Below are 57671 nucleotides of genomic sequence, written 5' to 3'. Positions count from 1 at the left end.
GTGGTTATCGATTACTTGGTAAGTGAATTCAAAAAAGATCAAGGCTTGGACTTGAGTAAAGATAAAGCAGCAGTACAACGTCTTAAAGATGCAGCTGAAAAAGCGAAAAAAGAATTGTCCGGTGTATTAACAACGACGATTTCTCTTCCGTTTATCACTGTTGTAGATGGCGTACCTCAGCATTTAGAAGTAAACTTAACTCGTGCTAAATTCGAAGAATTGGCTGCTCCATTGGTTGAGCGTACACTTGGACCTACTCGTCAAGCGATCAAAGACTCCGGTCTAAGCGCTAGCGAAATTGACAAAATTGTATTGGTTGGTGGATCTACACGTATTCCAGCAGTACAAGAAGCAATCAAAAAATTAACAGGTAAAGACCCTCATAAAGGTGTTAACCCTGATGAAGTTGTAGCATTGGGTGCTGCTGTACAAGCAGGTGTCTTGACTGGTGATGTTAAAGACGTTGTCTTGCTTGACGTAACTCCATTGTCTCTTGGTATTGAAACAGCAGGTGGCGTATTTACTAAAATGATCGAGCGTAATACAACGATCCCTACAAGTAAATCACAAGTATATTCCACATATGCTGATAACCAAACAAGCGTAGAAATCCATGTACTTCAAGGTGAACGCGAAATGGCAGCAGGTAACAAAACATTAGGTCGTTTCATGTTGGGTGATATTCCTGTTGCTCCTCGTGGCGTACCACAAATCGAAGTTACTTTTGATATCGATGCGAACGGTATTGTTAATGTATCTGCTACAGATAAAGGTACAGGTAAGAGCCAAAAAATCACAATCACATCTTCTAGCGGCTTGAGCGATGATGAAGTTGAACGTATGATGAAAGATGCTGAGCTTCATGCTGACGAAGATCGTCAACGTAAAGAATTGGTTGAAGTTAAAAACAGTGGTGACCAATTGATCTACTCTGTTGAAAAAACAATCAAAGATCTTGGCGAAAAAGCAGATGCAGCTGAAGTAGAAAAAGCAAATGCAGCTAAAGAAACATTGAAAACGGCTTTGGAAGGCGACGATGTAGAAGCAATCAAATCTGCTACAGAAGCGCTAAGTGAAGTGGCTCAAGCTCTTGCTGTTAAATTGTACGAGCAAGCTGCACAAGAAGGTCAAGCAGCAGAAGGTACTGAAGGCACAACAACTCAAAAAGATAACGTTGTTGACGCTGAGTACGAAGTGGTTGACGAAGACGAGAAAAAAGATAAATAATTAGCACCACATAAAATAACATTTATGAAGTGGGAAGGTCAAAGCCGGGGCATCCCGTGCTTTGACTTTCGTTTGTTTATAAGGATACACTTGGATATTGTGTGGCTAATGTGCGACAGATTATCAAGTGTATACAGATTTGGCGAAATAAGATATCTATATTACAAGGAGTCGAGGTGGAACGATGGCAGATAAGCGCGATTATTATGAAGTGCTGGGTGTAGGCAAAAGTGCTTCCGATGATGAAATTAAAAAAGCATATCGTGGACTAGCCCGTAAATATCATCCAGACGTAAACAAAGAAGCAGATGCAGAAACGAAATTTAAAGAAGTAAAAGAAGCATATGACGTATTAAGCGATTCTTCTAAACGTTCTCAATATGATCAATTTGGTCATATCGATCCTAATCAAGGTATGGGCGGAGGCGGATTCTCTTCAGGTGGTGGAGGATTTGGCGATATCTTCGATATGTTCTTTGGTGGTGGAGGCAGACAGCGTGATCCTAATGCTCCACAACGTGGTAATGACCTTCAATATACGATGACGATTGAATTTAAAGAAGCGGTATTCGGTAAAGAAACCGATATTACGATTAACCGTACTGAAAATTGTGATACATGTAACGGAACAGGTGCCAAAAAAGGGACTCAACCTAAAACATGTTCCGTTTGTCATGGTAGCGGTCAAGAAGAAGTAGTACAAAATACACCATTCGGTCGTATGGTTAACCGTCGCAGTTGTTCTAACTGTGGTGGATCAGGTACGATTATTGAAGAAAAATGCGGTACTTGTGGCGGTACAGGTCGTGTACAAAAACAACGCAAAATCAATGTTCGTATTCCAGCCGGTGTAGATGACGGCGCACAAATGCGAGTTAACGGTGAAGGCGAAGGTGGTTCACGTGGAGGTCCTCCAGGTGATCTATATATCGTATTCCGCGTTAAACCGCATGATTTCTTCGAGCGTGAAGATGATGATATCTATTGTGAGATTCCAATCACATTTGCTCAAGCAGCTTTGGGTGATGAAATTGAAGTCCCTACATTGAATGAAAAAGTGAAAATTAAAGTACCTGCTGGTACGCAAACAGGAACGTATTTCCGTCTTAAAGGAAAAGGTGTTCCTCGTCTACGTGGCGTAGGTCAAGGGGATCAACATATCAAAGTGGTTGTTGTAACTCCAAGCAATCTTAGTGATGAGCAAAAAGATTTGCTTCGTCAATTTGGAGCATTAAACGGTGAGCACACTCATGAAAATGAGCAATCTTTTTTTGATCGTGTAAAACGTGCTTTCCGCGGTGATTAAATCATAAAATCTCTGAGTAGAAAGCCCGGTTCTTTATGAGCCGGGCTTTTCATTCGGTTGTTAATGATGGGTGAAAGAGAATTTTGAATTTGGGCGTACAGATGTAGTACAATAAATCGTACGTATGTTTTACTATTAGGGGGAAATTAATAATGTTATGGCATGAGTTAACTATACATACAACAGAGCAAGCGGTAGAAATGATTTCTAACTTTCTGCATGAAGCTGGAGCTGGTGGTGTAGCGATTGAAGAATCAGGTACATTGAACAAGCCACGCGATACTTCATATGGACAATGGTATGAACTTCCGCTTAATGATATTCCTGAAGGATTAGCAGTGGTACAAGGTTATTTTGCAGAAGAAACCGATATGAATATTCTGATGGAAGAAGTGCGCGCACGCATAGCACAACTTCATGAATTCGATATTGAAGTCGGTACAGCAGAGATGTCGTTCAAAACGGTTGACGAAGAAGATTGGGCGAATGCGTGGAAACAATATTTCAAACCGATTCGTGTCTCTGAGCGTCTAACGATCAAGCCGACATGGGAAGATTACACACCTGAAAGCGATATCGAAAAGATTATTGAATTAGATCCGGGAATGGCGTTTGGTACAGGGACGCATCCTACAACATCCCTTTGCTTACGCACACTCGAAACAGTGATCAAAGGCGGAGAAGAAGTCATTGATGTAGGTACAGGATCGGGTATCTTGGCGATTGGAGCGATTAAATTAGGAGCTAAAAGCGTGCTTGCGCTTGACCTTGATCCGGTAGCTGTATCCAGTGCCAAAGAAAACACGCATCTGAACGGATTGGAAAAAGAGATCACTGTCTTTGAAAGTGATTTGTTATCTGTGCTCAAAGCAGATGCAACAACCAAGCTGAATGTAACGTTACCGGTACAAGTGGTAGTTGCTAATATTTTAGCAGAAATTATTTTGTTATTTATTGAAGATGTATATGAAGCACTAACACCGGACGGTGTATATATCGCATCAGGCATTTATAAAAATAAAGAAGATGTTGTTCGTAAAGCTTTAGAAGCTGCCGGATTTATTATCGAAGGCGCACATCGGGATGAAGATTGGATTGCCTTTGTTGCGAGAAAGAGGTAAGTAATGGATTTTTTGAATAACTTATTATTTGTACGACTTGATGTACTGCCTTTTTACGTATTAGCATTAGTAATTGGGTTTACAGTACATGAATTTTCACATGCTTACTTTGCCAATAAGTTTGGCGATCCGACAGCTCGCTTGTTAGGGCGGATTAGCTTGAATCCTGCGGTGCATATTGACCTGTTAGGGATTATTTTGTTATTGATTGCTGGTTTTGGATGGGCGAAGCCTGTACCTGTAACTCGTGAGAATTTCAAAAATCCACGTCTAATGGGGATTATTGTATCGGCGGCAGGGCCGGTTAGTAATTTATTGCTAGCTTTAATTACAGTCATTATTTATTATGGGCTTAATTATTTTGGGATTGTAGGTTCTTTTGCTAATACTCGTATTGATGAAGCAATCTTTATGTTTGTACAGTATATGGCTTTGATGAACTGTTTCTTATTTGTATTTAACTTAATTCCTTTGCCTCCTTTGGATGGTTACCGTATATTAAGTGATTGGTTACCAAGACGTGCTAGTGCTAAGTTACAACGTGTAGAACAATGGGCAATGTTGATCTTTTTACTGGTTGTCTTTTTACCGCCACTACGTGCAGTTACTATTTCACCGCTGTATACATTTGCTCAAGACTTAGCGTCTAGCTTTTATACATTCGCTGGTGTGATTTTCGGAGGATAAATCAAGACATTTACACAAGTACACAGTCGTTAATATAAGGGACAGAAGCAGGTGAACGATACATTACACCTAGCCCTGTCCCTTTAAAAGTTGTATGATATTAACTTGAGTTAGCACGTTATCAAATGCACATAGAAAGTGGATGAAGTATGCAGCGATATTTTGTACCCGCAGACCAGTTTGACGAGCAAGAAGTGCGTATTACTGGTGAAGATGCGCGTCATATTAGTCGAGTGATGCGATCCCGTATAGGCGATCAAGTGATTGCTTGTAACGGTCAATCTCTAGATGTATTGGTTGAAATTACAGAACTTGCCGAAGGCGTAGTGACTGCGTCGATCGTAGAACGATTAGAGCAACATGGAGAACCGGTCGTATTTGTGACAGTTGCTCAAAGTCTGCCCAAAGCTGATAAAATGGAAAGTGTTATTCAGAAATGTACAGAAATCGGTGCATCTTCTTTTCTGCCATTTTTATCTGAGCGTACTGTTGTCCAATATGATGAGCGTAAAGAAGTGAAACGGATTCAACGTTGGAGCAAAATAGCTAAAGAAGCCGCAGAACAAAGTCATCGGAGTCGTGTACCGCAGGTCGATTCACCTGTATCTTGGAAGCAATTATTGAAGCAGTTTGCAGATTATGATTTGATCTGTTTTTGTTATGAAAAAGAAAATGGGCATCAGCTTCGAGATGTTGTTCAACCTTTTGCTGAATCGTTATTGCTGACCAAAGATACGACTGCATCCAAAGCGATACGTGTGATGATTGTCGTAGGGCCTGAAGGTGGATTTAGTGAACAAGAAGTAGAAGCGGCAGAGGCGAGTGGCGCTATCGTTACAGGACTAGGGAGACGCATCTTGCGTACCGAGACAGCGGCGATGACAGCATTGGCATGTATTATGTATGAAACTGGCGAAATGAACGCTAACAAAGGGTAACCATTATAAATGATTAGCAGGAAAACAAAAAAGGAGTGGAACACTATTGGCAAGCGTGATATTGCAGCCCAAACGTAAAAAAAGATTAGAACAAGCTCATCCATGGGTTTTTCAAAATGAGATTGCTTCGGTTGAAGGAGATCCTATTCCCGGGCAATTGGTTAGTGTACTGACGCATCAAAAGCGCTTTTTAGCTACAGGATATTATAATCCTGCTTCGCAGATCATTGTACGGGTTGTATCGTACCAACCTTTAGAAGAAATGGATACTGCTTTTTTTGTAGAGCGATTTACACGCTGTCTTAAACATCGTAATCGTTTTTTGCCTACTGAAAATGCGTATCGTTTGGTCTATGGAGAAGCTGATTTTCTACCGGGATTGATTGTTGATCGGTTTGGCGAAGTATTGGTTGTACAATTATTGACGTTAGGCATGGATGCTTGTCGTCAACATATTATTGATGCATTGGTACAGGTGATGCAGCCGCTTGGTATTTATGAGCGTAGCGATGTGTCTGTACGTAAATTAGAAGGATTAGAAGAAGTAACAGGTGTGTTGTATGGAGAATGCCCTCGTCATGTGACTGTTACCGAAAATGGTCTATTGATCGAAGTCGATATTGTCGAAGGTCAGAAAACAGGATATTTCTTTGATCAGCGTGAAAATCGTGCTTCGATTGCTCCTTTGATGCTTGGCTGGGGTGATCGTAGCGGAATCGAATTGGCTGAAGTAGAAATAGATGGACATGTAACGCATAAGCCTGTGAATCGTAATGGTAAAATTGTAGATTTCCCTTACTGGGATGGAGCAAATGTGCTAGAGTGCTTTTCACATACCGGAAGCTTTACGCTACATGCGTGTCATTATGGAGCTAAAAAAGTAACTTGTCTTGACATTTCTGCACATGCGATCGAAAGTGCAAAAGAAAATGTACGTTTAAATGGATTTGAAGATCGTGTTGAATTTGTAGTGGATGATGCTTTTGATTATTTGCGTCGTAATGCCAAAGGCTTAGATGAGCGCCAATTACGTAGTAGCGCAGAGAGCAAACAAGATACATCCAAACCGATGACTGCTGCGGGTGGACGTTCTTGGGATGTAGTTATTTTAGATCCGCCTGCTTTTGCCAAAACGAAAAGTGCTGTAGCAGGTGCTGTTCGTGGTTATAAGGATATTAATCTGCATGGCATGAAGTTAGTCAATGAAGGTGGATATCTAGTGACAGCTAGTTGTTCTTATCATATGCGTCCTGATCTGTTTTTGGAAACGATCCAAGATGCAGCCAAAGATGCTGGCAAAGTATTGCGTCTGATCGAATGGCGTGCAGCAGGTAAAGACCATCCACAAATTTTGGGCGTGGACGAAGGACATTATTTGAAATTCGCTATCTTTGAAGTACGTAGTAAAACGTTTTAAATCGTAATTTTAATAGAGTGTTTATAAAATTGCTAGATGACTTGAATAATCTATTCGTGATTCTGGAATGTTAAAGCTACCTCTTACATGTTAGCTGTTGATCTAGGGTCTCTGTAGTACAATAAACAGTAGACTGTATATGCTTTGAAATATATAATTAATCATTTATTTTAAGTACAACATCCACATTCACAAAAATCATGTATAAATATAAAATCGATCATGAAAGAGGAATTGCATTGTCAGAGCAAAAAAGTGAAATTGAAGCGGTGATCACGCCACTCGGTTATCTGTATGGACGTGATGCGATCTATGTGGATAAGCTTTACTATGGGCTGGGTCGCAGAAGGGTGACGTTAGCAGGTGAGTTTAATGGTGCGCTAGCAAGTAAAAGCGAGTCAGACGATTTTGTCATGTACACGCTTCGCTTTGAAGGGGTGTTCTACTTTAATATGGTAGAACTCGATTTGTATAGTGATCAGCTACCGCCAGGGCAATCGGACATTAAGTCGAACTGGTTGGAATATCGTCAGTCTCCACTTTTGGAACGAGCGCAGCAGAAGCAAGAGCTAAAGGAACTGCGTCATTTTATACTGTTTACGTATGATGATGTGTTTGAAATTGCCTGTCAGCGTTATGAGTTAGAACTACATCCGAACAAGAGCAACGCCGAATAGTCATTGTCAGATGGCTATTCTTTTTTTATAATAAAATAGAACACATATTCGCTACTTATCGGGTTAGCAGTTTCCAGGTGCGGCGTTCTACAAAAAGGAGTTTTTGCGACGTCAACATCGATTGCACCGCTCTAATAGAACAATTTTTATGCATCGTGAAGACTATACTATAATAAATAAGGGTGAACTCATATGCCATTGCATTTTTTATTAGGTCGCTCTGGAAGTGGCAAAACGACCACCATCACTAAGCGAATCATTGATAATATTACACAACAACCTGATGGATCGCCTATCTTGCTACTGGTTCCTGAACAGGGTTCTTTTCAAGCCCAATATGCACTTGTTCGTTCTCATCAATCCAAAGGAAATGTACGTGTACAAACGTATGGTTTTCGCCGTCTAGCGAATTGGGTGCTACAAGATGTAGGTGGAAGTGCCAAAACACCGATTGGTGAAGAAGGTAAAAAAATGCTTCTTTATCGACTCATTCAGCGACACCAATCGCAATTGCGGATGTTCGGCACATCTAGCGATCAATTTGGTTTTATCGGCAAATTAAGCGAATTATATAATGAATTTAAGCGTCACACAATTACGTTAGAGCAATTAACTGAATATAGTGAACGATTATCAACATCAGCTCGTTCTCCTTTATTAATTGATAAATTGCATGATTTACAACGGATTTATCAAGACTTTGAACAGGATTTGCAAGGATTATATGTCGATGGAGAAAATACACTAACTGATCTTGCTTTAGCGATTCCAGAATCACAGGTACTTCACAACATTGATATTTGGATCGATGGATTTCATAGCTTTACCCCACAAGAATATGGTGTGATTGCAGCATTATTGCAAAAAGCCAATTCAGTGACGATTGCTCTAACATTAGATCGTCCTTATGATGGTGAACCTCCTCATGAATTGGAGCTTTTTCACCAGACAGCTACTACCTATATCAAATTAAAGCAGTATGCTAACGCTATTGATGAGTCTTTTACGATAGATGTTGAGAATCTTTCAGAGAATCCTACGGATATTCCAGTTCGGTTTCAATCTAGTCCGCAGTTAGCTCACTTAGAAAATGCGTATCGTTCTTCTCATCGCTGGCAACAAGCACCTTATATTAAGCAAGCTGGTGAACGTCAGGATATTTATACGTATGCTGCACCTGATCGTCGTTCAGAAGTAGAAAGTGCTATTCGGGAAATGATCCGGCTTGCTCGTGAAGAAGGTGCACGCTGGCAAGAGATGGGTGTATTTGTCCGTCAGTTGTCTGATTACGAACATATTATTGCACCGTTACTGCAAGATTATGAGATTCCTTATTTTCTAGATCAGAAGCGTAGTGTATTGCAACATCCATTAGCAGAGTTTATACGCTCAGCGTTGGATATTGTGCAATATTTCTGGCGATATGAAGATGTGTTCCGTTGTATCAAAACAGGGTTGTTGCTTCCAGATGATGGACGTGTGACAACAGAAGATATAGACCGTCTGGAAAATGTAGTACTGGCTTCTGGGATTCATGGATCACGCTGGACAGATGGACACCCGTGGAAAGGTATCCCTAGTCTTTCACTAGAAGCTGGTGATGATGTCAAAGAGATCAGTGAACGTGAATTAGTAGAAGGACAGCGTATGCAACAAGCCCGTCAGCTTGTAATCGATCCGTTGTACCGTTTTGAGAAAAGAATCAAAAAAGCGAAGCACGCCAAAGAAATGTGTGTCGCTCTTTATCAGTTATTAGAAGATTGCAATATTGCATTGCATTTGGAAAAAATGAGTACACATGCTACGGTACAAGGTAATCCTTTACGTGCTCGTGAACATATTCAGATCTATGGCGAAATTATTGATTTGCTGGATCAAATGGTTGATATTATGGCAGAAGATCAGATCGATCTGGGAACTTTTGCAGGCTTACTGGAAACAGGATTGAGTGGGATTCGATTAGGGATTGTACCACCAGCGATCGATCAGGTGTTAATCGGTTCTATGGATCGTACCCGTCCTATGGATATTAAATATGGATTTGTATTAGGTATGAACGAAGGCATCGTGCCTTCCCTTTTTCCAGACAGTGGTATTCTAAGTGAACCGGAACGAACCAATATGTTAGAAGGCGGATTAGAATTATCTCCGGGTAGTAAACGATTGTTGTTAAATGAGCAATTTTTGATTTATCATGCGCTAACAGTGGCAAGTTCTAAGTTATGGCTTAGTTATGCGTTAACAGATGATGAAGATAAAGGACTTTTGCCTTCTGAAGTGATTACGAATGTGCATAAGTTATTTCCTTTTTTACAACATCAATCGGTGGTCTCTCCATTATCGGCTCAGTCTGACCATATAGCATCTTTGCAATATGTAAGCACTGCTACAACAACGTTACCGCATTTGATAGCCCAGCTACGAGAGTGGAGTCGCGGAACAACGATTGCAAACACATGGTGGCATGTATTGAATTGGTACACTACACATGAAGCATGGAGACCGCAGGTCAGTATGGTAGTACAGTCTTTATTTTATAGAAATACAGGTGATTTGTTAGATAGTGATACCAGTCGACATTTATACGGACAGACGTTACGTACCAGTGTATCTGGAATGGAACAATTTGTATCTTGTCCTTTTGCTCACTTTGCTTCGCGTGGCTTGAGATTGCGAGAGCGTCAAGAATATCGCCTGAAAGCACCGGATATCGGTCAATTATTTCATGCTTCATTAACCGATCTTGCTACGATGCTCAAAGAGCAAGGACGCGCATGGGGGCAATTGACTCGTGAAGAATGTGTAGAGATTGCGTATGAAGCCGTCGATAAGCATATCCCACGTCTGCAAGGGCAGATTCTTTCTAGCTCTAAGCGCTACAATTATATTTCACGTAAATTGCGTGAGATTGTAAGTCGTGCTTCTGTGATGTTAGGAGAGCAAGCACGTCGTGGAGATTTTGAGCCGCTCTATTTAGAACTTGCATTTGGACCTAATGGAGAATGGCCACCACTTCGTTTTACACTAGAAAATGGATGTACGATGGAAATTGTAGGACGAATTGATCGGGTAGATGTAGCGGAAGGTGATAATACTTTATTGCTACGGATTATCGATTACAAGTCTAGCCAGACCGATCTCAAATTGCATGAAGTGTATTACGGACTCGCTTTGCAGATGCTGACGTATCTAGATGTGCTGTTAACGCATGCAGAAGAACAATTAGGTCAATCAGCACAGCCTGCCGGTGCACTGTATTTCCATGTGCATAATCCTATGCTACAAGCAGGTAATGGACTAAGTATGCAACAATCGGAGCAAGAAATGCTGAAGCGTTTCAAAATGAAAGGATTATTGCTAGCTGATCGTGATGTAATTGGCAAAATGGACAATGAACTGGATAAAGGATATTCTGCTATTTTACCTGTAGCGGTCAAAGCAGATGGAGGATTCTATAGCAGTTCTGCGGTTGCAACAGTGGATCAATGGCAAGAATTACTGCGTAATGTACGTCAGACCGCACAGGAAATCGGCACCCAAATCACAGATGGAACTACACAGATTACTCCTTATCGTATAGAACAGGAAAAAGCATGTGATTACTGTGATTACAAATCAGTCTGTCAATTTGATGAATCTTTAAAAGAAAACCAATATAAATTACTGCAAAAACCGGGCAAAAATGAAACATGGGAACTGTTGCAAAACCGCCATGACTACCAGAAAGGAGACTCACCTTCATGATCGACAACGATAATCATAAAGATAACAATCAATATCTAGATGATCTATTGGCAGACAATGATCAAGTATTGTCCGATAGACAGGAGATCCCGAAGCCAGAACATAGTACGTGGACAGATGATCAATGGAAAGCAATCTCTTTAGATGGTGGCAATATGCTGGTAGCAGCAGCGGCAGGTTCTGGTAAAACAGCAGTTCTGGTTGAACGTATTATTCGTCAAGTGACTGATCCTATTCAGCCAATGGATGTAGATCGGATGTTAGTAGCTACATTTACCAAAGCAGCGGCTACCGAGATGAGACAACGGATACGGGCTGCTCTCGATAAAGAAGTATTGCGTCGTCCAGAAGATGATCATTTGCGTCAACAATTAGCTTTGTTAAGCCAAGCATCAATTACGACATTGCATTCTTTTTGTTTAGAAATTATTCAACGTTATTATTCGATGATTCCGCTTGATCCTGGTTTTCGTATTGCTACTGCGAATGAATGTGATATTTTGCGTGAAGAATTGTTGGAAGAATTATTTGAAGAGAAATATACCGAGGAAGAAGAGCGAGATAATAAGCAATTTTATCGCTTAATGAATTGGTTCGGCGGTGAGCGTAGCGATGATGCTGCTTTAGTTTTGGTGGAGCGTCTTTATCATTTTGCGCGTAGTCATCCATGGCCTGAATACTGGTTAGAACGTACAGCAGCAGAATTTAATGTGACAGATGGTTCTTCGTTGCAGAATACGTCATGGGTTCAGAATATTATGACAGATATCGCTTTGACGTTACAGGGCATTGAAGCTGTACTGCATCAGGCGATAGATACAGCATTATTGCCGGGCGGTCCTTTAGCTTATGCAGATAGTTTGCGAGACGATCTAGAAGTGATTCATCATTTGCAGTCTACGATGAGTATTCAGCCATGGGAACAGTTATACACCGTTTTCCAAAGTGCTGCTTTTGGTAAATTAAAAGCGGTACGCAAAGACGGAATCGATCCGCAATTACAAGAAACAGTAAAACAATTGCGCGAAAATGCGAAAAAATCGTTAGCTGAGATCAAAAGTTTATTTTTTGGCAGAACGCCGGATGAATTTGCACAAGAACTACGTGAAACTTTTCCACTAATGAAAGAATTAACAGAACTTGTGATTCGTTTTAGTCAAAAATATCAACAGGAAAAACAGCGTAAAGGCTGGGTCGATTTTGCGGATCTAGAACATTATGCTCTTCATATATTGCGTCATCCCGATTCTACACCTGAACATGTGATTCCTTCGCAAGTGGCTCTGGAATATCGGGAACGATTTGATCAAGTAATGTTAGATGAATATCAAGATACCAACTCTGTACAAGAAGAGTTAGTGCAATTGATTTCACGAGAAACAATCGGTAATCGCTTTATGGTTGGTGATGTGAAGCAAAGTATTTATCGTTTCCGCTTGGCAGAACCAGGTCTATTCTTAGATAAATATGAAAAGTATCAAGATGATTGGCAAGGAGAAGGACGACGGATCGATCTATCTCGTAATTTCCGTAGTCGTCATCAAGTGGTCGATGCTGTTAATATGATTTTTAGACAGATTATGAATAAAACAGTTGCCGAAATTGAATATGATGAACGAGCAGAATTAGTAGCAGGTGCAACTTATCCACCTGGCGATGAATCTGCATATGCACCGGAATGCTGGATTATTGATCGTGCAGGCAGTGGGGCAAGTTCTGATTACAATAATGCAGAGGATAGCAGTGATATCGATGGATATATAAATGAAGCTTCCGAAATGGAATCTGCTCGCTTAGAAGCACAAGCGATTGCTGTAAGAGTACGCGAGATGGTAGAGCCAGACGGCAAGCCATTACTTATTTACGATAAGTCAGTCGATGGATTACGTCCGGCAGAATATCGAGATATGGTGATTTTGCTACGCTCTACAGCAGCATGGGCACCACTGATACTAGAAGAACTACAACGTGAAGGTATACCTGCTTATAGTGAACTGAATCAAGGATTTTTTGAAGCGGTTGAAGTAAAAATTATATTATCATTATTAGCTGTCATTGATAATCCGCAACAAGATATTCCACTGGCTTCTGTTCTACGTTCACCGATTGTTGGTTTAAATGAAGATCAACTGGCAACGATTCGGTTATTTGGCAAAGACACTTCGTATTATCAAGCGATGATGTTAGCAGCTGAACATATGCGAGAACAACCAGAGGAATGGAGTTACAAATTACTTCATTTTCTTCAACAACTTGATCAATGGCGATTAGCAGCACGTGAAGGTGAATTAGGCGATCTAATCTGGCGTATTTACCGTGATACTGGTTATCTAGACTGGTTAGCTGGATTGCCGGGAGGGTTACAACGTCAACATCATTTACGAATCTTATATGATCGTGCTCGTAAATTTGAAGTATCTACTTCTTCGCGAGGATTGTTTCGCTTTATGCGCTTTATTCGTCGTTTGCAAGATACAGATGGTGATCTAGGGGCTACAGCTTCTGTCGATGGACAAGAAAATGCGATTCGGATTATGACGATTCATAAAAGTAAAGGTTTAGAGTTTCCAGTCGTGTTTCTAGCAGGTATGTCCAAAATGTTCAATATGCAAGATTTGAATACTTCTTTTTTGATGCATAAAGAATTAGGATTTGGACCTAAATTTGTCGATGAAGATACACGTGTCAGCTATCCAACATTGCCGAACTTAGCGATTCGTCGTCGTACTGCAACTGAATTGTTAGCAGAGGAAATGCGTGTATTGTATGTTGCTTTGACTCGTCCGCGGGATAAGCTGATTATGATTGGAACGGTCAAAGATATTGACAAAAAAATCTCGGCATGGAGTCAGGTTCAGAACTCCGATTATATGCAATTGCCTGATTATGTACTAGCCAAAAGTCGTACCTATCTTGATTGGGTAGGGCCAGCATTAATGCGTCATCGTGCGGCTTCTATATTCCGTGAGCGCAATGAGATTGCCGCAGGGCCTTACTCTGCCTGCTTAGCAGATGATCCTACTCCATGGAGTATTACGATTCTAGATAGTCGTCAATTACAATCCAAAACAGAAGATACCGAGCAATCTATTACTGCTTTGCGTGAGCATGATCCCAAGTGGATAGCTTTGCAACAAATAGCAGATAGTGAGCAGATACAACCTGTAACAGTTGTTGAAAATGATCAAGCAATTGAAGATAGTCATGCGCAGGGACAAGCTGATGATGTGGAACAAAGACTGAGCTGGCAATATCCTTATGAATTGTCTACTCATATTGCTGCCAAAACAACAATCAGTGAAATCAAGCGACAATTGGTGTCAGAAGAATCTCCATCGGTTGATGGAATACATGAATCTCTGGATCAACGTGTTACTATTGGACGGTATACAGATCAACCACATGATCCATCGTCCATAGAGACAACTGAAACGTCAGGTGCTAATCCATTTTTGATGAGTACTATTTTACAGCGCGCAGGTATTCTTCTGGAAAATCAAGCAGAGTATCAGACACAATCAGCGGAGCAAATATCTCCTGCTGTAGAATCTGATCTTTCTTCTGATTATTCAGCTACCGCATCGACTGATATGAGCGAGTCAGTAGCTGGAAGCACACTTCAATTGCAACGTCCTAAATTTATGGAACAGCGTGGATTGAGCGGAGCAGAGCGAGGAACAGCGTATCATACAGTGATGCAAAGGGTTCCTTTAGATCAAGGGCATATCGATCTTACAATCGTAGAACAGACCAAAGCTGATCTAGTTCAGCGGCAAATTTTGCGTCAGGATCAAGCTGATAGTGTACATGCAGACGAGATTGTTGCTTTTTTTGCTACACCTTTAGGTCAACAAATGTTACAAGCTACCGAGATTAGACGAGAACTGGCATTTAGTTATGGTATTCCAATCAATGATGCAGGTGACAAGATTTTATCGCAAGGGATTGTTGATTGTATTTTCCGTATAAATGATCAATGGATTATTGTTGATTACAAAACCGATCGTATATTGGATAGCCATGGAGGCGTAGAAGCGCTCAAAGAGCGTTATCGTATTCAACTTCAATTGTATGCTCAAGCTATTCAAGATTCATTGAATTGGAAAGTAGATCAATTATGGCTTTATTTCTTTGATCGTAACGAAGCGGTAGAGATTTAAATCATAAGGTGGTTTGTTACCAGAAGGTCTAGTCTTCAATAAAGCTAGCACTTTCTGGTCGCAAACCTCCTTTTATCTGTATTTATTTAAAATAAATGATCACGTAAAAAGGAGAAAGCTATGCGTATTTTACATACAGCAGACTGGCATTTTGGTCGTACGTTAGAAGGCAGAAGTCGCCTTGAAGAACAAATCGCTTTTGTCGATGAATTGGTTCAGATTGCAGATGATCAACAAGCAGATCTGATTCTGATGGCAGGCGACGTATATGATTCTGTTAATCCACCTGCTGCGGCAGAACAATTATTTTATGAAGCTGCTGCAAGATTGACCGCGAACGGTCGTCCGCTTGCAGTGATTGCAGGGAATCATGATCAACCTGATCGAATAGCTTCAGCCACTCCTTTAGTCAAAGGAAGAGGGATTTATTTACTGGGGACGCCCGCTGCAAGTGCTTTAACAATTCCTGTCCCTAGAACATCAGAAACAGCGATTATAGCCGCATTGCCATACCCATCTGAAGCTAGACTGAACGAACTATTAACAGTCGAAAATGATGAAGATCTGATTCGTCGTGCATATAGTGAACGGGTAGGCATGTTGATGAGACAGTTAGCGACTGATTTCCGATCGGACACCGTTAACCTAGCTATGAGTCATATCTATGCACTAGGCGGCGTAGAATCAGATTCAGAGCGCCCTATTCAAGTAGGAGGCGCTTATACAGTAGATCCGTCTGCGCTCTACACAGGCGCTCAATATACAGCATTAGGTCATCTACACCGCGCTCAAGCTGTGAAAGGAGAAGGGATTATCCGCTATAGTGGTTCTCCGCTGGCGTATAGTTTTTCTGAAGCAGGGCAAGCCAAATCTGTCACGATGCTAGATGTAGCACCTGGAGGGGTTCCACAGATCGAAGAAATATTTTTAACTTGTGGTCGTCCTCTGGTGCGCTGGAAAGCCAAAGGCGGTCTGACTGAAGTTCATCAATGGTTAGAAGAAGGTAGAGATCGTAATGCTTTTATCGATTTAGAAATTTCACTATTAGAAGCATTATCAATGTCGGATATTCAATCGATTCGCAAAGCCTACAGTGGGATTGTTAATATTCGACCTGTGTATCCTGAGACAGAAGCACAGCAGTCTTTTGCGGAACGTGCTCAATTGCCTGTGCATGAATTGTTCCGTAAATTTTATGAACGTCAGACAGGTGGAGCAACACCTGAAGATCGATTAGTAGAGTTGTTTTTGGAATTGATCGATGAAGACGAAGTCGGAGAGGAACAGCCATCATGAAGCCAATCACACTCAAATTATCCGGTTTACAAAGTTATCGTGAGCAACAAGAAATCGATTTTGAAGCACTATGTGAAACAGGGTTATTCGGTATTTTTGGACCTACAGGTAGCGGGAAATCGACAGTATTAGATGCGATTACACTTGCGTTATACGGGAAAGTAGAACGAGCTTACAACGGTACGCAGGGCATTATGAATCATTCTGAAGATTCATTATTTGTGTCTTTTTCATTTGAATTACTATCTGCTGAAGGCGCACAGCGATATCGAGTAGAGCGACGATTCAAACGTACAGGAGATCACACTGTTAGTAACGCTATGAGCCGATTTATCGAAATGCGTGAAGATGGTGATGTCGTAGTTGCAGACAAATTAGCAGACGTTACGCGTTGTGTAGAAGATTATATCGGGCTTAAAATGGATGATTTTACACGTGCCGTTGTCCTACCGCAAGGTAAATTTGCTGAATTTTTATCACTCAAAGGCAGTGATCGTAGACAGATGTTACAGCGTCTTTTTCATCTGGAACGGTATGGCGATCGCTTAATGCAAAAGCTTAGTCAACGTGTCAAAGAAACAGACAATGTACTGGGCAAATTGTACGCTGAACAGACAGGGTTAGGCGAAGCATCAGCCGAAGCGCTACAGACAGCGATAGAACGGTTAGAGACGGCTATTCAAGAAGCAGAACAACGTCGTCAAGAACTGGCAGATATGACTGCTCGCACAGAACAATGGGGCAAGATTAGAGAATATCAGCAAGAACAAGCACGATTACAACAACGATTAGATCAATTACAACAACATGAAGCAGATATTGTTAGTAAAGAACAGCAGATTGAACAAGCAATATCTGCCCAGAATTTATTACCGTTATTAGATACATGGCGTACCCATGAGACCAAAGCCATCCAAGAACAACAACGTGTAACTGTTCTGCAACAACAATTAGAGCAAGCCGATCGGGCTGTATCGGTCGCTGCCGAGCATGAACAGCAGGCGAAGCAACAATTAACAGAGCAAGAGCCTTCACTGTTAAAGCGGATAGAGCAACTTCAACAAGCTTTACAATTGCAAACAGAATGTGCTGCTTTAGAACAAGATCAACAGCAAATTCAGAATCAATTGGAAGCTACACAAAAACAACTGGAAGAAGCATCCTATCAAGTACAGCGTGAACAGATGTTGTTAGACAAAGCAAGACAACGTCAAGAAGAATTGAATAAACAGTTAAAAGCTTGTGAAGTGCGCAGTCAGGATCGACGTGAGTTGCAAGAAGCTCAACAACAGTTATCTGCTCTAGATACAGCAAGAACTCGTCTACAAGAACAACAGACAGAATATGATGGATATCATCAGGCTGCCCAACAAGCCAATCAAGCATGGCAACAGATCACCGAGCAAGAAGCACAACGATCGGTGCAGGAACAGCAATTACAGCAACAGATTTTTGCGTTATATCAAGATCATCAGCAATTAGCAAATGATCTACAAATAACAGAGCAATCGGTTGAACAACTGGAAGAACAACATGCACAACAAGCTAGAGAAGCAGAATCGAATCGGCTAGCGATGATGTTAGCGGCAGAACTGCAAGAAGGAGAACCTTGCTCTGTCTGCGGATCTATTCATCATCCACAACCTGCTCATATCAGCAATGATCTTTCTACTTCAGCAGATAAGTCAGTTTCTACCACACAACGATCTGAGAATATCAATCAACAGACTCAGACTTTAAAACAAATAAAGCAACATCTTCAAGTGCAACAGCAACATGTACGTGGTCGTCAAATTGAGTTAGATAGCAATATGCAAGAATGGGATTGGCAGTTAGATAATGAAGAGTCGGTATCTGTTCCAAACGATCAAGCCTCTGCTTTGTCTGAAATAGAGCTACAAGCAAAATTTGCTAATTTGCAAGCTCAAAATCAGCATTTAGAGCAACAAACAAGAGCATTACAACAACAATTACGCCAATGGCGACAAGATGAACGAGAATGGTCAGGCCGTCGATTAACCGCTCAATCTGAGCAACAATCATCTGGACGACTGGTGGAGCAATCCCATACTCGTTTACAAGCCGCTACGCAGTCGTTAGAGCAACTGTTACAACAGTGGCAACAGAAGTTACCGCATTTGACAGAACAATCAGCACGTGAGCGATTTGCCGCTCTAGCGCAGATGGATGAACAAGCTGAGAAGATTCGTGAAGGATTAGAAAAAAGTGTTCCGTATATCGAAGAGCGAGAGCAAGCTATCAAAAATGGTTATGACCATATCAACACACTGGACAAACAGCGTATTCAAGATCAGACTCGTCAAGAAGGGAATCAACAGCTTTTACAAGAAAAGAAAAATCGCCTGACCGAGTGGATAGGAGATCAATCGGCTCAGCAGTTATTAACAGACACGCAACAGCAACACCAACAATTACGCCAGCAAGCAGAGCAGACGACAGACTTGTGGCGCACAGCACTACAACATCAACAGACAGCTACACATCAAGTAGAATTGGCTGTGCAATCGCTACAATCATTACAAGAACAAGTCAATCAACATGCTGAAAAGTGGCAACAAGCATTGCAAGCTTCTCCATTTGATAATGAACAAAGTGTCAGCCAATCGCGAATGACCGAAGAGCAGATTCAAGCGGATCGACAACAGATTCAATCTCATCGGGAACAACAGCACGAACTTTCTGTACATTTGCGCAAAGTACAGCATAAATTAAATGGACAAAGTGTGAGCGAAGAAGAATGGGCACAGATTCAGCAACAATATACAGCAGCTCGGCAAGCCGATGAGTCCGCCTTAGAGCAACGTGCCAAAGCAACTCGTGATCGTGAAGACCTTGAACAACGTCATGTACGCTGGCGTGAGTTAGAAAATCAACGAGTCACCTTAGCGCAAGAAGCCAAGCATTTATCCAAATTACAAGCTAGTATGCGTGGTAATGCGTTTGTCGAATATATTGCAGAAGAACAATTAATGCAGGTCAGTCTAGCCGCTTCAGAGCGATTACGTTTTTTGACCAAGCAACGGTATTCTTTAGAAGTGGATTCTGGTGGAGGATTTGTGATCTGTGATAATGGTAATGGGGGAATTCGTCGCCCGGTGTCTTCATTGTCAGGTGGAGAAACATTTTTAACTTCGTTATCATTAGCATTAGCCTTATCGGCTCAGATTCAATTACGTGGACAGTATCCTCTTCAGTTCTTTTTCTTAGATGAAGGATTTGGTACACTTGATCCCGAACTTTTGGATACAGTAGTGACTTCACTGGAAAAACTTCATAATGATCAACTTTCTGTTGGGATCATCAGCCATGTTCCTGAATTACGAATGAGATTGCCTCGTAAATTAGTCATTGTACCTGCGGAACAAGCAGGTAGCGGTTCTAAAGTGATGTTAGAACGTATGTAGAGTATGTAGATAGTCATACACGTACGTGGAAGCAAGATACACTAAAAAGTTTAGCGAAGGGAGTCTTATTATGATCGTCAAAGAAGATTGTTTATTTTGCAAAATAGTAGCAGGAACGATTCCATCTAAAAAAGTATATGAGGATGAGCAGATATTAGCATTTCACGATATTACACCTGCTGCTCCTGTGCATGTATTGCTTATTCCCAAAAAGCATATCGATTCGATGAATGAAGTGACTCAAGAAGATTTACCGGTCATCGGTCATATCCATGGAGTAGCCATAGAGTTAGCAAAAGAGCTAGGTGTAAATACAAGTGGATATCGTCTAATCAACAACTGCGGCCCGGATAGCGGACAAGCAGTGCAACATCTGCATTATCATTTGTTAGGTGGAGCGAATCTAGGTGCTTTAACAGGCATTTCCAACTCTCACGCATAAGCGAAAATAGCGTGTAAAAGAATAATAAAAAAAGATGTTCCAATACTGTATAAAACGGGTATATAATAGAACATTAAAAAATTGCAGGCAAAACTAGCCAATCATATTGACACTTCATTCAACTTTCACCTATAATGAAAGTTGATAAACCGTGTTATTGTTCTTGGACGGTCTGGTCGGAGGGAGGGAAAACTAGTGTCTGAAACGAAAGTTCGCAAAAACGAAACAATTGATGCAGCACTTCGTCGCTTCAAACGCTCCATCGCTAAAGATGGCGTTCTGGCTGAGGTGAAAAAACGCAAACATTATGAAAAGCCGAGCGTTAAGCGTAAGAAAAAATCTGAGGCTGCTCGTAAAAGAAAGTTTTAGGAGGATTTACCCGTCATGAATCTTAGCGAACGATTAAACGAAGATATGAAGCAAGCAATGAGAGACAAGGCGAAATTCAAATTGTCTACCATACGCATGGTTCGTTCAACGATTAAAAATCTCGAAATAGATTTGAAAAGAGACTTGGACGACAATGAAGTGCTTGATATTCTTAGTCGTGAGATCAAACAGCGCAAAGATGCCCTCCAAGAATTTGAAAAAGCAGGTCGTGATGACCTGACAAGCAACCTTAAAGCGGAGATTGAGATTATTTCCGAGTACCTTCCCACACAGCTGTCTGAAGAAGAAATTAAAGTTCTTGTAAAGCAGACCATCCAGGAAACCGGTGCTTCTTCAAAAGCCGATATGGGAAAACTGATGAGCGCCCTGATGCCTAAAGTAAAAGGTCGCGCAGACGGAAAAGTTGTGAATCAAACGGTTCAACAATTTCTGCAATAAACATATGTGAAAGCACCTCATTTTTTATAAGATGAGGTGCTTTTTTCTATACTTTTTTTCGGAGAAAGGAATATAATTGAAACGTAACCATTATAAATGCGTATTACGTATAGACTACCTTTTACTATGCTTATATGTATATTGTTTAATATTGTGCTGTGATATTAAACAAACACATCTGAACGGAAAGGGGCTAAGATCGTATGAATCAATCGCTTGACCAAATGGTTCGTATCAAGCGTCGATTGACTCTGTTATTGTTAGGCTCACTTATGGCGATGTTGGTTGTAGCAGGAATTTATCCGCAAACTACGCAAGCCGCATCTGCACCAGCCACCAGTAATAATGATGGTTCAGTCTACGTGATTCCAATTGATCGTCAAATTGAAAGCGGATTACAAAAGTTTTTGGCGCGAGGATTTGAAGAAGCGAAGCAAGCGAAAGCATCGTGGATCGTGTTAGAAATGAATACGCGCCGGTGGAGAACTGCAAGCCGCGGGTGATATTGGAGCGATGGTACGTAATAGTGATGTTCCTGTAGCTGTTTTTGTACAAGACAAAGCCGCATCAGCAGGTAGTTATATTGCATTAAATGCAGATAAGATTTTTATGCAACCTGGAAGTACCATTGGTGCAGCCGCTATCGTTGATGGTCAAGGCAACCCGATTGATAATCCCAAGCAGGTCGCTTATTGGAAAAGTGAAATGAGAGCTGCTGCTCAGCTTCATAATCGGAATGCAGATATCGCAGATGGGATGACAGATGTGAATATGGTAGTCCCAATGCCAGAGATTAACAAGACCAAAGAAAAAGGTCAGATTATTTCTCTTTCCAGTAATGAAGCGTTGAAAGTAGGGTTTGCAGACGATATTCTGGCTTCTACCAATGCTGTTGTAGCTGAGTTGGGACATTCACCAGCAGACATCGTCCAAGTACAACCAAGCGCAGGCGAAAATATCGCACGTGTGCTAACTAACCCGATCGTAACAACACTGTTATTGTTTATCGGGATCGCTGGAATCGCAATAGAGATTATTATACCGGGATTCGGTATACCGGGTATTGTTGGAATTGTCGCATTTGCATTGTACTTCTTCGGTAGTTATGCCGCTGGATTTTCAGGTTCAACGACATGGTTACTCTTTTTAGGAGGACTTATTTTACTGGTGCTTGAGTTGTTTATTCCAAGCTTTGGGATATTGGGTATTTTGGGTTCAGCCAGTCTGATAACAGGTGTAGTGAAAGCTGCATATGATACAAGCGATGCTTTATTATCTCTGGGTATCGCATTTGCTTCAGCTGCTGTAGTCGTAACACTGATCGCTATTTTGCTCAAAGAACGAGGCGTTTGGAATCGATTTATTCTCAAAGAACAATTGTCTTCAGAGCAAAGCTTTATGTCTCGCTTAACCAGAGAACAATTTTTGGGTAAAGAAGGAACCAGTGTAACACCTCTTCGTCCATCAGGTACGGTTATGATCGAAGGCGAACGAATTGACGTAGTGACACAGGGGAATTTTATTGCAAATGATCGTCCGATTCGAGTGAAACAAGTCGATGGCAGTCGTATTATTGTGGAAGAAATTGTAGAAGAACCTTCTTCTCTAGATGCTCATCTGATCAAAGAATAATGGATACCGGTAGAATGAATAACGTTGGATAAAGTCAGGTATGGATGACTACCTCTGTAAATTATTCATACCTTGATAACGTACAAATGATATTGCTTCGTCTTCATTATGGATTCATATTCACATATGTAGACAAAAGGGGTCATGTTCGTTTACATATTTAGCAGTACATTTTCAAATGAATCCGATCGAACAGGCAATAAGTAAGCAGGTTGAACTATAAAAATTGGAGTGTGATGTGAATAATGAGTACAAGCGTATTGAGTATACTGTTTATCGTTGTGGTCGCTATTATTATTTTAAGTGTGTTTTTCAGTTTCTTCCCGGTTATGCTCTGGATCTCAGCAGTAGCTTCCGGTGTACGTGTAAGTATTATTACGCTTGTAGCGATGCGTCTACGTCGTGTAACCCCTTCACGTATTGTGAATCCACAGATCAAAGCGCACAAAGCTGGTCTTGGGCTTGATATGAACCAATTGGAAAGCCATTATCTTGCAGGTGGTAATGTAGACCGTGTTGTAAATGCACTGATTGCGGCGCAACGTGCAGAGATTCCGTTGGAATTTGAACGTGCAGCCGCGATTGACCTTGCAGGTCGTGATGTATTACAAGCTGTACAAATGAGTGTTAACCCTAAAGTAATTGAAACGCCTGTCGTTGCTGCTATGGCACGTAACGGTATCGAAGTTAAAGTTAAAGCTCGTGTAACCGTACGTGCGAATATCGACCGCTTGGTCGGTGGTGCAGGTGAAGAAACGATCATTGCTCGTGTAGGTGAAGGTATTGTTACTACCGTAGGTTCTAGTGATTCTCACAAACAAGTACTGGAGAATCCAGATATGATCTCTCGTACGGTATTGCAAAAAGGTCTGGATGCAGGAACCGCTTTTGAAATTCTATCGATCGATATCGCAGATGTCGATGTAGGTAAAAATATCGGTGCTATGCTACAGACAGAACAAGCAGAAGCAGACAAACGTATCGCTCAAGCCAAAGCAGAAGAAAGACGCGCGATGGCTGTCGCTCAAGAACAAGAGATGAAAGCACGCGTTGTTGAGATGAGAGCACGTGTAGTTCAATCCGAATCCGATGTACCACTGGCTATGGCAGAAGCTCTTCGTCAAGGTCAACTTGGAGTTATGGATTATATGAATTTCAAAAATATCGAAGCAGACACTCAAATGAGAGGTTCAATCGGTAAATCAGAAGATTCTGGCAGTAGCCCGGATAATAAGTCAAATAAATAAAGGTGTGCGATAATTGATGTTTGAATTCCTTATGGGTAATTTATATTTTGTCGCCATTATTGCGTTTGCTATCTTTTCTTTTGTCAGAACGCGTTCAGCTAAAAAGAAGTCAGGCGGGCAACCTTCAGGTATGCCAACGTTTGGCGGAAATGGTGATACCAAAAGAAAATGGTTCAATGAACCTGAGCGCACATCAGCTGAACCGGAATCATTAGATGATGTACAGCGTCGATATCATGAAGCAGGGCAACGCTATGATGAGTTAGATACATCGGAGAATGCACCCGGCTATGAAGATTCAGCGAATAAATCAACGTTATCTTCACCAGAGCCTTATATACCGCAAAAAGTCATTTCCAATCAAAGTGAAGTAGAAAAACGTCTTGATGAAATGCACAAAGATATTCAAGCCCGTTCGATGCATTTGAATGCAGGCAGTAGAGTAAGAATCGAAGAATTGGATTCAGAGACTACTTCTAAAAATGCTATCGGCTCTGAGGAGCTTCGTAAAGGCGTGATTTGGGCAGAAATTCTAGGCGAGCCTCGTGCCAAACGTCCTTTTAATCATCGCAAATATGCAGTAGACAAAAAATAGTTAGGTATTAGCCGATCTCTATAGTGGAGATCGGTTTCTTTTTAATCTGTAGTGATTTTGTTTCTATTTTGATTGATGTATGGTAATGATAGATAATGTGCAAAAAATTTTGCATGACAAACCATACAATGGTAAAGTTTAGGGTAAAGAGATTGTACCCAAGTTTTGTAGTATACGTGCACAAAAGCAGTTTTATATTATTTTATAAATGAGGAGATTGAGGCTATTTGTTAGAGCAAACGCAAAGCACCAGAATTCCCCTGCTAAATGCAGAAGAAGGATTGTCCCTGTTCGGACCACAGGACAGCTTCTTAAAATTAATTGAACGCGATACGGAAGCCAAAATTGGTAGCCGTGAAGCAGAGATTTCGATTCATGGTCCTGCACAAGCAGTAGAGCAAATGACTCAGCTTTTTGAAGTATTATTAGAACTGGTTCGTAAAGGATATGTACTTACAGAGCGTGATATTTTGTATGCAATAGAACTTGCCAAAGAGCTCAGAGCAGACCAACTGCTTGACTTATATAAAGGTGAAATTACCCAGACGTATCGTGGTAAACCGATTCGTGTCAAAACGATCGGTCAGAAGCACTATGTATCTACGATCAAAAAATTAGATATTGTTTTTGGGATTGGTCCCGCAGGTACAGGTAAAACGTATTTAGCAGTTGTACTCGCTGTGGCTGCGCTCAAAGAGGGCAAAGTCAAACGAATTATTTTGACTCGACCAGCTGTTGAAGCAGGCGAAAGCTTAGGTTTTTTACCAGGCGATTTGCAGGAGAAAGTCGATCCGTATTTGCGCCCGTTATATGATGCTCTTTACGACGTTATGGGGCCAGAACAGACCGCCAAAGCATTAGAGCGTGGCTTGATTGAAATCGCTCCGCTTGCTTATATGCGTGGACGTACACTGGATGATGCTTTTATTATTCTAGATGAAGCGCAAAACAGTACAGCAGAACAAATGAAAATGTTTTTAACTCGTTTAGGATTTGGTTCCAAAATGGTTATTACAGGCGACGTGACCCAGATCGATTTACCACGTGGTAAAAAGTCAGGGTTGGTAGAAGCTCGAATGATTTTGGATGGAATCAAAGAAATCGGATTTGTGATTTTTCAACAACAAGATGTAGTTCGTCATTCATTAGTACAAAAAATTATTGTCGCTTATGATAAAGCTTCAGAAAATCTGGAGTAGTCGGCGGTCAGCGGAGAAAACAGAAACCGCACATTTTGAATATTCAGAAGTGAGAGGGCTGTATGTATGACTTCCAAAAAACCGTCTACACGTAATTTACTTGATTCTATGATAGCGGGTTGGAAAAATAGCCGGATGACACGTTACGCCATGTTTGTACTGCTATTTGTGGTGCTTTACGTTAGTCTGGCGCCTAACCTGCTTCCACAGCGTTTTGATATTCAGGTCGGTACGGTTAGCGATAGCGATATTATCGCTCCGATGCAGATTCCGAATAACAAATCTACGCTCCAAGCGCAAGAAGCTGCTGCTGAACAAGTAGAATCCGTATACGCGATTGTATCTATGCGTAGAGAAACGGTTATTTCGCAAATGTTAGATCGAATTGAGTCTCTGAATCAAGATGATCAGATTACCAATGCAGATAAAGCACAGATTTATAGCGAAGAAATTCCGCAACGTGCGCAAAACTCTATCGCTAACTTTATTCGCAATAACCGTGAAGCAGGAAAATATTCAGACAAAATGTTAGATGAAATGCAAAAAACGATCGGTGAGCAAACGTACAGTATTCCTGAAGAAACGTTTCTCAAAATTCCGCGTTTATCTACAGATGAAATACAAGATATGCGTCAAGTGGCAACATCGATTATGTCTCGCTTAATGAGCGATCAGATTACAGATGCACAGTCTGCACGTGCCAAAGTAGCTGAATTGGTTAGTACCAGCTCACTGAATAGCCGTACAGCTCGTGAGGTGGTACAGGAGCTTGTTCGAGCTACCTTAACCGCTAATAAGTTCTACGATGAAGAAGCGACCCGAGCGGCGAAAGTAGAAGCTCGTGAGAACACACCAACAGTTTATATTCAGCAAGGTGAAGTACTTGTTCCAAAAGGTGAGAAAATCACGCAGGAAATGTATACCTTATTGGATGAAAATGATCTGCTCAAAAACGATGTAAATTATTGGCCTCAACTGGGATTAGTGCTATTTGCCTTTTTGATCACTTTAGGGCTGTACATGTATCTGCGTCAGTCTATTCATCAAGGTAGAAGTTATAACAATTCGCAATTATTGATGTTGATTGTTATTTTCGTTATCGGTGTGATCTGTCTCCATCTGGTACGTATTTTGCAGATTGGTAATTCACCGTACTTTGGATTCCTTGTACCGGCAGCGATTGTTGTGATGCTGATTACATTGTTGCTTGATATTCAGCTTGCTTATATTTCATCGATTATTATGAGTATTTTGGCAAGTATTATTTTGAATATGAGTCAACATGAATTATTTGATTATCAGTTTGGCTTTTTCACACTGGTTGTTTCGTTTACAGCAATTCAATGTATTCATCGCGCCAGCCAGCGCTCGACTATTCTCAAAGCTGGAATTATGAGTTGCTTTTTTGGGGCGATTGCAGTGTTAACTTTAGTACTGCTCAATGATGGAGAATGGACACGTATGTCGATGATGTACGCTGTTGGTTTTGCTTGTATTGGGGGACTAATTACCACTGTACTGGTACTTGGATTAATGCCATTTTTTGAGACGACATTTGGAATTTTGTCTGCTCTCAAATTGGTAGAATTATCGAACCCTAATCATCCATTATTGCGTAAATTATTAATTGAGACTCCGGGAACTTATCACCATAGCGTAATGGTAGGTAATCTGTCTGAAGCCGCCGCTGAAGCGATTGGCGCAGATGGATTGTTATGTCGGGTAGGTTCGTATTATCATGATATTGGAAAGACCAAGCGTCCTGGTTATTTTATCGAAAATCAGAACAATATTGGCAATCCGCATGATAGTATAGATCCTAAGCTAAGTAAATCGATTATTATTGCACATGCTCGTGATGGCGTAGAAATGCAAAAAGAATATAAATTGCCCAAACCGATTCGTGATATTGCAGAACAGCATCATGGAACAACGTTTTTGCATTACTTTTATCACAAAGCTTTGAAGCTAGCGGAAGAACAAGAGATCGAACCTGATTTCACTGAAAATGATTTCCGTTATCCAGGGCCCAAAGCTCAGACAAAAGAAGCTGCTGTAGTGGGTATTGCAGATAGTGTAGAAGCCGCTGTACGTTCACTTAGCAAACCTACAGTAGAGCAAGTCGAGACGATGATTGAGAAAATTATCAAAGGTCGTGTCGATGATAATCAATTCAACGAATGTGACCTAACGATGAAAGAACTAGATGTGGTTGCCAGAACGCTTAAAGAAGCGGTCATGGGTATATTCCACTCTCGTATTGAATATCCGGAAGACATCAAGAAGCCGGATCAGAAGGAGAATAAAGCATGAGTTTACAGCTTGCATGGGAAAATGAACAAAATAAATATGAGATTACAGATGAGCTAATCACTACACTTGAACTGATTCTGCAAAAAGCAGGAGAACAAGAACAAGTGAATGATGGTGAAGTCGCTCTTACTTTTGTGGATGATGAAGCGATTCATGAGCTGAATAAAGAGTATCGTGGTATCGATCGTCCAACAGATGTGTTATCTTTTGCCATGCATGAATCGCTTGATGATGAATTAGATATTGTCTATGATCCTGCATTGACTGGACAAGACACACCACTTCCAGGCGATATGCTAGGCGATATTATTATTTCAGTTCCACGTGCGATTGCTCAGAGCGAAGATTACGGGCATTCGGTGGAACGAGAACTTGGTTTTTTATTTGTCCATGGATTTCTGCATTTATTAGGATATGATCATCAAGATGATGAAACCGAAGCAGAAATGATGGGTAAACAAGAAGCGGTATTACAACAAGCGGGATTGACACGCTGATGAAAAAAAGAACGTGGAGAGCCGTATTTTTTTCTGCGGCAGAAGGAATTGCAGACACTTTTCGGACAGAACGTAATTTTCGTATTCATGTATTGATTACATGTATTATCATTATCGCCGGAATCATCTGTCATGTATCTGCTGTAGATTGGATGCTGCTAACGCTAGCGATAGGTATGGTGCTCGGAGCGGAATTGATGAATACCGGTGTTGAAGCTGCTGTAGACCTAAGCTCTCCTGATTGGCATCCTTTTGCCAAAAAAGCAAAAGACGCCGCAGCAGGAGCCGTTCTTATTTCATCTATTGTTGCCATTGTTATTGGTATCATCGTGTTTGCAGAACCGATTGTATCGTGGTTTATAAAGTGAACGATTATACAAAGCACTAAAATCCCCTCTAATGACTTGAATGGGAGAGTCAGGAGGGGATTTTATCGTTTTTTACACAAAGAATAATAGAATGCGGTATAGATTAGTGGGCGTAACCGTCTAAATCGTGTAATATATAAGAATAGGCAGTGTATGGAAACGATCAATACGATACATGTTCAGGGGGATTACAATGGAATCGTCACAATTATTACAAGAAGCTATTCTTGCTCGCGCTAAAGCATATGTACCTTACTCTAACTTTGCTGTCGGTGCAGCATTGCTTGATCGTAATGGACAAGTGCATCACGGTTGTAATATTGAAAATGCAGGGTATACTCCTTGTAATTGTGCAGAACGTACAGCAATGTTCAGTGCGATTGCTCAAGGACAACAACCTGGTTCTTTTCAAATGATGGCTGTAGTTGGAGATACCGATGAACCGATTGCTCCTTGTGGTGTGTGCCGTCAGGTGATGGTAGAATTGTGTCATCCTGATATGCCGATATTGCTTGGAAATATGAAGGGCGATACGCGGATGACCACTATTTCCGAGTTGTTGCCACATGCGTTTGGACCGTGGAATTTAAAATAAATAAGCGGAATCGTTGAGAACTTTATATACACAGACTTGTATGACCAAAAGCAGTACAAATATGAACAGGAGTTATACAGAATAGTAACTCTTGGAACGGAGAATGATATGTCGAAAAAGAATTTTAAATCAGGTTTTGTTGCGATTGTCGGCAGACCAAATGTAGGGAAATCCACGTTAATGAATCAGGTTATTGGACAAAAGATAGCGATTATGTCTGACAAACCACAGACTACACGTAACAAGATTCATGGCGTATTTACAAGAGACGATAAGCAAATCGTATTTTTGGATACACCAGGGGTGCATAAGCGTCAGTCTAAATTAGGTGACTTTATGAACCAGACGGCGTTGAACACATTAAGTGAAGTCGAAGCTGTTCTTTTTCTAGTGGATGCAGCAGAAGGATTAGGTGGCGGAGATCGCTTTATTATTGAGCATCTCAAAAAAGTAAAAACACCTGTTTTTCTAGTAATCAACAAAATTGATCAGGTCGTTCCAGAGCAGTTGTTGCCGATTATAGACCAATATCGCAAACTGCATGAATTTGCTGAAATTATTCCGATCTCTGCTAAGCTAGGCAATAATGTAGATACATTGATGGAGCAAATTGGTAAGTATTTACCAGAAGGGCCACAATACTATCCAGACGATCAAATCACAGATCATCCAGAGCAATTTGTATGTGCTGAATTGATTCGTGAGAAAATTCTAAATCAAACACGCGAAGAAATTCCTCACTCTATTGCTGTAACGATTGAAGCGATGAGTGTAGAACCTAACGGTGTAGTAAATATTTCAGCAGTGATCTTTGTCGAACGTGATTCTCAAAAAGGAATCGTTATCGGTAAACAAGGAGCATTATTGAAAGAAGTTGGTAGACAAGCACGTATGGATATTCAAAATTTGCTCGGTTCGAAGATCTTCTTAGAACTATGGGTAAAAGTGAAAAAAGATTGGCGTAATCAAGATAGCGTATTGAAAGATCTTGGTTTCCATCGTAATGCTTAATAAGCAAGTAAATATGTTTAATAAATAAAGATAACAGTAATTCAGATCAACGATAGCAGAGCATAGAAATTAATGCTCTGCTTCTTTTAAATTCGGAGTGGAATATATTCATAATCAGATAGGGAGATGAGACATGCTATACAGGGTGGAAGGGATTATCATCCGCAGCATGGATTATGGCGAAGGGAATAAAATTGTTACTTTGTGTACAGAGACACATGGCAAGATTGGTATTTTTGTACGGGGAGCCAAAAAGCCCAAAAGCCGTCATGGTGCAATGATACAACCGTTTACGTATGGTGAATATTCCTTTATTCGCAATGGAACAGGTCTGGGTACTCTGAATCAAGGTGAGATTATCGAATCCAATCATAAGTTACGTGAAGATGTATTTTTAGCAGCTTATGCGGCATATGGATGTGAGATGGTCGACAAAGCACTGCAAGAAAATGAAACAGGGCGTTTTTGGTTTGATCAGCTCAAAGCATTTCTTTCTTTTCTAGGGGAAGGTAGAGATCCTGTTGTACTAACGACTCTTTTTGAAATGAAAATTCTGCAAGCGACTGGGTATGCACCTCAAGTGGATGCTTGTATTTTTTCAGGCGAAACAGAAGGCAAGTTTTTTCTAAGTCCGGGCTTGGGCGGTATACTGTCAGAGCGTGAACGTCGTCAAGATCCAGCTGCGTTTGCTATCTCGCCAGGAACACTCAAATTACTGCGTTTATTTTCAAGATTAGATATTCGTCGTCTAGGCAATATTGATGTCAAAGATTCAACCAAAGCAGAATTGAAAAAGATTATGGATGCTTTTATGGAAGTCCAATTAGGGCTCAAATTAAAATCTCGTCGCTTTCTGGATCAATTGGATAAGTATGAAACTTCACTTCAAAACCATGTTGACGAATAGGGTAAAGTCAGATATGATCTAGGTTATAACTTGTGTCTTATCGACACGCATGATGCGTTGACCGGATTAGTAAGCAGATGATAATCGTCTTTAGATAGCGAGTCAGGGATGGTGTGAGCCTGATGACGAGCATGTGCCCAATGGCATCCGCGAGCATATGAGCTGAATAGAAAAGTGGATGGCATGCAAATGTCTTCAAATAGGGTGGAACCGCGGGAATACAACTCTCGTCCCTATGTCTGTACATCAGGCGTAGGAACGGGAGTTTTTTGCGTGCGATGCAGATTATACATATTCAGCGGAACGATTAATTAACTATGAAGATAAAGGAGTAATGTCAATGAATTTCCAGCAAATGATTTTGACACTGCAAAATTTCTGGGCAGCCCAGAACTGTATTATTGTACAGCCTTATGATACTGAAAAAGGTGCAGGAACAATGAATCCGATGACATTCCTACGTTCAATCGGTCCTGAGCCGTGGAATGTAGCGTATGTAGAACCTTCCCGTCGTCCTTCAGATGGTCGTTACGGTGAGAACCCTAACCGTTTATACCAGCATCATCAATTCCAAGTGATTATCAAGCCTTCACCGGATAATATTCAAGAATTGTATCTGGATAGCCTCAAAGAATTAGGCATCAATCCGTTAGACCATGATATCCGTTTTGTAGAAGATAACTGGGAAAATCCATCACTAGGCTGTGCAGGTCTAGGTTGGGAAGTATGGCTAGATGGTATGGAAATTACTCAATTTACGTATTTCCAACAAGTTGGTGGTATTGAAACAAATCCAGTTGCTGTCGAAATCACTTATGGTATGGAGCGTCTGGCTTCGTATATTCAAGATAAAGAAAATGTATTTGATCTTGAATGGGTAAATGGCATTACGTATGGTGATGTATTCCATCAACCTGAAGTAGAACATTCTACGTATACGTTTGAAGTATCTGATGTAGCGATGTTGCTTAATCTGTTCAGTACGTATGAGCAAGAAGCGAAGCGTGCAATGGATCAGAATTTAGTATTCCCTGCTTATGACTATGTATTGAAATGTTCCCATACATTCAACTTATTAGATGCTCGCGGAGCGATCAGTGTAACCGAACGTACTGGATATCTGACTCGTGTTCGTAACCTGGCACGTCAAGTCGCAGCGACGTATCTAGAAGAGCGTGAGAAGTTAGGCTTCCCAATGTTGAAGAAAGGAGATGCATAATCATGGCAAAAGACATATTGCTTGAGATTGGACTAGAAGAAGTACCGGCACGCTTTTTACGTGCAGCGATGAATCAGTTGTTGGACAAAACAGTAAAATGGTTGGACGATTCCAGATTGACTCATGGAGAAGCCAAAGCATTTGCAACACCGCGTCGCCTTGCAGTCTGGATCAAAGATGTCGCTGAAAAGCAAGAAGATATCAACGAAGAAGTGAAAGGCCCTTCTCGCAAAATTGCTCAAGATGAGACAGGCGCTTGGAGTAAAGCAGCGCTTGGATTTGCACGTAGTCAAGGCGTAGATCCAGAAACATTCACCTTCCGTGAATTAAGTGGTGTTGAATATATTTATGCTCAAAAAAGCAGTATCGGTATCAGCACAGAAAGTATTGTAGCTGAAGCGTTACGCAATATTATTACAACGATGACTTTCCCTAAAAATATGCGTTGGGGTACTCATGATTTCAAATTTGTACGTCCGATTAAATGGATCGTTGCACTATGGGGACATGATATCATTGACTTTGAAATTACAGGTGTACACACAGGACGCATCACACGTGGTCACCGTTTCTTAGGTAGCGAGACTGAAATTGCTGAGCCGACGTTATACTTGGAAGCTCTTCGCCAGCAACATGTTATTGCTGATATCGAAGAACGTGAAGCGATGATTAGTGCACAGATCGCTCATTTAGCCAGTGAAAAAAATTGGCATATCGATGTCAAAGAAGATTTGCTAGAAGAAGTTCTTTTCCTTGTAGAAACACCAACTGTATTGTACGGATCATTTGATCCTGCATTTTTGAATATTCCGCAAGAAGTATTGATTACTTCGATGCGTGAACACCAACGTTATTTCCCTGTGCTGGATGAAGCAGGTCAATTGTTACCTTATTTTGTGACTGTACGTAGTGGTGATAATCGCTCTCTAGACATTATCGCTAAAGGAAATGAAAAAGTACTACGTGCTCGTCTGTCTGATGCCAAATTCTTTTATGAAGAAGATCAGAAGTTACAGATCGATACAGCACTTGCCAAGTTAGAAAATATTGTGTTCCATGAAGAGATCGGAACAGTAGGCGATAAAGTACGTCGCATTCGTCAAATTGCAGATCAATTAGCGCTACAACTTCATGTGACGCCTGAGCAAGCAATAGCTGTTAGCCGGGCAGCAGATATTTGTAAATTCGATCTGGTTACTCAAATGGTCTATGAATTCCCTGAATTGCAAGGGGTTATGGGTGAAGATTATGCACGCAAAGCTGGGGAAAGTGAAGAAGTATCGCGCGCGATTTTTGAACATTATCAACCACGTTTTGCAGGCGAAGCTTCTCCAGCATCATTAACCGGAGCACTTGTCAGTATTGCCGATAAGCTAGATACGATTGTAGGTTGTTTCTCAATCGGTATTATTCCTACTGGTTCACAAGATCCATATGCACTTCGTCGTCAAGCAGCAGGAATCGTGCAAATCTTACTTGAGCACCAATTATCACTAACATTAGAGCAATTATTTGATATCGCGTTAAATATTCATCAAAATTTAAGGAATATGAAACGTTCTTGCGATATAATACGTATAGAACTATATGACTTCTTCGGACTTCGTGTAAAAAAACTGTTGTCTGAAGATCTTCGTTATGATGTGGTTGATGCAGTGATCGCATCAGGATTTAACCATATTGGTTCTGTTGTTGCTCGTGGTCATGATTTAATGAAAGTAGTTCAACATACGCCAGACTTCAAGTTGACGATCGAGTCTTTTGGACGTGTATCTAATCTTGCAGCTAAATCTTCTGGTGTTGCTGTACAACCTGCATTGTTTGTAGAGCCAGCAGAACGTGAATTATACGCTTCGTGGCAAGCTGCAACAACAGAGTATCGTACACTGCTAACAGCGAATCGTACAGCAGAAGCATTAGCGTTATTATCTTCTTTACGTCCAGCAATCACTGCCTTTTTTGATCAGGTAATGGTTATGGCTGAAGATGAAGCAGTACGAGAAAATCGTCTTGCTTTATTAGCAGCAGTAGATCAAGATATTCGTAGTTATGCAGACTTCTCGAAGCTGGTTAAATAAAAGAAAGACAACGTGCATTCTGGATATAACTTTAAATGAACGACTAAATACAGCTATACGGAACGACGGCATTTATGTCTTGTCGTTCCGTATTTTCTACTTTTATAAACGAACGTATGCTCCACATGAAGTCCCAATGAGAGGGGGGATGGACATTGGAAAGTAACAAGCCATTCCACCCGCGTACGATAGTGGTGGATGGAGATGCTTGTCCTGTCAAAGCAGAAATTGCTGAGACTGCACGAATGTTTCATACACCTGTATTGATGGTGTCTTCTTTTGATCATAAGATATATGCCGAAGAAGGCGTATCTGTGGTGCAAGTGGATCGTAGTGATCAGAGTGCTGATCTCTATATTGTGAATCATGTACGTCCAGGAGATATTGTGATTACGCAAGATTATGGTTTGGCGACGATTGCGCTTGCCAAGCAATGTCGTATCCTTTCTTTTCGCGGAATGGAATTTGATAAAGACAATATAGAATTTCTGTTAGCACGTCGTCATGCACAAGCCAAAGCACGTCGTAGTGGTAAGTATGGTAAGGGTCCTAAGCCTTTAACAACAGAAGATAAGAAAAATTTTCAGATGCAATTAACAAAACTTTTAACAAATTTGCAGGAGATCGACTCCTAGTTATCGAATATTATGTATCGTGTGAAAAGAGATGAAGGTGGTAGCAATGAGCACCGGACATAATGGTGGTATTCCTGACGAGGTTATTGAAGCTGTACTTCAGCACAATGACATTGTTGATACGGTAGGCAAATATGTTCATTTGACCAAACAGGGGAAATATATGAAAGGCCTCTGTCCATTTCATTCCGAAAAGACGCCTTCGTTTACAGTGACACCTGATCGACAGATCTTTTATTGTTATGGTTGTGGCGCAGGTGGCAATGCGATCAAGTTCAGAATGGAAATTGACGGGCTTTCATTTCCAGAAGCTGTGAAGTTGATGGCAGAAGAGTCACATATTCCTTTCCAGGATGGTAAAGGCGGTGGCGTGGCTCCTCGTGATCAAGAACTTGAGCGTTTATTACAAGCTCATGAATGGACAGCGAAGTTGTTTCATTACCTTTTGAAAAATACGGAACATGGCAAACCAGCAATGGAATATTTACGTGCCCGTGGATTCGGGGATAAGCTGATTGATCAATTTCAAATTGGCTATGCGCCTGATCGTTGGGATACGTTAGTTCAATTTTTTGAAAAGCGCTCTTTTGATCTCAAAGAAATGGAAAAAGGCGGGTTGCTTTCTTCCAAACAAGATGGCTCTGGATATGTAGATCGGTTTCGCGGGCGAGTCATGTTTCCAATTATGAACCGCAGTGGCAGGATTATTGCATTTGCAGGTAGAATCTTGGGAGAAGGGCAACCCAAGTATCTCAATTCACCGGAGAGTCGTTTATTTAACAAAAGTCGAACTCTCTATAATCTCAATCTTGCCAAGTCAGCTATTCGCAAGCAAGGGCAACTGGTATTGATGGAAGGTTTCGGTGATGTGATTGCATCATGGGATGCGGGGGTACAACATAGTGTAGCGACAATGGGCACAGCGCTTACTGAAAATCATGCTTCGTTGATGAGAACACTCACAGAAGAAGTAGTGATTTGCTATGACGGTGATAATGCCGGGCAAGCAGCAGCACTCAAAAGTATTCCTATTTTGGAAGAAGCAGGCATGCGCGTCAAGATCGCTTTATTGCAAAATGGGCTTGATCCAGATGAGTATATCAAAACATATGGGGCGGAACGTTTTGCAAGCCAAGTGATTGATGGAGCGGTGTCGACAACCAAATTCAGGCTTATTTATGTAAAACGAAATTACAACTTGTTAGAAGAAGATGGCAAAGCGTCCTATGCTCAAGAAGCATTAAAAGTGATTGCTCAGCTTTCTTCACCGACAGAGCGAGAAGTATACCTTAGAGAGTTATCTACCGAGGTAGGCGTATCGCTTGAAAGTCTTAAGCAAGATTGTAACTTAATGCGCCAAACCCTGAATAGGACTCGTCCGCAAGGACAAAATGGAAATCGTAGTTCTACAGGCGGTAACTCAAGAAAAGCTCAGGGCACGCCTACTCTGTTACCGGCTTATCATGCGGCAGAGCGTCGTCTGATTGCGATGATGCTACAAGATGCTGAAGCAGCAACTTATGTATCAGAACATTTGGGAGATGCTTTTAATATTGCTGATCATGCTGCGATTGCTTCCTATATTTATGCTTATTATGCACAAGGTAAGCCACCCGATGTAAGCCGATTTATTTCGTCGCTTCAGGATGATCGGTTAGAAAAAACAGCGACTTCAATCCTGATGATGGATACACCTCATGGTGACAGTACGCAGGTTTTGCAAGACTGTATTCAACAGATCAAAAAGTTTCCACAACAGAAACAATTAGAGCAAAAAAGAGAAGAAATGCTACGCGTTGAAAAATCAGGTGATTTTTTACGTGCTGCACAAATTGCAAGTGAGATTATCGCCCTAGAAAGACAGTAATTGTCTTGTACGGATAGTTCTAGGGAGGAGGGAGTCGAAAGATGGCGAACGATCAGCATACTGAATTAGAAACTGAATTAACATTAGACCAGGTAAAAGAACAACTAATAGAGGTCGGCAAAAAAAGATCCTCTCTGAATTACAAAGATATTATGGAAAGACTGGCTCCATTTGACCAGGATTCCGAGCAAATTGATGAGTTTTACGAACAATTAGGTGATATGGGCATCGAGGTTGTCAATGAAGGCGACGAAGAAATTACGATGCGTTCGAATACAGATCGTGAAAGTTCTGATAGCGAATTTAATTTCGACGATGATCTTGCTCTTCCACCAGGAATCAAGATTAATGATCCTGTTCGTATGTATTTGAAAGAAATCGGTCGTGTTCCTCTATTATCAGCAGATAATGAAGTGGAATTGGCTAAACGTATTGAAGATGGCGATGAAGAAGCAAAACGTAGATTGGCTGAAGCTAACTTACGTCTCGTTGTAAGTATCGCTAAGCGTTATGTAGGACGTGGAATGCTGTTCCTTGATTTGATCCAAGAAGGAAATATGGGTCTGATCAAAGCAGTTGAGAAGTTCGATCATACCAAAGGATACAAATTCAGTACGTATGCAACATGGTGGATTCGTCAAGCGATTACACGCGCGATTGCCGATCAGGCAAGAACGATTCGTATTCCTGTGCATATGGTAGAAACGATCAACAAATTAATCCGGGTATCCCGTCAATTGCTACAAGAATTAGGACGCGAACCTACACCGGAAGAAATCGCTGCTGAAATGGAACTAAGTGTCGAAAAAGTTCGTGAGATTATGAAAATTGCTCAAGAACCTGTTTCTTTAGAGACGCCTATCGGTGAAGAAGATGATTCTCACTTGGGAGACTTTATTGAAGACCAAGATGCTTTGGCTCCAGCAGATGCTGCTGCTTATGAATTGTTAAAAGAACAGTTAGAAGATGTATTGGATACTTTAACAGAGCGTGAAGAAAATGTTCTTCGTCTACGTTTTGGTCTAGACGATGGACGTACAAGAACGCTTGAAGAAGTAGGTAAAGTATTTGGTGTTACGCGTGAACGGATTCGTCAGATTGAAGCAAAAGCACTTCGTAAGCTTCGTCATCCAAGCCGTAGCAAACGTCTGAAAGACTTCTTAGAATAGAATGATAGTAAGAGACCTTCTGCTTATAGCGGTAAGGTCTCTTTTTTTATATAATAGTGTCATTCTTTTTTATAGTAGCACGCTTTCTTTTTTACATATGTATGATGTAAGGGGTTTACTTTTGGCTTCAATTAAGCGATATATAACTATAGAAGAACAGAACAAGCTATAATAAAAAAATATAGCTGTATACAAGTATCCAATAAACGGTTTCAATCGGCTGGCAGAGCGTGGATCAAGCAATTGCCTAGTGATGAATAGGGAGTGGGAAAGTCGTGGATCGGGGGAAACGGGAAGTTATTTTAGATGAAATTGAATACTGGCGTGAAAATCGCTTACTTCCAGGGCATTATTGCGATTTTTTAATGAATTTGTATGATGTGGATCAAGAACGTGGCGACAAAAAAGTACTATCGATGAACTCGTTAAAACAAGGAAATATTCGGACATGGATTTTTACATTTATTGTAGTCTGTTTTATTTGTTTAACTATTCTGTATTTTGCTACGTTTCCATTTTTAGTGCAGTTGGTATGTATCCCGTTATTTACTGCTTTATGTTATACTGGCGGAATTCGTTTACGCACACGCAATTCACTGGCATCAGCCTTTTTACTAGCGATAGGTAGTCTGTTGATGCTAGGGTTAGGCATCTTTTTAATTCGTGAGCATGGTATGGATGAACGTGTATTTATAACGCTGTTAGTTTTGGGTTGTGCGCTCATTTGGTGTATACTCGGTTATATTATTTCGAGCCCTGTGTTATTGTATATAGGGTTTGGTGCTTTTGTATTACTGTACGCAGGTTTCTTTGCTCAGGTTAAACCTGTAGCTTCATGGTTAATGTTACAAGGGCTGTGGTTACCTATTAGTTTGTTATTAATGTGGTTTTGCTGGCTTGTGCATCATCGTGGCAAAAAATTGGCGGCTGTTTATTTTACAACCAGTCTGGCTGTCTGGTTTATGCCTGAAATTGATGAAGTGTTTCTGCGTGGACAGATGCCAGAAGCCTTTGCATTATTTTGTATGGTCAAAGTAGCTTTAATATGTATTATTTTATTTGTACTTCGAAAAAAATGGATAGCGTGGGTGGCTGCATGAAATTATCAACACGATTAACAAAAATTGCAGAGCAAATTCCGACAGGAAGCCGGTTGGCGGATATTGGTTCCGATCATGCCCTTTTGCCGGTTTTTGCTATGCGTAAAGGAATAATTACCGAAGCAATCGCAGGGGAAGTCAATGTAGGTCCTCGCGATGCGGCTCAGCGTCAGGTTAATGAAGCAGGGCTGAAAGAAAAGATCAATGTAAGATTAGGCAATGGACTTGCTGTGATCCAGCCAGGTGAAGTAGATGTAGTGACTATTGCCGGTATGGGTGGTGTATTGATCGTCTCTATTTTATCTGAAGGACTGGATAAGTTAGAAGGAGTACAGCGCCTTATTCTTCAACCTAATGTTGGCGAAGAAAATGTACGTCGCTGGTTGTTAGAACATAATTGGTATTTGAGTCATGAGCAAATTTTAGAAGAAGACGGACGTATTTATGAGATTTTGACAGCAGATCGTTTACCTGATGCAGTAGAACTGAATCAACAATTGTATAAAGGCATAACGTTAACTTCTCTTAGTGAGACCAATCAGGCACATGGTTATGATGTGGATCGAGATAGTTTGTTGCGTTTTGGACCGTATTTGATCCAAGAAGGGTCTTCCATTTTTCAATATAAATGGTCTCAAGAAATCCATAAGCTTGAAAAAGTAGCTGCTTCAACAGGTAAATCTGAAAATGAAGAAGCACAAGCTAAATCGGCTGTGTTTCGGCAACAGCTGCAAACGGTGAAGGAGGTTCTATTATGCTTGCAAAAGGACAAACTGTAATTCAATATATGGAGCAATTTGCACCTAAAAGTATTGCTGTTCCTGATGATCGTATCGGTCTGCAATTAGGAACACTTCAAAAAGATATTCGCAATATTCTGGTTGCTCTTGATGTGACTGATGAAGTCGTGGATGAAGCGATTGCGCTTGATGTAGATTTGATTATTGCGCATCATGCCATCATTTTCCGTGCGCTCAAAAGTATTAATACCAGTACACCGATGGGCAAATTATATGAAAAGCTTATCAAACATGATATTGCTGTCTATATTAGTCATACCAATCTGGATATTGCAGAAGGCGGAGTCAATGATTGGATGGCTGATGCTCTAGGGCTTCGTCATACAGTTCCTATCGAACAGACGTCTACTGATTCATTATTCAAATTAGTGACATTTGTGCCAGCTTCTCATGTAGAAGGGGTACGGAATGCAATAACTGCTGCGGGTGGCGGTCATATTGGGGATTACAGCCATTGCACGTTCACTTCAGAAGGGACAGGTACTTTTCAACCAGAAGAAGGCAGTGAGCCTTACATAGGCACTACAGGTAAATTAGAATCTGTCTCTGAAGTTCGATTAGAAACAGTTGTTCCTTCCAGTCTACGGAATAAAATTGTTCAAGCACTGATTAAGTCTCATCCATATGACGAAGTAGCATATGATCTATATCCTTTGGCAGATAGCGGTAAAGTCTATGGATTAGGTCGTGTCGGTAAATTAGATGCCCCAGTGAGTCTTGCTCAATTTGTAGATACAGTCAAACAAGGATTAGATGTACCGATTGTACGTGTCACAGGTGATCTTAACCGCACGATCAAAAAGGCAGCTGTGCTTGGAGGATCAGGTAGTCGCTATGTCAATCAAGCGTTGTTCAAAGGCGCAGATGTGATTGTTACTGGAGATATCGATTATCATACTGCTCAGGATGCACTGATGGCTGGAATAGCGATTATTGATCCGGGGCATAATACAGAGAAGATTATGAAGTCAGGACTGGCTGACGTTATACGTAAGCGTTTGGAAGCAGACAAGTACGATACCAAAGTACATGCGTCTACCATCAACACCGAACCTTTTCAGTTTGTATAAAAGGTAATGGGGTACAAAAGCTATATCAATCTTTGTATTTAAAGATTTGAAGCCGTATCCCTTTATGTTAATTATCTTATGCTTTACAACATGTACTGTACGAAATACATCGAAATAGCTAGAGAATACAATCAAATCTGCATTTTTGTAATGAGAACTTTTAAAAAGTGTAATGTATGCTTTACACTCTTATAGAATAATTATATAATGTGAAGTGTTGCGTTCGCGGAAAGCTAAACAGACAATCGCCGGTGACTTATCGTCACGGGAGGAAAGTCCGGGCTCCACAGGGCAGGGTGCTGGATAACATCCAGTCAGCGCGAGTTGAAGGATAGTGCCACAGAAATGGACCGCCGATGGCTGATTTCTTCGGAAATTATGCACAGGTAAGGATGGAACCGGGGTGTAAGAGACCCCGAGGAACGCTGGTGACTTCGTTCCTGGTAAACCCCATCTGGAGCAAGACCTAAAGAGATACAGCTTTTCTTCGGAAAAGCAGCCTTTGCCCGAGGTGTATCGAGGTTGGTCGCTGGAGCCAAACAGTAATGTTTGGCCTAGATAGATGATTGTCGCCTAAAGTGGGAGGGTAGTTCCCGTCTGAACCACAAAAGGCACAGAACCCGGCTTACGAGAAGCTTTCCCCACTAACGCTACTTTTTTTGTATGTCTGACAGAATACCATTCATAAGCATTTATCATAATCCGATATAGAGAGATAGACACTCTGTACCGGTTGTATATCCGCTGGAAGAAGGCGGTGTGTCTTTCCATCTTTGGAGAGCACGCCGCTTTTTGATGCGATCAAATGGTGCTTACTTGTAACAAACTTGCTTCTTTGTAAAAATCGAAGTAATGTATATGATAATAAACCATTCATCGATGGGAATATTAATGAGATTCCGTTTCACAAGATAACGTTTTTAATATTTAAAAAGTGGTTAAAATGAAGTTAAGAAGATTTTGTACACATCAGAGATACCATAAGCATTATTTTTGTGGTAGGATTGTAATTAAAAATCAGGGTAATGTTGTCTTTCTCAAGACACATCCCAGTCTCTAAGGAACCAATTTTAAGGGGGAGCTACAGACATGTTAGCAGCGAATGTCCAAAAGTTAAGTGAAAGCACTAGGGAAAAATTGAAACCAGCAATTGAGAAGATGGAAGAGTTCTTAAACGAATACTCTTTACAAGCATTGACAGCTGAAAATGGTGTCGATAGTGTTGCTTTCTACAAAGGATTTTTGTCCGATTTACGTCATTTGCTTGTGTTTTCCGAAGTTTCTTACGAAAAATTAGGTGTAGTGATCCGTCGTGCGAATTTCGATATGGATTTTGCAGAAAAAGCACTTTATAATGCGTATCACCATTGTATCAATAGCTTTTTTTATCCCAAAAATGAGTGCTACTCTGAAGATGGACGTTATGCTTATACAGGTCAGGAAGCGATTCGTTTCCGTCAGACTCCTGTCAAACCGGTTAGAGACATTATTTTAGAAATCACAAAAATTTACGAAGAATTACGCGATGATCTAGCTTACTACGAAAGTGATTATTTAACTCAACGTCGTATGAACCAACGTCACGCTTAATTTTTATTAGATACGAAATACTAAAAAAAGATGTCCTTGAAGGGCATCTTTTTATTTGTGTACATATATAATATAACGATAAATGATATAAAATATTACATATAAAGGGTGGAAATGATGAAGCAAAGTAAAACGACATTTTATATCTTAACAATAGAATTAAAAAACATAATTGTAGAACTTGATAAAAATCTAATGAGACTTTAATTTTAAAAAATTAATAAAGCTGTTATTCACAAAAATAGCTTTTTGGACGAAAAGTATTATAGAGACTAATTTAGAGATAGGTTCTGACCATAATCACCAAGACAAAAGGAGATTGTTCCTATTTTGCTAGGAAGAGGCAGTTATGAGTATTGTTTCTTATAGAATAGGCGTCCTTTTACAACTATAATCAATAGTATAGATAGCATATAGATAACGGCGATGGAATACATTATATAGATGGGAGTCACGAGCAGAATGCAAATTGATGCAAAAGTGGCAAAACAGTTAATAGAACTAAAATATTTGAATACTTCTGGTGTAGGTAGTGCAGACCAATTGACAGCCAATACCGATGATAGTAGCAAATTATTTGATATGATGTTGCAACAAAATATAGGAACAACGGCTGAAACAAAAGGTTCAAATATAAATCCAGTGAGTCTTGCCAGTGTGTTGCCTTCTGCTGCAAGTGTCGGAGATGTAGATTCAAGTTCTGTTACAGGCAATACGTATGCAACAAGTGGTGCAGGACAAAGTGATCCGTGGTATCAATTTGATCAACTGGCTCCTGTCGATCCTAGTACATCTACAACAACGGCTAAAGTGAATACACCACTTCCATCTACAGGCACAGCAGGTATTGGAGGAGCAGATCCTTCTTCTGCTATTGCAGCAACAGGTACAGGTGCGAGTAAACCAACAGCTTATAACGATTTAATCAGTGCAGCTAGTAACAAATACGGTATCTCTGAATCATTGATCAAAGCTGTTATTGATACCGAATCTTCTTTTAATCCGAATGCAGGTTCTTCCGCAGGAGCAAAAGGATTAATGCAATTAATGGATGGAACAGCTGCTGGTCTGGGAGTAAGCAACTCTTTTGATCCGGCGCAAAATATAGATGGCGGTACCAAATATTTGTCTTATCAGATCAAGCGTTATGATGGTAATGTGAAAACAGCCCTTGCTGCATACAATGCAGGTCCAGGTCGATTACAACGTTTGGGTATCTCAAATGACGAAGAATTAATGGCGAAATTAAGCCAATTGCCAAAAGAAACACAGCGCTATATTGGTAAGATTGAAAATGCTCAAGCCAAATACGAATTATAATCATAATTAACGTTCATAGTACCTAAGTACATGGTATAATAGTACACGAACGTTTTAGCGATATAGAGATTTGATCATCATATATGAGTACGATATATCAATATGAGATAGATCAAAAAGCGGAGCGTAGGTTCCGTTTTTTGATCTTTTTTTGATAGAACGATAGTTGGATAGCTACACATTAAGCCAATAGTATAGGAACGGGAGGAACCAATGATGAAATATTTTGATTATGCCGCTACGACTCCTCCTTATCCTGAAGTAATAAGATCGATGGCTGAGATTATGGAAAAGCATTTTGGCAATCCATCTTCTTTACATCAATATGGAGAAGAAGCAGACCGATTGGTTCGACATGCCAAAGAAGTCACTGCTCAACTACTTGGAGTCAAACCAAACGAGATCATTTGGACATCAGGCGCTACAGAAAGTAATAACTTTGCTCTGAAAGGAGCAGCGATGCGTGGCGGGCGTACACAGGGACATATTATTACTACGAGTATTGAGCATCCTTCTGTGTATGAGTGTTGTCGTCAATTGGAGCAGATAGGCTTTGAAATTAGTTATATCGATCCTGCACCTGACGGCATTGTATTATTGGAAGATATTCAGAATGCTTTACGAGCAGATACGATTATAGTCAGTATGATGCATGTGAATAATGAGACAGGCGCTGTTCAACCTGTGCAACAAGTATCAGAATGGCTGAAAAAAGTACAACCTCGTACACTGATGCATGTCGATGGTGTACAAGGATTCGGCAAATTGCCTATAGAATTAGCAAAATGGAATATCGATCTATATAGCTTATCTGCTCACAAAATAAGAGGCCCCAAAGGAACCGGATTATTATATATCAAACAAGGCACTGAACTCTTTCCATTACTGGCAGGTGGTGGACAAGAAAATGGCTATCGCTCGGGTACAGAAAATGTAGCCGGTATCGTAGGCATGACCAAAGCGCTACGTCTAGCAGCAACAGAACAATATGCACTAGCAGAACGACTAACTGCTTTTAGTCAATTGTTAAAAACAGAAATTCAAGCGATAGATGGATTAGTGTTAACGAATCCTGCTATAGCATCACCGCATATTATTCATTTCTATTATCCCGGTATGAAATCGGAAGTAATATTGCATAGTCTAGAACAGCAAGGTTGTATCGTATCTACACAGTCTGCTTGTTCTTCCCGTAAAGCTGAACCAAGTCGTGTATTAGTAGCGATGGGGATCACGCGAGAACATGCTGCAAGTGGAATACGGATCAGCTTGGGCGATCAACATACAAAGCAAGATATTGAACATTTAATCACAGCACTTCGTCAGACTGTTACACAGCTTCGCCCATTGGAGAGGAGAACCCGTTAAGTATGCAAAATATAGATCGTTTGATTTTAAGATTAGGTGAAATTACACTCAAAGGTAAAAATAGATCCAGATTTGAGAAAACAATTTCAGAACATGTACGTGCTGTTTTACGTCCTTACCCTAAAGCACATGTTCGTCGTGAGTACGGTAGAATGTATGTGGAAACAGGTGGAGAATCGGTAGAAGCGTTAATTCAAGTGTTAAAAAATGTATTTGGCATTATGGATATTATTCCAGTCAAGCAGACATTACCTCAATTAGATGACATTATTGCAGCTGCTATTGAATTAATCGGAGAGCAACATATTGACCAACTTACTACATTCAAAGTATCTGTGAAGCGAGTCTGGAAAGAGTTTCCTCATTCATCGCAAGAAATGAATCATTTGGTAGGTTCACCTGTATTACGTGCATATCCATTACTCAAAGTTGACGTAAGACAACCACAGATTGAATTACGAGTAGAGATTCGAGATGGAGCGGCTTATATTTATAGTGAATTGATTCCAGCAGTAGGTGGATTCCCGCGCGGAAGTAATGGTAAAGCAATGTTGCTTCTTTCTGGAGGGATCGATAGCCCTGTCGCAGGATGGCAATCGATGCGCCGCGGACTTGAAGTGGAATGTATTCATTTTCATAGTTACCCGTTTACCAGTGAACGTGCTAAAGAAAAAGTCGTCGATCTTACGCGTGTATTAGCAGGATATGCAGGAGTCGTCAAATTGCATGTAGTACCTTTTACAGAGATCCAGACTGCTTTTACGACTACAGGACAAGATAATTTAATGATTACATTGATGCGCCGGGCGATGTTGCGGATTGCGACTAAGATCGCTGAGCAGCAAAAAGGATTAGCTTTGATCACCGGGGAAAGCTTGGGTCAGGTAGCCAGTCAGACATTATCCAGTATGAACGCTATCGAACGAGCTACAGAGTTACCGATTTTGCGCCCGTTAGTCATGACAGGTAAAGATGAGATTATTCAAATTGCCAAAGAAATCGGCACATATGATTTATCGATTTTGCCTTATGAAGATTGCTGTACACTATTTATCCCGAAATCACCGACAACCAATCCTAATTTGAGAATTATTGAAAAAGTAGAATCGTTTTTGAAACTGGAGCCGATGATTGAACGTGCTGTAGAGCAAACAGAAGTGTTAACGATCGAAGCAGGAAGCCCTTTACAGCTTGCTTCTACTGCTATAAATGAAGATTGGTTTTAAAGAAGATTAGATTACCTTTTATATCTTCATGATGCCAAAATGAAAACCGATATAAATAGGGACAGATCGATGAAGGAGGAAGCTGGAATGACCAATCGTAATCAAGGGTTAATCGGACTGTTTATTGTATGTGCAGGTTTGATTATCCTACTTGGCAAATTGGGCGTATTCAGTTTTATTGGTCACATTTTCTGGCCACTGGCGATTCTTTTGCCAGGTATTATATTACAATTACTGTATTTTAGCCGTAGTGCACCTGCTATTGTATTGATTCCGGCTGGAATACTTACAGTATATGGAGCATTATTCTTCCTTTGCAATACTTGGGGATGGTGGCTCATGGGACATCTATGGCCTGTGCTTATTTTGGGAGTCTCTATAGGAATGTATGAGTATTATGTATGTGCAGCCTCACCAGTATCACGCAACGTTGGTTTTGCTTCATTTGCACTTACTTGGTTATCAGTAATTCTGCTTATTTTTAGTTTATTAGGAAATTTTGCTTTTTATTTTATTGCGCTACTGTTGATCTTATCTGGATTATGGATACTAGCTAGCCGGAGTAATTCAAAAACAGGTTGGTAATAAAATGCGAATTTGCTTGATTTATAGCAACAATGACGTATAATTATAATAAGCAAGATTATGGATGCCGATTTTTTGAACACTGTGTTAACAAATAGTAGAGCGTCGGCTTAGTTGACCGACGCTCCTTTTATGGAGAGGATTTGGAGAAATTTATGCAATCAAGAGAACAAATTCGCAATATCGCAATCATTGCCCACGTTGACCATGGTAAAACAACGCTAGTGGACAAATTGTTGCAACAGTCAGGTATTTTCCGGGATCACGAGACTTTACAGGAGCGTGCGATGGATTCCAATGATCTGGAGCGTGAACGCGGTATTACGATTCTTGCAAAAAATACAGCTATTACGTATAAAGACTATTTAATCAATATCGTGGATACACCGGGTCACGCCGACTTTGGTGGTGAAGTAGAACGTATCATGAAAATGGTAGACGGAGTACTTCTTATTGTTGATGCTTATGAAGGTTGTATGCCTCAGACTAAATTTGTATTGCGTAAAGCATTGGAGCAAAATTTGACTCCTACTGTTGTCGTAAACAAAATTGACCGTCCTGCTGCTCGTCCTACAGAAGTTATTGATGAAGTATTGGATCTATTTATTGAACTTGGTGCAAGTGACGAGCAATTGGAATTCCCGGTTGTTTACGCTTCTGCTTTGAATGGTACTTCTAGTCTTGATCCAGAAAAACAAGACGAAACAATGCAAGCTATGTACGAAACAATTATCGAACATATCCCTTCACCAAAAGAGAAAATCGATGAGCCATTGCAATTCTTGGTTACATTGATGGACTATAACGAATATTTGGGTCGTATTGCGGTAGGTCGTGTTAACCGTGGTGTTATCCGTCAAGGTCAATCGGTAACAGTTATTAACCGTGAAGGCCAAAAGAAAACAGCTCGTATTGAGAAATTGTTTGGTTTCCAAGGTCTAAAACGTATTGAGATCGAAGAAGCTGGTGCTGGTGATATTATTGCTATCGCTGGTATTAAAGACATCAATATCGGTGAAACAATTGCTGATCCACAAAACCCAGAAGCATTGCCGGTTCTTAAAATTGATGAGCCTACATTGCAAATGACTTTCCTTGTAAACAACAGTCCATTTGCTGGACGCGAAGGAAAATGGGTAACTTCCCGTCGTCTTCGTGACCGTTTGTTCAAAGAATTAGAAACAGACGTAAGTCTACGTGTAGACGAAACAGATAGCCCTGATGCTTATATCGTATCTGGTCGTGGTGAACTTCACCTTGGTATCTTGATCGAAAACATGCGTCGTGAAGGTTATGAATTGCAAGTATCCAAACCAGAAGTTATCGTACGTGAAATCGATGGTAAACGTATGGAGCCTATCGAGCATCTACTAATTGATTTGCCTGAAGAAAGCATGGGCGCGGTTATGGAGAGCTTGGGTTCACGTAAAGCTGAGATGGTAAATATGATTAACAACGGTAGTGGTCAAGTTCGTTTAGAATTCTTGATTCCTGCTCGTGGTTTGATCGGATACGGAACATACTTCTTAACATTGACTAAAGGTTACGGAATTATGAACCATTCATTCGATAGCTATGGTCCAGTTGCTGCTGGTCAAGTAGGCGGACGTCATGAAGGCGTATTGGTTTCAAGTGAAAGTGGTTCTTCAACTTTGTACGGTATCTTGTCTGTTGAAGATCGCGGTACTTTGTTCCTTGAGCCAGGTGCTGAAATTTACGAAGGTATGATCGTTGGTGAGCATACTCGTGATAACGATATCGTTGTTAACATTTGTAAAGAAAAACAATTAACTAACGTTCGTTCTGCAACAAAAGACGATACAGTTAAAATGAAAACTCCTCGTAGCTTCTCTCTTGAGCAAGCTTTGGAATATTTGAACGAAGATGAGTATTGTGAAATCACTCCAAAATCAATTCGTATGCGTAAAAAGATTTTGAATAAGAGTGAGCGCGAACGTGCGGAAAAACAACGTAAATCTGCAATGCAATCGTAATATCATATATTGTTGGATAGACCACTGCGCTTAAGTACCTGTTTCAACAGGTTAAATACTGTTTGGATATCCGGTCAATCTTGTATTGACCGGATGACAACAGTACATGCCACTACATACTAAGATGCATAAGCTGAACGTATGATAAGGCAACATAATTGAAGACTATAACTTCATTATCTAAAATGATGGAACAGGTGTTGAGAGCAATGAGTACGACAACAGGTGGGCTTCCGCCGCGTGCAGGAACCAAATCCAAAACACAAAAATCCGGTAATCCTAATCCCAAAAAAAAGCAAAAGAAAAAGGCCGGTGGCTTTAAACGATTTATGCAGATTTTGCTGATCGTTATTCTTTTGGCAATTGTAGGAGTTATGGCTTATGCAGGATATTTATTTTATCAGGTTCAAGGTATGTTTAATGGTGTAGGTCCAAAAGATAGTGGCGGTACTGTTATTAGTCAACCTGTCGCTCCTGAAAAATCAGCAAAAGTAAAACCGATTACGATGGCACTTTTGGGAACTGATTATCGTCAAGAAACAGGAACACGATTAACAGACGTTGTTATGGTAGCTACACTGAATCCAGATACCAAATCAGCCACGATTGTTTCTTTGCCGCGTGATACGTACCTACAACTCGAAGGTTATATTCCCAATAAACTGAACTCTTATTATCCGAAGTTTTATGCGAAAGATAAAAAAGATGGTACAGATCTAGCGATGAGTGAAATGAAAACATTGCTTGGTAAATATTTGGGTGTAGATGTAGAGTATACAACTGTGTTGAACTTCCAGGGTTTCCGGGATGTTGTCGATTCAGTAGGTGGTATTGATATCAATGTAGATATGAAAATGTGTTATGTAGATAAAGCAGATGGTACGAATATTAATTTGTCTACCGGTCAACAACATCTAAATGGTGCAAACTCTCTAGATTATGTACGTTATCGTAAATCAAATTGTAGTCCTCGTACACAAGGATCAGACGACTTTAGCCGTAACCAACGCCAAAATCAAGTATTGAATGCTGTTGTAGACAAAATTCAATCGTTTAGCGGTGTGACTAAATTGGGATCTATTATCGAATCTGTAGATAAAAATATGGAAACCGATATTGAAGGCGAACAATTTAAAAACTTACTGACAACCTATTGGGATATTCCGAAACAGAATATCAAATACATGCCAGTAACAGGTGATTGGAAAAGTCCTTATGTCTACATTAATGAAACAGAGTTAGCGAATGCTAAAAAAGCACTACAAGATGAATTAGCAGGTACAGCTACGCATACGGATCAATTTGATCAGCCAGCAAGTACAAGCAAACAGAGTCAATAATATTCATTTTGTAATAAATAAAGTGAACTATAATGTAGAAATAAATGATAGAGTTTTCGCTCAGGCGAAGGCTCTTTTTTTTGCATATAGACAGCGAATAAGGGTCAGCAGATTATAGATTTGAAATGAATTTGACCTATGCTATAATGAAGAAACACCAGTATATTCATGCCAGTGATTGGAGGTCTCGATGATGCAGGAATCCATGTTGCTTGATCGTACGCTATATGTTGAACGTATGTGCCGGAGAGGCTCTATACTGTTATGTACCCTGGTGTCTGATAGAGTATGTCTATACGTGTATGATCTTATAAAAAAACCGGATGCTTTTTAGCGTCTGGTTTTTGTGTATTAAGAGGAGGGTGAGGCTTGGCTGATCAAGAAGGGATAAGCATAGTTATCCATAAAGTAAATGGCATCAGAGATCATAAGACTTTCTACTCAAGGGGGAACTCTCGATGAAAAAGATTTTTGTACTGGATACCAATGTGCTTCTTCATGATCCAAATGCCATTTTTGCTTTCGAAGAAAATGATGTCATTATACCCGCAGTCGTACTCGAAGAAATTGATTCTAAAAAGCGAAATGCAGATGAAATTGGACGGAATGCCCGCAGTATCTCACGTTCTCTTGATTCATTAAGAGAATCAGGATATTTACATGATGGAGTCCACTTAGAAAATGGTGGTACGTTACGTGTAGAATTAAATCATCGTAGCTTTGCTAAAGTACAAGATATGTTTGGAGAAATTTCGAACGATAATCGTATTTTGGCAGTAGCTTTAAACTATGAATTAGAAGAACAGGAAAAAGAAGCAAGTCAACTGTCTCGCTCGCAAGTCGTGCTGGTGAGTAAAGACGTATTGGTTAGAGTCAAAGCAGATGTATTGGGTGTTAATACAGAAGATTATCTTTCTGATCGAGCAGCTGATCCTAATGAAATGTATACAGGATATAGCACCTTAACAGTACATCCTGCGGTAATTGATGAATTTTATAGTAACCGCTATTTACCTATCCAATCTCTAAATATCAAACATTCTTTTTATGCCAATGAGTTTGTGATCTTAAAAGATGAATTGGGTAGTGCCAAATCTGCATTGCTTAAAGTAAATGCAGATGCTACCAAATTGGAACCTTTATTTTTGAGTAATGATCCAATCTGGGGAATCGCTGCTCGTAATGCACAGCAACGAATGGCATTAGAATTGTTACTAAATGATGATATTCCTTTAGTCACAATTACAGGTAAAGCAGGAACAGGTAAAACTTTACTGGCTTTAGCGGCTGCATTGTCCAAAGTAGAAGATGAACAAAAATATAAAAAGCTACTCATTGCGAGACCTGTTGTGCCTATGGGTAAAGATATTGGTTATCTACCTGGAGAGAAAGATGAAAAATTGCGTCCATGGATGCAACCAATTTACGATAATTTAGAGTTTTTATTTGATACCAAAAAAGCAGGCGATATCGACAAAATTTTGATGGGACTGGGTAGTATTCAAGTTGAAGCCTTAACGTATATTCGTGGACGTTCTATTCCGGGTCAATTTATTATTATTGATGAAGCTCAGAATCTATCCCGTCATGAAGTCAAAACGATTGTATCGCGTGTAGGTGAAGGCAGTAAAATTGTGCTGGTTGGTGATCCTGATCAAATAGATCATCCTTATCTCGATTCAATCAGCAATGGATTAACGCATGTCGTAGAGCATTTCAAACAAGAAGGAATCAGTGGTCATATTACGCTGGAAAAAGGAGAGCGTTCCAAACTGGCTCAACTGGCTGCTGATTTGCTATAACGTCATTATTAATTTATTAAAAAAGACTCTAGTGTGCATTAGTAGCACACTAGAGTCTTTTGTTTATTATCTATTACTATACTCGTAAATATATGTCTTAATGGTCTGAAGGATTCACTAGAGTAAATTCAGTACCATTTTGCTGATGTAAAAGATTCTTTTCAGCAAATTGATCAAATAAACTAGCAGTAAAGTTAAAATCCAGATGATCGATAGACTGTAATACATACTGAGCACCATCATAACTTTGGATAAAATGATTAAAAAAAGCGATATCTACAAAGTCTGTATTCGAGATATTGGCTTCGATCATTGTCCCTTGCTCACTTTCGAATAAGCAATGTTCACCGTGCCAATGCCATGTCCATTGCATACCCGAATAAAACACAAATTCCTCGGTTGGCTCTACATCATAAATAAGATCAAACAACCATTCGAAATTAGTAGATGTAAGTGGCTTCAATAACAAAGATTTTTGATGATCGGGAATCACTTGTTGCATAGAAGCACATAATTCTCTGGCCATGTCGGTATAGAGTTGGAATAGCTTTAAAATATCAGCTTCGTTAATCATATACAAAATCCTTTCATATCTAGCCTATCCAGTACATACATGTTAGCCGATTAATTCAATGATAGCTCTAGCTGAATTTTCATGAGTTTTGGTTCTGTAGTTACACCAGTAGCTTTTAAATAAGCTATAATTTGTTGTGGATAAAAACCAAGATCAAATTCGTTTTCAAGCATCCGGCAGGTAGTATCAGGCAATTGCAGACCATTAAAAACAAGCTTGTCTACATAAAATTGGATCGTATTTTGAGGCTGATTCACGATTTCGTAATGACCTGTAATATCCAAATCTAAATTGCCTTCTTTGCCATGGATACTCAATTGATTTTGTGCAAATTTGAATTGAAATGATTCTGGTAACTGACCTTGTACATGTAAAAATTGATTCAGTTGTTGCTCATCAATCGAGATGGTGTAATGTGTTCCACTAATCTGGATTGCCCCGGGCTGTGATTTCAAGTAATCCGGGAACTGCTGCATCGATATAGCAATAGCTCTGAAATATTTTTTGACTTCATACAGTCCAATATTTTTCCAATACTCGTTCATTTCATTCATTAATTGACGAGCAATCTCAGGATTAGAACTTGTAGCAAGACTTTGATGAATCGATTGTTGCAAATTAGCTACACGTATACGCTGATTAGATAAATTACTGCTAATCTCTCCTAATTCTGTTGCTGTAGCATATAACTCATTTTTTTGTTGTGTAAGTTGTGTATACTGCTCTTGATAATCACTTAATAGCAACTGGTCATGATCAATAATCATTCGATAGTAATCGTAAAAAGCGATCATTCCCGATAGACTACCTGTAGATAAAAAAAGAGCCCAAAAATCATCTCTTTCTCCTGTATAATAAGAAACAAGCACAGAATCTGCTTGATGTCTTGCTTGTGACAATAGCTTTTCTTGATGAGTCAAACTTTTTTCTAATTGAGTATATTTCGTTTGAGCTACATGTTGCTGATCTGTAATCCGTTTGATTTCTTGATCTAATTCATTCACAGATAGACTATTTTCTAATAACTGTCGTGTTGCTTCGTCTAATTGTGGTGGTGCTTCTAATGCTTGTGCTTGCGCCGAAGAGAACAAACACTGCGAAGTTAGAGCTAAAGTCAAACAGAAGCAGACGATTTTAACCGAATATAAGTATTTCATAGATCGCCCCTCCTTAGCACTTGGATATCTAAGCGCAATTTTTTACAATATTATTCCGAATAATGCATAATCTATCATTATTATAGCATCGTACGTATTACTGTTGAATATGAGTCTAATTATACCCATTTTAAAATGCATGGAGGTTACAAAATTGATTATTGATATTTTTGGAGCAGGAGCTATAGGATTACTTTTTTATAGCAAATTAATAAGTAATGATTCTTCAGCTATTATTCATTTGTGGACACGTACCGTAGAACAAGCATCTATTATCAATCAACAAGGTATAACGATCCAAACATCTACTATAGATCATCATAGTGAACCACAGTTATGGATTCCTTCTGTTACACAAAATGCTTATGCAATTGATGAATTAAATAACTATTCTCATATACCCAAAGCGGATTATATATTAGTCACGGTTAAGCAGAAAGATATAACAGCAGATTTAGTTGGTAAAATTCAGCAACGAGCAGGGGAGCATACTCGTATAATCTGCCTGCAAAATGGAGTACGAACCGATAGTTTATGGCCTTCACCATGGCAGGTTTATGCAGCAATTACCACAGAGGGTGCTAAAAGAATGTCTACAAACGAAGTCCATCATACCGGTATAGGAAAAACGGTTATAGGTAGTCTAAGTAATCTTTCTAGTGCTAGAGTAGGTAATAAGACCAAATCAATAGATAAAGAAGAGCAACTATTAATACAACCTTTGCTAAACAAACTACAACAAGCAGGATTTGATATTCGGTTGTCGAATAATATCGATAAAGATATATATCGGAAGCTTATTATAAATGCTGTAATCAATCCATTAACAGCGATTTGGCGTATAATGAATGGTGAATTACTTGTTTCTGAACAGAGACTATTTGTAATGCAGCAATTGTATAATGAAGTTATTGAAGTATATCAAGCCGCAGGAATAGAGAGTTCTTCTTTATGGTGGGAAGAGATTTTAGAAGTATGCCGTGCTACATCTACCAATACATCATCTATGCTTGCAGATGTATTACAAGGTAAAACAACAGAAATAGAGTGGATTAATGGTAGTATTATTAAAATGGGCCAAGATTACGGTATAGCTACACCCGCAAATTACTGGGTATACCATTTAGTTGAGGCTATGAATAGACAGGAGGATAATTGATGGGGGTATTTTTGGGATTATTATTGAACGGGTTTATCTTTTTAAGTCTAGTTCCGTTTATTCCATTTGTATTAACATATGTGATCAATAGGCTAAAAGGTAAAGAAAAGAAACCAGCGATAGGTATGGCTATGGATGTAACGACTCCTTTTTTATATATTTCTGTAGCCGCTTTGTTCAATAATACATTCAATACCAAAACAGGATTCTATATTTTCTTATTGATTTTATTGTTAGGTATTGGTCTAATTGGTGGTGCACAAAACCGATTAAAAGGAAAAGTGGACTACAAACGATTATTTCGTGCCGTTTGGCGTGTTTCTTTTTTATTGTTGAGTATAGGTTACATTGCTTTATTGATTACTGGCATTCTGCAATACATAACACAATAATTTTGTCGAAAAATGGAATATATTTGCTTGATGTTAGGTATTCGACCGTGACGTGAAGCATAATATACGCTTAAATGTGACAGTTTTATATAAAATAACGAAAAAAAGATGATTTTTTAAATATAAGTTATAGATTTTTTTGACCACTGGTTGTATAATTTAAAAGCATATACCACATTTTTTAGGGGGAAACTGCTAGATGAAGAGAAAAAGTTGGTTAGTACTTATGGCGCTTGTCATGGCGTTCGGAACTTTGCTTGCAGCTTGCGGCAGCGGTTCTAGCAACACAGGAACAAGTGGAGAATCAGGAGATGGCACTACAGCAGCAGCTCAAGACTTACACATTAACATGAGCGCTGAGCCTCCAACGTTTGATCCAGCTCAGGCAAAAGATAGTCAAACAAATACTGCCTTGAGACTAATGTATGAAGGTCTTACACGTCCAGGTACAGATGGTAATCCTGTTCCAGGCGTTGCTGAAAAATGGGATGTTTCTGAAGACGGATTGAAATATACTTTCCATCTTCGTGATAATGCACAATGGAGTAACGGCGAACCTGTAACAGCTAAAGATTTCGCTTATGCTTGGGAACGCGTTCTAAGCCCAAAAACAACTCCAGCATCTGAGTACGCTTACCAACTTTATTACATCAAAAATGGACAAGAATTCAACGAAGGAAAAGTTAAAGATTTCGCTGATGTTGGTGTTAAAGTCGTAGATGACAAAACACTAGAAGTGACTTTGGCTAATCCAACTTCTTACTGGTTGGGATTGACTTCTTTCTACACGTACTACCCTGTTAATCAAAAGAATGTAGAAGCTAACCCACAATGGGCTTCTAAAGCGGATACAATGATTACTAACGGTGCATTCAACTTAACAACTTGGACAACAGGTCAAGAATTGGCTTGGACAAAAAATGCTAAGTATTGGGATGCTTCTAGTATTAAATTAAATACAATCACTTCTTCATTGGTTAACTCTGGAGCTACTGAGTTCTCAAGTTACCAAAGTGGACAATTGGATTATGCTGGAGCACCTACTGGTGAAATTCCAACAGACCAAATTCCAGCTGCAAAACAACAATACCCAGATCAATTCCAAGCTAAAGGTATTGCAAGTACGTACTACTACTTGTTTAACGTTAAAGAAAAACCATTTAACAACTTGAAAATCCGTCAAGCATTCTCTATGGCGATCAACCGTCAAGCGATTGTAGACAACGTAACATTGGGTGGACAAATTCCAGCTTATGGTTATGTACCACCAGGAATCAAAGGTAACAACGAAGAATTCCGTACAGAGTACAAAGATAGCTACTTCACAGAAGATGCTGCTAAAGCTAAACAATTGCTAGCTGAAGGTATGAAAGAAGAAGGTTATACTACTCTTCCTGAAATTACTTTGATTTACAACTCTAGTGAAGCTCACCAAAAAATTGCTTTGGCAATTGCTGATATGTGGAAAAACAATCTTGGTGTAAGTGTTAAAACACAAAACCAAGAGTGGAGCGTGTTCTTGGATAATCGTCAAAGTGGTAACTACCAAATCGCACGTGCAGGTTGGACAGCGGATTATAACGATCCTATGACT

General features: G+C 40.1%; 46 protein-coding genes and 1 other RNA gene (2 of these 47 running past the window's edge). 45 read left to right on the top strand and 2 right to left on the bottom strand.

Features of this window, described 5'->3' with window-relative positions; all coding sequences use genetic code 11:
* From dnaK to QE450_RS12545, 42 genes are all read left to right on the top strand, one after another.
* Positions 1-1227: the 3' portion of a molecular chaperone DnaK gene (dnaK, locus tag QE450_RS12750; RefSeq protein WP_307299602.1), read on the top strand. 615 nt of this gene lie to the left of the window's left edge; 1227 of the gene's 1842 nt are visible here — the last part of the coding sequence; its start codon lies beyond the left edge, outside the window; it ends in the stop codon at positions 1225-1227.
* A gap of 184 nt (positions 1228-1411) precedes the next feature.
* The gene (gene dnaJ, locus QE450_RS12745; protein ID WP_273613128.1) at positions 1412-2533 is read left to right on the top strand and encodes a molecular chaperone DnaJ; all 1122 of its coding nucleotides are present in this window, start codon (positions 1412-1414) and stop codon (positions 2531-2533) included.
* Between the two features lie 152 nt (positions 2534-2685).
* Positions 2686-3654 (top strand): 50S ribosomal protein L11 methyltransferase, encoded by a 969-nt coding sequence (gene prmA / locus QE450_RS12740; RefSeq protein ID WP_307299599.1) that lies wholly within the window; start codon positions 2686-2688, stop codon positions 3652-3654.
* Positions 3655-3657: 3 nt separating this feature from the next.
* Positions 3658-4341, top strand: a complete 684-nt coding sequence (locus QE450_RS12735) for a site-2 protease family protein (protein ID WP_307299598.1) — start codon at positions 3658-3660, stop codon at positions 4339-4341.
* 149 nt (positions 4342-4490) lie between these two features.
* The gene (locus tag QE450_RS12730; RefSeq protein WP_301263721.1) at positions 4491-5279 is read left to right on the top strand and encodes a 16S rRNA (uracil(1498)-N(3))-methyltransferase; all 789 of its coding nucleotides are present in this window, start codon (positions 4491-4493) and stop codon (positions 5277-5279) included.
* Between the two features lie 46 nt (positions 5280-5325).
* A complete protein-coding gene (locus QE450_RS12725; RefSeq protein ID WP_307299596.1) occupies positions 5326-6696 on the top strand; it encodes a class I SAM-dependent rRNA methyltransferase in 1371 nt (456 codons plus the stop codon).
* Positions 6697-6896: 200 nt separating this feature from the next.
* Positions 6897-7373 carry a hypothetical protein gene (locus QE450_RS12720; protein ID WP_307299594.1) on the top strand — a complete coding sequence of 159 codons (477 nt, stop codon included), beginning with the start codon at positions 6897-6899 and terminating at the stop codon, positions 7371-7373.
* 192 nt (positions 7374-7565) lie between these two features.
* Complete coding sequence (gene addB / locus QE450_RS12715) at positions 7566-11117, top strand: helicase-exonuclease AddAB subunit AddB (protein ID WP_307299593.1); 3552 nt, start codon at positions 7566-7568, stop codon at positions 11115-11117.
* Positions 11114-15277 carry a helicase-exonuclease AddAB subunit AddA gene (gene addA, locus QE450_RS12710; RefSeq protein WP_307299592.1) on the top strand — a complete coding sequence of 1388 codons (4164 nt, stop codon included), beginning with the start codon at positions 11114-11116 and terminating at the stop codon, positions 15275-15277. Before addB ends, addA begins: the two co-directional genes overlap by 4 nt.
* Before the next feature lie 120 nt (positions 15278-15397).
* Positions 15398-16573, top strand: a complete 1176-nt coding sequence (locus tag QE450_RS12705) for an exonuclease SbcCD subunit D (protein ID WP_307299590.1) — start codon at positions 15398-15400, stop codon at positions 16571-16573.
* Positions 16570-19998, top strand: coding sequence for an SbcC/MukB-like Walker B domain-containing protein (locus tag QE450_RS12700; protein WP_307299589.1), 3429 nt, complete (start codon positions 16570-16572; stop codon positions 19996-19998). The genes QE450_RS12705 and QE450_RS12700 overlap by 4 nt, the downstream gene beginning before the upstream one ends.
* A gap of 70 nt (positions 19999-20068) precedes the next feature.
* Positions 20069-20440: a histidine triad nucleotide-binding protein gene (locus QE450_RS12695; RefSeq protein WP_273613118.1), complete on the top strand. Its 372-nt coding sequence runs from the start codon at positions 20069-20071 to the stop codon at positions 20438-20440.
* Positions 20441-20635: 195 nt separating this feature from the next.
* Positions 20636-20809: a 30S ribosomal protein S21 gene (gene rpsU / locus QE450_RS12690; protein ID WP_005547957.1), complete on the top strand. Its 174-nt coding sequence runs from the start codon at positions 20636-20638 to the stop codon at positions 20807-20809.
* Between the two features lie 15 nt (positions 20810-20824).
* Positions 20825-21268, top strand: a complete 444-nt coding sequence (locus tag QE450_RS12685) for a GatB/YqeY domain-containing protein (protein ID WP_274172236.1) — start codon at positions 20825-20827, stop codon at positions 21266-21268.
* Positions 21269-21471: 203 nt separating this feature from the next.
* Positions 21472-21771, top strand: a complete 300-nt coding sequence (locus tag QE450_RS12680) for a Clp protease/crotonase-like domain-containing protein (RefSeq protein ID WP_307299588.1) — start codon at positions 21472-21474, stop codon at positions 21769-21771.
* Between the two features lie 10 nt (positions 21772-21781).
* Entirely contained in the window at positions 21782-22900 is a 1119-nt protein-coding gene (locus tag QE450_RS12675) for an NfeD family protein (protein WP_307299587.1), read from the top strand.
* Positions 22901-23145: 245 nt separating this feature from the next.
* The gene (gene floA, locus QE450_RS12670) at positions 23146-24147 is read left to right on the top strand and encodes a flotillin-like protein FloA (protein ID WP_204823233.1); all 1002 of its coding nucleotides are present in this window, start codon (positions 23146-23148) and stop codon (positions 24145-24147) included.
* 16 nt (positions 24148-24163) lie between these two features.
* Entirely contained in the window at positions 24164-24742 is a 579-nt protein-coding gene (locus QE450_RS12665) for a hypothetical protein (RefSeq protein ID WP_307299586.1), read from the top strand.
* A gap of 227 nt (positions 24743-24969) precedes the next feature.
* Positions 24970-25941, top strand: coding sequence for a PhoH family protein (locus tag QE450_RS12660; RefSeq protein ID WP_301263731.1), 972 nt, complete (start codon positions 24970-24972; stop codon positions 25939-25941).
* A gap of 66 nt (positions 25942-26007) precedes the next feature.
* Positions 26008-28254: an HD family phosphohydrolase gene (locus QE450_RS12655; protein WP_273613113.1), complete on the top strand. Its 2247-nt coding sequence runs from the start codon at positions 26008-26010 to the stop codon at positions 28252-28254.
* Positions 28251-28751, top strand: a complete 501-nt coding sequence (ybeY, locus tag QE450_RS12650; protein ID WP_204823237.1) for an rRNA maturation RNase YbeY — start codon at positions 28251-28253, stop codon at positions 28749-28751. Before QE450_RS12655 ends, ybeY begins: the two co-directional genes overlap by 4 nt.
* Positions 28751-29119 (top strand): diacylglycerol kinase family protein, encoded by a 369-nt coding sequence (locus QE450_RS12645; RefSeq protein WP_273613112.1) that lies wholly within the window; start codon positions 28751-28753, stop codon positions 29117-29119. The genes ybeY and QE450_RS12645 overlap by 1 nt, the downstream gene beginning before the upstream one ends.
* 193 nt (positions 29120-29312) lie before the next feature.
* Positions 29313-29714 (top strand): cytidine deaminase, encoded by a 402-nt coding sequence (cdd, locus tag QE450_RS12640; RefSeq protein ID WP_273613111.1) that lies wholly within the window; start codon positions 29313-29315, stop codon positions 29712-29714.
* A gap of 108 nt (positions 29715-29822) precedes the next feature.
* On the top strand, positions 29823-30725 hold the full coding sequence (gene era / locus QE450_RS12635) for a GTPase Era (protein ID WP_204823240.1): 903 nt from the start codon (positions 29823-29825) through the stop codon (positions 30723-30725).
* 133 nt (positions 30726-30858) lie between these two features.
* Positions 30859-31632: a DNA repair protein RecO gene (gene recO, locus QE450_RS12630; RefSeq protein ID WP_273613110.1), complete on the top strand. Its 774-nt coding sequence runs from the start codon at positions 30859-30861 to the stop codon at positions 31630-31632.
* A 340-nt stretch (positions 31633-31972) separates the two neighbouring features.
* On the top strand, positions 31973-32851 hold the full coding sequence (gene glyQ / locus QE450_RS12625; RefSeq protein ID WP_069329826.1) for a glycine--tRNA ligase subunit alpha: 879 nt from the start codon (positions 31973-31975) through the stop codon (positions 32849-32851).
* A gap of 2 nt (positions 32852-32853) precedes the next feature.
* Entirely contained in the window at positions 32854-34929 is a 2076-nt protein-coding gene (glyS, locus tag QE450_RS12620; protein ID WP_307299583.1) for a glycine--tRNA ligase subunit beta, read from the top strand.
* A gap of 155 nt (positions 34930-35084) precedes the next feature.
* Positions 35085-35564 carry a YaiI/YqxD family protein gene (locus QE450_RS12615; protein WP_273613108.1) on the top strand — a complete coding sequence of 160 codons (480 nt, stop codon included), beginning with the start codon at positions 35085-35087 and terminating at the stop codon, positions 35562-35564.
* Between the two features lie 46 nt (positions 35565-35610).
* Positions 35611-37431, top strand: coding sequence for a DNA primase (gene dnaG, locus QE450_RS12610; RefSeq protein WP_273613107.1), 1821 nt, complete (start codon positions 35611-35613; stop codon positions 37429-37431).
* A 41-nt stretch (positions 37432-37472) separates the two neighbouring features.
* Entirely contained in the window at positions 37473-38600 is a 1128-nt protein-coding gene (rpoD, locus tag QE450_RS12605; RefSeq protein ID WP_204823245.1) for an RNA polymerase sigma factor RpoD, read from the top strand.
* Positions 38601-38875: 275 nt separating this feature from the next.
* Positions 38876-39700, top strand: a complete 825-nt coding sequence (locus tag QE450_RS12600; RefSeq protein ID WP_273613106.1) for a hypothetical protein — start codon at positions 38876-38878, stop codon at positions 39698-39700.
* Positions 39697-40479, top strand: a complete 783-nt coding sequence (locus QE450_RS12595; RefSeq protein WP_307299581.1) for a tRNA (adenine(22)-N(1))-methyltransferase — start codon at positions 39697-39699, stop codon at positions 40477-40479. Before QE450_RS12600 ends, QE450_RS12595 begins: the two co-directional genes overlap by 4 nt.
* Entirely contained in the window at positions 40455-41570 is a 1116-nt protein-coding gene (locus tag QE450_RS12590) for a Nif3-like dinuclear metal center hexameric protein (RefSeq protein WP_307299579.1), read from the top strand. The genes QE450_RS12595 and QE450_RS12590 overlap by 25 nt, the downstream gene beginning before the upstream one ends.
* A gap of 229 nt (positions 41571-41799) precedes the next feature.
* Positions 41800-42213, top strand: an RNA gene (rnpB, locus tag QE450_RS12585) — RNase P RNA component class A.
* 446 nt (positions 42214-42659) lie between these two features.
* A complete protein-coding gene (locus QE450_RS12580; RefSeq protein ID WP_204823249.1) occupies positions 42660-43160 on the top strand; it encodes a YpuI family protein in 501 nt (166 codons plus the stop codon).
* 462 nt (positions 43161-43622) lie between these two features.
* Entirely contained in the window at positions 43623-44480 is an 858-nt protein-coding gene (locus QE450_RS12575) for a lytic transglycosylase domain-containing protein (protein ID WP_307299577.1), read from the top strand.
* A 216-nt stretch (positions 44481-44696) separates the two neighbouring features.
* On the top strand, positions 44697-45848 hold the full coding sequence (locus QE450_RS12570; RefSeq protein WP_307302697.1) for a cysteine desulfurase family protein: 1152 nt from the start codon (positions 44697-44699) through the stop codon (positions 45846-45848).
* 2 nt (positions 45849-45850) lie between these two features.
* Positions 45851-47074: a tRNA uracil 4-sulfurtransferase ThiI gene (thiI, locus tag QE450_RS12565; RefSeq protein ID WP_307299576.1), complete on the top strand. Its 1224-nt coding sequence runs from the start codon at positions 45851-45853 to the stop codon at positions 47072-47074.
* 87 nt (positions 47075-47161) lie between these two features.
* Entirely contained in the window at positions 47162-47659 is a 498-nt protein-coding gene (locus QE450_RS12560; RefSeq protein ID WP_307299575.1) for a hypothetical protein, read from the top strand.
* Positions 47660-47814: 155 nt separating this feature from the next.
* Positions 47815-49653 (top strand): translational GTPase TypA, encoded by a 1839-nt coding sequence (gene typA, locus QE450_RS12555; RefSeq protein WP_273613099.1) that lies wholly within the window; start codon positions 47815-47817, stop codon positions 49651-49653.
* Between the two features lie 209 nt (positions 49654-49862).
* Complete coding sequence (locus tag QE450_RS12550) at positions 49863-50993, top strand: LCP family protein (protein ID WP_307299573.1); 1131 nt, start codon at positions 49863-49865, stop codon at positions 50991-50993.
* A 458-nt stretch (positions 50994-51451) separates the two neighbouring features.
* Entirely contained in the window at positions 51452-52795 is a 1344-nt protein-coding gene (locus QE450_RS12545) for a PhoH family protein (RefSeq protein ID WP_274172248.1), read from the top strand.
* Positions 52796-52892: 97 nt separating this feature from the next.
* On the opposite strand, the gene QE450_RS12540 is transcribed toward QE450_RS12545, so the two are convergent.
* The gene (locus tag QE450_RS12540) at positions 52893-53369 is read right to left on the bottom strand and encodes a DUF6896 domain-containing protein (protein WP_307299572.1); all 477 of its coding nucleotides are present in this window, start codon (positions 53367-53369) and stop codon (positions 52893-52895) included.
* Between the two features lie 50 nt (positions 53370-53419).
* On the bottom strand, positions 53420-54526 hold the full coding sequence (locus QE450_RS12535; protein WP_307299571.1) for a hypothetical protein: 1107 nt from the start codon (positions 54524-54526) through the stop codon (positions 53420-53422).
* A 154-nt stretch (positions 54527-54680) separates the two neighbouring features.
* On the opposite strand from QE450_RS12535, the gene QE450_RS12530 reads away from it, so the two are divergent.
* From QE450_RS12530 to QE450_RS12520, 3 genes are all read left to right on the top strand, one after another.
* Entirely contained in the window at positions 54681-55685 is a 1005-nt protein-coding gene (locus QE450_RS12530; protein WP_307299570.1) for a ketopantoate reductase family protein, read from the top strand.
* A complete protein-coding gene (locus QE450_RS12525; RefSeq protein WP_273613093.1) occupies positions 55685-56077 on the top strand; it encodes a DUF3397 domain-containing protein in 393 nt (130 codons plus the stop codon). Before QE450_RS12530 ends, QE450_RS12525 begins: the two co-directional genes overlap by 1 nt.
* A gap of 199 nt (positions 56078-56276) precedes the next feature.
* Positions 56277-57671, top strand: the 5' portion of a protein-coding gene (locus tag QE450_RS12520) for a peptide ABC transporter substrate-binding protein (RefSeq protein ID WP_273613092.1). Its footprint extends 273 nt past the window's final position; 1395 of the gene's 1668 nt are visible here — the first part of the coding sequence; it begins with the start codon at positions 56277-56279; its stop codon lies off the right edge, out of view.

Source organism: Paenibacillus sp. SORGH_AS_0306 (genome assembly GCF_030819345.1).
Taxonomy (GTDB): domain Bacteria; phylum Bacillota; class Bacilli; order Paenibacillales; family Paenibacillaceae; genus Saccharibacillus; species Saccharibacillus kyungheensis.
The sequence above is the reverse complement of the archived record's forward strand: the minus strand, read 5'-3'. Positions and strand labels throughout refer to the sequence as shown.

Coding starts and splice junctions, on each gene's coding strand:
- dnaJ (WP_273613128.1), top strand. CDS start 1,412: ATGGCAGATAAGCGCGATTATTATGAAGTGCTGGGTGTAGGCAAAAGT.
- prmA (WP_307299599.1), top strand. CDS start 2,686: ATGTTATGGCATGAGTTAACTATACATACAACAGAGCAAGCGGTAGAA.
- QE450_RS12735 (WP_307299598.1), top strand. CDS start 3,658: ATGGATTTTTTGAATAACTTATTATTTGTACGACTTGATGTACTGCCT.
- QE450_RS12730 (WP_301263721.1), top strand. CDS start 4,491: ATGCAGCGATATTTTGTACCCGCAGACCAGTTTGACGAGCAAGAAGTG.
- QE450_RS12720 (WP_307299594.1), top strand. CDS start 6,897: ATGTATAAATATAAAATCGATCATGAAAGAGGAATTGCATTGTCAGAG.
- addB (WP_307299593.1), top strand. CDS start 7,566: ATGCCATTGCATTTTTTATTAGGTCGCTCTGGAAGTGGCAAAACGACC.
- addA (WP_307299592.1), top strand. CDS start 11,114: ATGATCGACAACGATAATCATAAAGATAACAATCAATATCTAGATGAT.
- QE450_RS12705 (WP_307299590.1), top strand. CDS start 15,398: ATGCGTATTTTACATACAGCAGACTGGCATTTTGGTCGTACGTTAGAA.
- QE450_RS12700 (WP_307299589.1), top strand. CDS start 16,570: ATGAAGCCAATCACACTCAAATTATCCGGTTTACAAAGTTATCGTGAG.
- QE450_RS12695 (WP_273613118.1), top strand. CDS start 20,069: ATGATCGTCAAAGAAGATTGTTTATTTTGCAAAATAGTAGCAGGAACG.
- QE450_RS12685 (WP_274172236.1), top strand. CDS start 20,825: ATGAATCTTAGCGAACGATTAAACGAAGATATGAAGCAAGCAATGAGA.
- QE450_RS12680 (WP_307299588.1), top strand. CDS start 21,472: ATGAATCAATCGCTTGACCAAATGGTTCGTATCAAGCGTCGATTGACT.
- QE450_RS12675 (WP_307299587.1), top strand. CDS start 21,782: ATGGTACGTAATAGTGATGTTCCTGTAGCTGTTTTTGTACAAGACAAA.
- floA (WP_204823233.1), top strand. CDS start 23,146: ATGAGTACAAGCGTATTGAGTATACTGTTTATCGTTGTGGTCGCTATT.
- QE450_RS12665 (WP_307299586.1), top strand. CDS start 24,164: ATGTTTGAATTCCTTATGGGTAATTTATATTTTGTCGCCATTATTGCG.
- QE450_RS12655 (WP_273613113.1), top strand. CDS start 26,008: ATGACTTCCAAAAAACCGTCTACACGTAATTTACTTGATTCTATGATA.
- ybeY (WP_204823237.1), top strand. CDS start 28,251: ATGAGTTTACAGCTTGCATGGGAAAATGAACAAAATAAATATGAGATT.
- QE450_RS12645 (WP_273613112.1), top strand. CDS start 28,751: ATGAAAAAAAGAACGTGGAGAGCCGTATTTTTTTCTGCGGCAGAAGGA.
- cdd (WP_273613111.1), top strand. CDS start 29,313: ATGGAATCGTCACAATTATTACAAGAAGCTATTCTTGCTCGCGCTAAA.
- era (WP_204823240.1), top strand. CDS start 29,823: ATGTCGAAAAAGAATTTTAAATCAGGTTTTGTTGCGATTGTCGGCAGA.
- recO (WP_273613110.1), top strand. CDS start 30,859: ATGCTATACAGGGTGGAAGGGATTATCATCCGCAGCATGGATTATGGC.
- glyQ (WP_069329826.1), top strand. CDS start 31,973: ATGAATTTCCAGCAAATGATTTTGACACTGCAAAATTTCTGGGCAGCC.
- glyS (WP_307299583.1), top strand. CDS start 32,854: ATGGCAAAAGACATATTGCTTGAGATTGGACTAGAAGAAGTACCGGCA.
- dnaG (WP_273613107.1), top strand. CDS start 35,611: ATGAGCACCGGACATAATGGTGGTATTCCTGACGAGGTTATTGAAGCT.
- rpoD (WP_204823245.1), top strand. CDS start 37,473: ATGGCGAACGATCAGCATACTGAATTAGAAACTGAATTAACATTAGAC.
- QE450_RS12595 (WP_307299581.1), top strand. CDS start 39,697: ATGAAATTATCAACACGATTAACAAAAATTGCAGAGCAAATTCCGACA.
- QE450_RS12590 (WP_307299579.1), top strand. CDS start 40,455: ATGCTTGCAAAAGGACAAACTGTAATTCAATATATGGAGCAATTTGCA.
- QE450_RS12580 (WP_204823249.1), top strand. CDS start 42,660: ATGTTAGCAGCGAATGTCCAAAAGTTAAGTGAAAGCACTAGGGAAAAA.
- QE450_RS12575 (WP_307299577.1), top strand. CDS start 43,623: ATGCAAATTGATGCAAAAGTGGCAAAACAGTTAATAGAACTAAAATAT.
- QE450_RS12570 (WP_307302697.1), top strand. CDS start 44,697: ATGAAATATTTTGATTATGCCGCTACGACTCCTCCTTATCCTGAAGTA.
- thiI (WP_307299576.1), top strand. CDS start 45,851: ATGCAAAATATAGATCGTTTGATTTTAAGATTAGGTGAAATTACACTC.
- QE450_RS12560 (WP_307299575.1), top strand. CDS start 47,162: ATGACCAATCGTAATCAAGGGTTAATCGGACTGTTTATTGTATGTGCA.
- typA (WP_273613099.1), top strand. CDS start 47,815: ATGCAATCAAGAGAACAAATTCGCAATATCGCAATCATTGCCCACGTT.
- QE450_RS12550 (WP_307299573.1), top strand. CDS start 49,863: ATGAGTACGACAACAGGTGGGCTTCCGCCGCGTGCAGGAACCAAATCC.
- QE450_RS12545 (WP_274172248.1), top strand. CDS start 51,452: ATGAAAAAGATTTTTGTACTGGATACCAATGTGCTTCTTCATGATCCA.
- QE450_RS12540 (WP_307299572.1), bottom strand. CDS start 53,369: ATGATTAACGAAGCTGATATTTTAAAGCTATTCCAACTCTATACCGAC.
- QE450_RS12535 (WP_307299571.1), bottom strand. CDS start 54,526: ATGAAATACTTATATTCGGTTAAAATCGTCTGCTTCTGTTTGACTTTA.
- QE450_RS12525 (WP_273613093.1), top strand. CDS start 55,685: ATGGGGGTATTTTTGGGATTATTATTGAACGGGTTTATCTTTTTAAGT.